Origin of the sequence: Curtobacterium sp. MCBA15_009, assembly GCF_001864895.1 — a bacterium.
Lineage (GTDB): Bacteria > Actinomycetota > Actinomycetes > Actinomycetales > Microbacteriaceae > Curtobacterium.
The window spans coordinates 94241-139173 of record NZ_MJGO01000001.1 but is presented as its reverse complement, the minus strand read 5'-3'; the positions used below and the strand labels follow the sequence as shown (position 1 = coordinate 139173).

The 44933-nt window shown below is 72.1% G+C and carries 38 protein-coding genes, 1 tRNA gene and 1 pseudogene; 15 read left to right on the top strand and 25 right to left on the bottom strand.

Translation table 11 applies throughout. The annotated features are described in order from the left end of the window. The 4 genes from BIU97_RS00635 to glpX all read right to left on the bottom strand — a co-directional run. Positions 1-242: WXG100 family type VII secretion target (locus tag BIU97_RS00635; protein WP_175472385.1), on the bottom strand; the 242-nt coding region annotated here is incomplete at its 3' end. A 60-nt stretch (positions 243-302) separates the two neighbouring features. After that, positions 303-1052, bottom strand: a complete 750-nt coding sequence (locus tag BIU97_RS00630; RefSeq protein ID WP_071253222.1) for a PoNe immunity protein domain-containing protein — start codon at positions 1050-1052, stop codon at positions 303-305. A gap of 39 nt (positions 1053-1091) precedes the next feature. Continuing rightward, on the bottom strand, positions 1092-1988 hold the full coding sequence (locus BIU97_RS00625; protein ID WP_071253224.1) for a hypothetical protein: 897 nt from the start codon (positions 1986-1988) through the stop codon (positions 1092-1094). A gap of 71 nt (positions 1989-2059) precedes the next feature. Then, positions 2060-3049 carry a class II fructose-bisphosphatase gene (gene glpX, locus BIU97_RS00620; protein WP_071253226.1) on the bottom strand — a complete coding sequence of 330 codons (990 nt, stop codon included), beginning with the start codon at positions 3047-3049 and terminating at the stop codon, positions 2060-2062. Between the two features lie 159 nt (positions 3050-3208). On the opposite strand from glpX, the gene fbaA reads away from it, so the two are divergent. Both fbaA and BIU97_RS00610 read left to right on the top strand, forming a co-directional pair. After that, positions 3209-4237: a class II fructose-bisphosphate aldolase gene (gene fbaA / locus BIU97_RS00615; protein WP_071253227.1), complete on the top strand. Its 1029-nt coding sequence runs from the start codon at positions 3209-3211 to the stop codon at positions 4235-4237. A 105-nt stretch (positions 4238-4342) separates the two neighbouring features. Continuing rightward, entirely contained in the window at positions 4343-5602 is a 1260-nt protein-coding gene (locus BIU97_RS00610) for a M18 family aminopeptidase (protein WP_071253228.1), read from the top strand. A 456-nt stretch (positions 5603-6058) separates the two neighbouring features. On the opposite strand, the gene BIU97_RS00605 is transcribed toward BIU97_RS00610, so the two are convergent. After that, positions 6059-6844, bottom strand: coding sequence for a DUF6264 family protein (locus tag BIU97_RS00605; protein ID WP_071253229.1), 786 nt, complete (start codon positions 6842-6844; stop codon positions 6059-6061). Beyond that, the gene (locus tag BIU97_RS00600; protein WP_083404497.1) at positions 6841-7905 is read right to left on the bottom strand and encodes a 4-hydroxy-3-methylbut-2-enyl diphosphate reductase; all 1065 of its coding nucleotides are present in this window, start codon (positions 7903-7905) and stop codon (positions 6841-6843) included. Before BIU97_RS00600 ends, BIU97_RS00605 begins: the two co-directional genes overlap by 4 nt. A 125-nt stretch (positions 7906-8030) precedes the next feature. Here BIU97_RS00600 and xseA point away from each other — a divergent pair, with 125 nt between their 5' ends. The 5 genes from xseA (at position 8031) to BIU97_RS00575 (ending at position 12408) form a co-directional block, all read left to right on the top strand. Continuing rightward, positions 8031-9266 (top strand): exodeoxyribonuclease VII large subunit, encoded by a 1236-nt coding sequence (xseA, locus tag BIU97_RS00595; protein WP_071253230.1) that lies wholly within the window; start codon positions 8031-8033, stop codon positions 9264-9266. Positions 9267-9360: 94 nt separating this feature from the next. Next, entirely contained in the window at positions 9361-9603 is a 243-nt protein-coding gene (locus BIU97_RS00590; protein ID WP_071253232.1) for an exodeoxyribonuclease VII small subunit, read from the top strand. Then, positions 9600-10235: a DUF4245 domain-containing protein gene (locus BIU97_RS00585; RefSeq protein WP_071253235.1), complete on the top strand. Its 636-nt coding sequence runs from the start codon at positions 9600-9602 to the stop codon at positions 10233-10235. The genes BIU97_RS00590 and BIU97_RS00585 overlap by 4 nt, the downstream gene beginning before the upstream one ends. A 60-nt stretch (positions 10236-10295) precedes the next feature. Further along, positions 10296-10910, top strand: coding sequence for a carbonic anhydrase (locus BIU97_RS00580; protein WP_071253238.1), 615 nt, complete (start codon positions 10296-10298; stop codon positions 10908-10910). A 94-nt stretch (positions 10911-11004) separates the two neighbouring features. Beyond that, positions 11005-12408 (top strand): class II fumarate hydratase, encoded by a 1404-nt coding sequence (locus BIU97_RS00575; RefSeq protein WP_083420753.1) that lies wholly within the window; start codon positions 11005-11007, stop codon positions 12406-12408. A 219-nt stretch (positions 12409-12627) separates the two neighbouring features. Here the strand turns inward: BIU97_RS00575 and BIU97_RS00570 are convergent, their stop codons facing one another. The 3 genes from BIU97_RS00570 to BIU97_RS00560 all read right to left on the bottom strand — a co-directional run bounded on the left by BIU97_RS00570 (position 12628) and on the right by BIU97_RS00560 (position 16513). Continuing rightward, positions 12628-13983 (bottom strand): PhoH family protein, encoded by a 1356-nt coding sequence (locus BIU97_RS00570; RefSeq protein WP_441294384.1) that lies wholly within the window; start codon positions 13981-13983, stop codon positions 12628-12630. Positions 13984-14497: 514 nt separating this feature from the next. Next, a complete protein-coding gene (locus BIU97_RS00565) occupies positions 14498-15607 on the bottom strand; it encodes an aminotransferase class V-fold PLP-dependent enzyme (RefSeq protein WP_071253240.1) in 1110 nt (369 codons plus the stop codon). Positions 15608-15727: 120 nt separating this feature from the next. Continuing rightward, complete coding sequence (locus tag BIU97_RS00560) at positions 15728-16513, bottom strand: isoprenyl transferase (protein ID WP_175472211.1); 786 nt, start codon at positions 16511-16513, stop codon at positions 15728-15730. Between the two features lie 112 nt (positions 16514-16625). Here BIU97_RS00560 and trhA point away from each other — a divergent pair, with 112 nt between their 5' ends. After that, positions 16626-17342: a PAQR family membrane homeostasis protein TrhA gene (gene trhA / locus BIU97_RS00555; protein WP_071253242.1), complete on the top strand. Its 717-nt coding sequence runs from the start codon at positions 16626-16628 to the stop codon at positions 17340-17342. Between the two features lie 54 nt (positions 17343-17396). Here the strand turns inward: trhA and BIU97_RS00550 are convergent, their stop codons facing one another. Both BIU97_RS00550 and mca read right to left on the bottom strand, forming a co-directional pair. Next, positions 17397-17702: a hypothetical protein gene (locus BIU97_RS00550; RefSeq protein ID WP_071253244.1), complete on the bottom strand. Its 306-nt coding sequence runs from the start codon at positions 17700-17702 to the stop codon at positions 17397-17399. After that, positions 17699-18589, bottom strand: coding sequence for a mycothiol conjugate amidase Mca (gene mca / locus BIU97_RS00545; RefSeq protein WP_139195827.1), 891 nt, complete (start codon positions 18587-18589; stop codon positions 17699-17701). The genes BIU97_RS00550 and mca overlap by 4 nt, the downstream gene beginning before the upstream one ends. A gap of 17 nt (positions 18590-18606) precedes the next feature. Here mca and BIU97_RS18495 point away from each other — a divergent pair, with 17 nt between their 5' ends. Together BIU97_RS18495 and greA are read left to right on the top strand one after the other, a co-directional pair. Beyond that, on the top strand, positions 18607-19137 hold the full coding sequence (locus BIU97_RS18495) for a DUF4307 domain-containing protein (RefSeq protein WP_083420752.1): 531 nt from the start codon (positions 18607-18609) through the stop codon (positions 19135-19137). A 71-nt stretch (positions 19138-19208) separates the two neighbouring features. Further along, entirely contained in the window at positions 19209-19697 is a 489-nt protein-coding gene (greA, locus tag BIU97_RS00535) for a transcription elongation factor GreA (protein WP_071253247.1), read from the top strand. 293 nt (positions 19698-19990) lie between these two features. Here greA and ilvA read toward each other — a convergent pair whose 3' ends face one another. Further along, on the bottom strand, positions 19991-21250 hold the full coding sequence (gene ilvA, locus BIU97_RS00530) for a threonine ammonia-lyase (RefSeq protein ID WP_071253249.1): 1260 nt from the start codon (positions 21248-21250) through the stop codon (positions 19991-19993). 50 nt (positions 21251-21300) lie between these two features. Beyond that, complete coding sequence (locus BIU97_RS00525; RefSeq protein ID WP_254782806.1) at positions 21301-22548, bottom strand: AI-2E family transporter; 1248 nt, start codon at positions 22546-22548, stop codon at positions 21301-21303. A 93-nt stretch (positions 22549-22641) separates the two neighbouring features. Between BIU97_RS00525 and BIU97_RS00520 the strand changes: the two genes are divergently transcribed. Then, positions 22642-23907: a winged helix-turn-helix domain-containing protein gene (locus BIU97_RS00520; protein WP_071253251.1), complete on the top strand. Its 1266-nt coding sequence runs from the start codon at positions 22642-22644 to the stop codon at positions 23905-23907. A gap of 56 nt (positions 23908-23963) precedes the next feature. Here BIU97_RS00520 and BIU97_RS00515 read toward each other — a convergent pair whose 3' ends face one another. Then, the gene (locus BIU97_RS00515; protein WP_071253254.1) at positions 23964-24545 is read right to left on the bottom strand and encodes a LemA family protein; all 582 of its coding nucleotides are present in this window, start codon (positions 24543-24545) and stop codon (positions 23964-23966) included. 227 nt (positions 24546-24772) lie between these two features. Here BIU97_RS00515 and BIU97_RS00510 point away from each other — a divergent pair, with 227 nt between their 5' ends. After that, positions 24773-27112 (top strand): Ig-like domain-containing protein, encoded by a 2340-nt coding sequence (locus BIU97_RS00510; protein WP_139195826.1) that lies wholly within the window; start codon positions 24773-24775, stop codon positions 27110-27112. A 97-nt stretch (positions 27113-27209) separates the two neighbouring features. Beyond that, positions 27210-28871 (top strand): class I adenylate-forming enzyme family protein, encoded by a 1662-nt coding sequence (locus tag BIU97_RS00505; RefSeq protein WP_071253443.1) that lies wholly within the window; start codon positions 27210-27212, stop codon positions 28869-28871. A gap of 480 nt (positions 28872-29351) precedes the next feature. On the opposite strand, the gene BIU97_RS00500 is transcribed toward BIU97_RS00505, so the two are convergent. From BIU97_RS00500 to BIU97_RS00455, 10 genes are all read right to left on the bottom strand, one after another. Continuing rightward, positions 29352-30677 carry a threonine/serine exporter family protein gene (locus BIU97_RS00500; RefSeq protein WP_175472213.1) on the bottom strand — a complete coding sequence of 442 codons (1326 nt, stop codon included), beginning with the start codon at positions 30675-30677 and terminating at the stop codon, positions 29352-29354. A 119-nt stretch (positions 30678-30796) separates the two neighbouring features. Beyond that, positions 30797-31210, bottom strand: a complete 414-nt coding sequence (locus BIU97_RS00495) for a hypothetical protein (protein WP_071253258.1) — start codon at positions 31208-31210, stop codon at positions 30797-30799. A gap of 518 nt (positions 31211-31728) precedes the next feature. Further along, entirely contained in the window at positions 31729-32217 is a 489-nt protein-coding gene (locus BIU97_RS00490) for a hypothetical protein (RefSeq protein ID WP_071253260.1), read from the bottom strand. Positions 32218-32297: 80 nt separating this feature from the next. Then, positions 32298-32371: transfer RNA gene (locus BIU97_RS00485), tRNA-Leu, on the bottom strand. A gap of 78 nt (positions 32372-32449) precedes the next feature. Further along, positions 32450-33919, bottom strand: a complete 1470-nt coding sequence (locus tag BIU97_RS00480) for an NAD(P)/FAD-dependent oxidoreductase (RefSeq protein WP_071253262.1) — start codon at positions 33917-33919, stop codon at positions 32450-32452. A gap of 38 nt (positions 33920-33957) precedes the next feature. Next, a complete protein-coding gene (locus tag BIU97_RS00475; RefSeq protein ID WP_071296784.1) occupies positions 33958-34506 on the bottom strand; it encodes a DUF501 domain-containing protein in 549 nt (182 codons plus the stop codon). A 54-nt stretch (positions 34507-34560) separates the two neighbouring features. Next, on the bottom strand, positions 34561-35106 hold the full coding sequence (locus BIU97_RS00470) for an FtsB family cell division protein (protein WP_071253265.1): 546 nt from the start codon (positions 35104-35106) through the stop codon (positions 34561-34563). Positions 35107-35452: 346 nt separating this feature from the next. After that, the gene (gene eno / locus BIU97_RS00465; protein WP_071253267.1) at positions 35453-36736 is read right to left on the bottom strand and encodes a phosphopyruvate hydratase; all 1284 of its coding nucleotides are present in this window, start codon (positions 36734-36736) and stop codon (positions 35453-35455) included. Between the two features lie 96 nt (positions 36737-36832). Continuing rightward, positions 36833-38077 (bottom strand): histidine--tRNA ligase, encoded by a 1245-nt coding sequence (gene hisS, locus BIU97_RS00460; protein ID WP_071253269.1) that lies wholly within the window; start codon positions 38075-38077, stop codon positions 36833-36835. Positions 38078-38617: 540 nt separating this feature from the next. Then, positions 38618-39334 (bottom strand): MazG family protein, encoded by a 717-nt coding sequence (locus BIU97_RS00455; RefSeq protein ID WP_071296783.1) that lies wholly within the window; start codon positions 39332-39334, stop codon positions 38618-38620. 91 nt (positions 39335-39425) lie between these two features. Between BIU97_RS00455 and nhaA the strand changes: the two genes are divergently transcribed. Next, positions 39426-40604, top strand: a complete 1179-nt coding sequence (nhaA, locus tag BIU97_RS00450; RefSeq protein WP_071253273.1) for a Na+/H+ antiporter NhaA — start codon at positions 39426-39428, stop codon at positions 40602-40604. A gap of 136 nt (positions 40605-40740) precedes the next feature. Here the strand turns inward: nhaA and mfd are convergent, their stop codons facing one another. Next, positions 40741-44349, bottom strand: coding sequence for a transcription-repair coupling factor (mfd, locus tag BIU97_RS00445; protein ID WP_071296782.1), 3609 nt, complete (start codon positions 44347-44349; stop codon positions 40741-40743). Between the two features lie 204 nt (positions 44350-44553). Here mfd and BIU97_RS17835 point away from each other — a divergent pair. Then, positions 44554-44933 (top strand): annotated as a pseudogene (locus BIU97_RS17835) (hypothetical protein); the annotation flags it as partial.

The following is a 44933-nucleotide window of genomic DNA, read 5'->3' as shown; positions in this document are numbered from 1 at the left end:
GCGACGAGCTTGGTCAGGTCCGACGGGGTGTCCTCGATCGCGTCGACGAACACGTCCGCCGCCTCACCCTGCCAGTCGGTGAGCCACCCGGACCCCTGCACAGAGTTCAACCGGGTCGAGGCGTCATCGGCGGCGTCGGAGATGCGCTGGTACTCCCGCGCCATCATCCGCACCGACGACGGATCCCCCTTGACCGGATCGTCCCCCTGATCGACGACGTCCCACCCCGACGGTCGCGCCATCATTCCTCCCCAGGTCGGCCCGAGCACCTCGTTCTCCACAGGTGCGCGGGTGTGACCATATCAGGGGACAACGCAGAGGTCGACTGGGTAGTACGGCGACGACCGCAACGCCGTGTCATCCAGCCCCCGCGCCACGACGAGCCCGGCAGCCTCCCACGCCCAGTACCCGAAGTACTTCGCGAACCGGTCACCCTGCACCGCCTGCAGTGCGGGCGCCCACCAGATGAACGAGATGTTCTTCTCCCACGACTGCACGTACCGCAGCAACGCCGCCTCCGCACGAGCGGGCTCCCCCACCGCAGCCGTCAACAGGTTCTGGAAGGGCCGCTTGTGCCACACCGAATCCCGCACAGGCTCGATCCCCAACAACACCCCCAGCACCGGATCCGCTCCACCAGCAGCAGCGACCACCTCGACCAGCCGATCCATCAGAACCGACTCGACCCCCACGCACCGGGCCACCGACGCCAACCACAACGCGTTGTAGTAGGTCGACTTGTTGTCGAACTCCAAGGGATCCAACGGGAACCCCGCATCTGGTACCGCCGCGTACCGGTTCCAGGTCTCCCACACCGTCACCACCGACTCGACATCCACCGCCAGCGCAGCAACCGGCACACCCGCCGAGTACCGCGCCCCCGACAGTGAAAGCGCGCTGTTGAAGTTGGTGGTCGTCCGCATGATCCCGGCCCGCACGTCATCGGAGCGGAACGCATGACTGAACGGACGGAACTGCTCGACGTTGCGCGACAGGATCCGCAGCGCGTCGTCCCAGTACGCGGCACTCACCCGACGGTCACGCGGCTGCATGCGGCTCAACGTAGGGGAAGGCCCAACGAGCGGCTGCGCTCAGAGCGCGCCGCGGACCGCCTCGAGGTCCGGGAACCCGCGGAGCCGGTAGCGCGTCGGGCGCACCTCGAGTTGCTCGATCAGCTCGGATGCCAGCTCCCGCAGCCGACCGAACGGCACGGGCTGCGTCTGTCCGTCGAGGGTGACGAGCACCACGGTGTCGACCGCGGCGACGACGGTGTCGACGTCCTCGGTCCACGACGAGTACGAGAAGGCCGGGTCGTCCACGGCGAGCCGCGCGACCGAGACCATCCCGACGTGGACGTCCTCACCCCGACGGTCGAACGAGGCCTGCAGCGCCTCCTGCTGCAGGTTGGCGGCTGTCGCCGTCCACAGCGCCCGGACGGTGCGGAGCTCCCCGTCGAGCGCGGCGTCCTCGTACGGGCGCCAACCGTCTGCGCGAAGGACCATCGGCGGGCCGCTGAGGACCTCGCCCTCGTCGTCGCCGAGGATCTGCTGGGCGACCCCGACCGCAGTCGCGAGGCCGTCCTGGTCCTCGTCGCCCGTGACGATGAAGGTCGTCGGTGCCACCGGGAAGACGACCGGGGCACCCCGGAACTCGATGCCCCCGAGCGTCTGCGGCGCGAGGACGAGCAGCACGGCGAGGTCGGGGTCCTGGATGACGATCGTGCCGGGCTGGATCACCGCCACGTCACCGCCGGCCTGCGCTTGTGCAGCCGCAGCGGCAGCCTGCAGCACGTCGTCGTCGGCCCAGCCCATCTCACGCAGGGCCGGTGCGGTCAGGATCGCGCCGGTCTCGTCCGCCAGGATCACGCCGAGGTCGGGCGCCACCGGCACGACGTGTGGCAGCCGGTCGGCTGTGCCGTCCGCCTGCGCGTGCAGCGTGCGGATGCCCGCGGTGTCGAGTCCGACGATCCGTGCCGTGGTGACAGTCATGCTCCGACCCTACGCAACGGGGCGCCGCCGGACGACCGGCGACGCCCCGAGGAGACGGACAGGGGTCCTGCTCAGAACCACTTCTCCGCACGGTGGTCCGCCTGGATCCGGCGGATCGTGTTCGAGCGGGAACGGAGCACGAGCGAGTCCGTGTGGATGACGCCGCGCGACCGGCGGACGCCGTCGACGAGCACGCCGTCGGTGACGCCGGTGGCGACGAAGAACGTGTTGTCGCCGGTGACCAGGTCGTCCTGGTCGAGGACCTTGTCCAGGTCGTGGCCGGCGGCGATCGCGCGCTCGCGCTCCTCGTCGTCCTTCGGCTGGAGCTTGCCGAGGATCACGCCGCCGAGCGCTTTGATCGCGCACGCGGTGATGATGCCCTCGGGGGTACCGCCGACACCGACGCACATGTCGATGTTCGAGCCGGGCAGGGCCGCCGCGATGCCACCGGCGACGTCACCGTCGAGCAGGAGTCGCGTGCCGGCACCGGTCGCACGGATGGCGCGGATCAGTTCGTCGTGGCGCGGACGGTCGAGCACGGCGACGACCATGTCCTCGAGGTCCTTGCCCTTGGCCTTCGCCAGCGCGCGGATGTTGTCGCCGATCGGCTTCTCGAGGTCCAGGACGCCGCGACCCTCGGGGCCGGCGGCGATCTTGTCCATGTAGAAGACGGCGGAGGGGTCGTACATCGAGCCGCGGTCCGAGACGGCCATGACGGAGATGGCGTTCTGCCGGCCGGCGGCGGTGAGCGAGGTGCCGTCGATCGGGTCGACCGCGATGTCGCAGGCCGGGCCGTGACCGTTGCCGACGTGCTCGCCGTTGTAGAGCATCGGGGCGTTGTCCTTCTCGCCCTCACCGATGACGACGACGCCGTCGAAGTTCACCGTGCCGAGGAACTTGCGCATCGCGTCGACCGCGGCACCGTCGGCGAGGTTCTTCTCACCACGGCCGACCCACGGCTGCGCACGGATCGCGGCGGCCTCCGTCGCACGCACGAGCTCGAGCGCCAGGTTGCGGTCGGGCTGGAGGAACAGGGAGCCGGTTTCCGTCGTAGGAGTCACGACCCGAGCGTACCGGCCGGCGGTCGATCCGCGGTCCGGACGCGGGGGCCGTGAACGCACGTGCACACCGGGAGTGAGCGAACCGCCCAGCCCGCACCGCGCCTCCAGAGCTTCTGACTACGATCGGCGGGGACACCACCGAAGTCGAAGGAGATCCACGTGCCCATCGCAACGCCGGAACAGTACGCCGAGATGATCGAACGCGCGAAGGCGGGCAAGTTCGCGTACCCCGCGGTCAACGTGTCCTCGTCCCAGACCATCAACGCGGTCCTGCAGGGGCTGCAGGAGGCCGGTTCGGACGGCATCCTCCAGGTCACGACGGGTGGTGCCGACTACTTCGCCGGGCAGACGATCAAGAACCGTGCCGCCGGTGCCCTCGCGATGGCGAAGTTCGCGCACGAGGTCGCGAAGAACTACGACATCACGGTCGCCCTGCACACCGACCACTGCCCGAAGGACGCCCTCGACGGCTTCGTCCTGCCGCTCATCGCCGCGAGCGAGGAAGAGGTCCGTCAGGGCCGCAACCCGATCTTCCAGTCGCACATGTGGGACGGTTCGGCTGTGCCGCTCGACGAGAACATCGAGATCGCGAAGACGATGATCGAGAAGACGCGGAACATCAACGCGATCCTCGAGGTCGAGATCGGCGTCGTCGGCGGCGAAGAGGACGGCGTCGAGCACGAGGGCACGAACGACGCCCTGTACACGACCCCGAACGACGTCGAGAAGGTCGTCGACGCACTCGGCCTCGGTGACAAGGGCCGCTGGATCGCGGCGCTCACCTTCGGCAACGTGCACGGCGTCTACAAGCCGGGCAACGTCAAGCTCCGCCCCGAGCTCCTCGGCGAGATCCAGGCGTCGGTCGCGGCGAAGCACGGCACCGGCGAGAACCCCCTCGACCTCGTCTTCCACGGCGGCTCCGGTTCGACCGACGACGAGATCCACGAGGCCGTCCGCAACGGCGTCATCAAGATGAACATCGACACGGACACGCAGTACGCGTTCACGCGCTCGATCGCCGACTCGATGTTCCGGAACTACGAGGGCGTCCTGAAGATCGACGGCGAGGTCGGCAACAAGAAGCAGTACGACCCCCGCGCCTGGGGCAAGATCGCCGAGACCGCCATGGCGGCTCGCGTGGGCGAGGCCGCGAAGGTACTCGGCTCCGCCGGTCACACCCAGGGCTGAGCAGGTCAGTCCGGTCGGGTTCGCCAGCCGGGAGGAACGGGGCGCGTCCGACGGACGCGCCCCGTTCTGCGTCGGGTCGCCTCCGCCGCGTGCCACGATGGAAGGGTGACCGTCGACGCCATCGCCTCCGAGTTCGCCCAGTTCGTCACCGACTCCCCCACCGCGTTCCACGCGGCAGCGGCGGCTCGTGACCGACTCGTCGCCGCCGGGTTCACCGAGCTGTCCGAGCTCGACGCCTGGCCGTCCGAGGCCGGCGCGTACGTCGTCGTCCGCGACGGGGCGGTCATCGCGTGGCGACTGCCGGGCGGTGCCGGTCCGACGACGCCCTTCCGCATCCTCGGCGCTCACACCGACTCCCCCGGCTTCCGCGTGAAGCCGAACCCCGGCGTGCGCACCGGCGGCTGGGAACAGCTCAACGTCGAGGTCTACGGCGGCGCACTCCTGTCCACCTGGTTCGACCGCGACCTGCGGATCGCCGGCCGGGTCGTCGACGCCGACGGCTCCGTCCGACTCGTCGCCACCGACGCCGTCGCCCGCATCCCGAACCTCGCCATCCACCTGGACCGCGGGGTGAACGACGGCAAGGAGATCGACCGCCAGCGGCACACCCTGCCCGTTGTCGGGGTTGACGGCGACGCCGGTGGGACCTCTGTCATGGAGTGGCTGCTCGCCCGGCTCGGCGAGGGCGCCGTGTCGTGGGACCTGTTCCTCGCCGACACCCAGGCACCGTCGCGCATCGGCATCGACCGGGAGTTCCTGGCGTCCGGCCGGATGGACAACCTGACGAGCGTGCACGCCGGGCTCCGGGGCATCGTCGACGCCCCGGCCGACGGCGACCACATCCCGGTGTTCGCGGCGTTCGACCACGAGGAGATCGGCTCCTCGACCCCGTCCGGTGCCGGCGGCCCCTTCCTCGAGGACGTCCTCGGCCGTGTGCAGGAGGGCCTCGGCGCCACCCGCTCCGAGGCGGCCCGGGCGTTCCGCGCCTCGTGGCTGCTGTCGAGCGACGCCGGTCACCTGGTGCACCCGAACCAGCCGGAGAAGCACGACCCGACCAACCGTCCGCGCCCCGGGGCCGGACCGCTGCTGAAGATCAGCGCGAACCAGCGCTACATGACCGAGGCGAAGGGCGAGGCCGTCTGGGCCGCCGCCTGCGAGACCGCCGGCGTGCCGTGGCAGCCGTTCGTCAACGTGAACACGATCCCCGGCGGCTCGACCATCGGCCCGATCGCGGCGACCCGGCTCGGGATCCCGACGATCGACATCGGCGTCGGCCTGCTGTCGATGCACTCGATCCGCGAGCTCGTGCACGTCGAGGACCTGGCATCGCTGCACGACGCGGTCGCGGCGTTCCTGGCCGGCTGAGCCGGCTGAGCCGCGGGGCTCGCGACCACCGGCCGAGTCTGGGCCGGATGCGGGCCGGGGTTCGAGCCCGGTGCTGGCCGGCCGGGGTCGGGCCGGCGTCGACGGAGGACGACAACGTCGACGTCGCACGACGTCGATCATGTCGCACAGCAACGCCGACGGGGATCCGCTGGCCAGCGGCACGAGACCGGTGCCGAGCCGACCGGGTCACCGCCGCCGTAGGACGACAACGTCGCCGTCGCACGACGTCGATCATGTCGCACAGCAGCGCCGACGGGGATCCGCTGGCCAGCGGCAGGAGACCGGTCACCGCCCGCACCAGGCCGCCACCGCCGCCGTACGACGAAAGCGACGAGAGCGACGACAACGTCGCCGTCGCGCGACGTCGATCATGTCGCCGAGCGCCCGCCGGGACCCCGGGACCCCTGGCCGCTCGTGGGGCAGCGCGGACCGGACTCAGGCGCCGCCGGCCTGGCGCAGCATGAACTCGACGAAGTGCGGGTCCTGGAACACGACGACGACGAACGCGATCGTGCTGACGAGCGTGGCCACCACGGCGCCGAGCAGCGGCACCCAGAACGTCCGGCGGCGGGCGCGGAGCCGGCGGACGGACCACCACGCCACGAGCACGAAGACCACCAGGTTCGTCAACGCCCCGACGACCGCCGCGACGCCGAGGCCGCTCGGGTCGGTGAGCGCGGTGTACTGCGTCTCGAGGGTCCGTCGCACGGTGGCCGCGACGTCGCGCACGGCGAGGGACTGCAGCACCGAGACCAGCCCGAACGCGAGCAGCGCGACGGTGGCGATGAAGTCGCCTGGGGTCTTGCCGAACCGGCTCGCCGGCGCGGTGCGCGGTGCGCCCCCGGTCGACGGCTCCGCACCCTGGTCGTGCCGCCCCGCGGGTCCGACGTCGGACGGGGTGCGGCTGCCGGCACCCCGGATCGTGTGACCGCCGCGGACGGCCTCGGCCGCGGCCTGCTCGCGGAGTGCACGGGAGCGCTCTTCGCGCTCCTGGCGTTCCTGTTCGACGAGCACCGGGTTCACCCAGCCCTCCGGTGCGTACTCGCCGTAGTGCGGCGCGGGCCGACCGTGCACCCGGCCGTCGCGGCGGGTGGAGGTGTCACCGTCCGCGCGACCGGCGGCCGACGTCGGGGACGCACCCCGGGCCTCCTGGCCGGAGGGGTCGTCGACCGGACCGGACTCGCGTCGCGGCACCGAGGACCAGCCGTCCGTCCCGCTCACGACCGACGCCCGCCGAGCGCACGCGTCGCCTTGCCGGACGCGTCGGTGCGGAGCTCCTTGGGGAGCGAGAACATCAGGTCCTCGTGGGCGGTGACGACCTCTTCCACAGAGCCGTACCCGGCGTCGGCGAGCTGTTCGAGGACCTCGGCCACGAGTTCCTCGGGCACGGAGGCGCCGCTCGTGACGCCCACGGTCTGCACGCCGTCGAGCCACTCCTGCTGGATCTCCGCGGCGTAGTCGACCCGGTGGGCGGATCGTGCACCGTGCTCGAGCGCGACCTCGACCAGGCGGACGCTGTTCGACGAGTTCGCCGAACCGACGACGATCACCAGGTCGGCGGCGGGCGCGACCTTCTTGATCGCGACCTGGCGGTTCTGGGTGGCGTAGCAGATGTCGTCCGACGGCGGGTTCTCGATCGCGGGGAACTTCTCGCGCAGCAGCCGGACGGTCTCCATCGTCTCGTCGACGCTCAGGGTCGTCTGCGAGAGCCAGACGAGGTTGTCGGGGTCCGGGACCTCGAGCGCGGCGACGTCCTCGGGGCCGTTGACCAGGATCGTGCGCTCGGGGGCGTGGCCCATCGTGCCCTCGACCTCTTCGTGGCCGGCGTGCCCGATGAGGATGATGGTGCGCTCGGCGCGGGCGAAGCGCGTGGCCTCGCGGTGGACCTTCGTGACGAGCGGGCAGGTGGCGTCGATGGCGTGCAGGTCGCGGTCGGCGGCGCCGGCGACGACGGCCGGCGAGACGCCGTGCGCGCTGAAGACGACGTGCGAGCCGCGCGGGACCTCGGCGACGTCGTCGACGAAGACCGCACCGCGCTGCTCGAGGGTGGAGACGACGTGGACGTTGTGGACGATCTGCTTGCGGACGTAGACCGGCTCGCCGTACTGCTCGAGGGCCTGCTCGACCGCGACCACCGCGCGGTCGACACCGGCGCAGTAGCCGCGAGGTGCCGCGAGCAGCACCTTCTTGGTGCCGGCGACCGGCTCGTCGCGCAGCCGCCCGCGGGCCGCGAGGACGCGCGGCGGGGCGAGCGGGACCGAGTGGCCGTTGGTGATCGTCACGTCCCCGATGATAGGTGAGCGCGACGCGCGCGACCTGGGCGCGCGGCACGCCTGTGGACGACGCGTCCGACGGCCGCTGTCACCGGGCTCGGGCACGATGGACCCACCGCACGACAAGGAGCGACATGGCGATCGAACAGGGCCCGCCGACGGCCGACAACCCGTGGCCCGTCGCGCTGCTCGGCGCGAAGATCCGCGACTGGATCGACCGCCTCGGCACCGCCTGGGTCGAGGGCGAGATCACCCAGTGGAACGTCGCCGGCGGCAACGTCTACGGCAAGCTCAAGGACGTCGAGGTCGACGCGACGGTGTCCTTCTCGATCTGGTCGAGCGTGCGCTCCCGGGTGCCGTCGGACATCAAGCAGGGCGACCGGGTCGTCGCGGCCGTCAAGCCGAACTACTGGGTCAAGGGCGGCTCGCTGACCATGCAGGTCGTCGAGATGAAGCACGTCGGCCTCGGCGACCTGCTCGAACGGCTGGAGCGGCTCCGGCGCACCCTGGCCGACGAGGGACTGTTCGACCCGGCACGCAAGAAGCGCCTGCCGTTCCTGCCGCACCGCATCGGACTCATCACCGGCAAGGACTCCGACGCCGAGAAGGACGTCAAGCGCAACGCGCAGCTCCGGTGGCCGCAGGTCGAGTTCCGCACCGTGCACACCGCGGTGCAGGGCGAGCGCACGGTGGCCGAGGTCACCGCCGCCATCCTCGAGCTCGACGCCGACCCGTCCGTCGACGTGATCGTCATCGCCCGGGGCGGCGGCGACTTCCAGAACCTGCTCGGCTTCAGCGACGAAGGGCTCGTCCGGGCCGCTGCGGCCGCCGCGACCCCGATCGTCTCCGCGATCGGGCACGAGGCCGACCGCCCCATCCTCGACGAGGTCGCCGACCTGCGGGCGTCGACGCCCACCGACGCCGCGAAGCGCGTGGTGCCCGACGTCGCCGAGGAGCTCGCGAACGTGCGGCAGGCCCGCGCCCGGCTCGGCCTCCGGCTGTCCCACACGCTGTCGGTCGAGGCCGACCGGATCGCCGCGCTGCGGTCCCGTCCGGCGCTGGCCTCGACCGCGTGGCTCGTCGACACCCGTGCGGAGGAGGTCGCGCGCGACCTGTCCCGGGCGCGCGAGCTGCTCGACCGTCGCCTCGAGCGCGGGCACGCCGAGGTCGGACACCTGACCGCCCGGCTCCGGGCGCTGTCACCCCGGGACACCCTGCGTCGCGGCTACGCGATCGTGCAGCGCGCCGACGGGGGCGTGGTGCGGGCCGCCGACGACCTGACCGGCCCGACGCCGGTGCGGGTGACGCTCGGCGTGGGAACCGCGACCGGCACGCTCGAGCAGGACGGCACCGGGCCCGACGGCGCCTGAGCCCGGAACGCGGGGCCGAGACCGCGGCGCACCCGTTCTCCACAGGTCCTGCCGGGGCGACCGCGCGTCGGTGGGCGCTCGGTAGGATCGAGTCGTGCCATCCCAGCAGGAACCCGAGCAGACCGACGTCCAGTCGCTGAGCTACGAAGCGGCCCGCGACGAACTCGTCCGCGTCGTGAGCGAACTCGAACAGGGGTCCGCCACGCTCGAGCGTTCGCTGGCGCTCTGGGAGCGCGGCGAGCTCCTGGCCGGCCGGTGCGAGGAGTGGTTGGTCGGCGCGCGCGCCCGCCTCGACGCCGCCCGCGCGACGACCACCGAGGACGGCTCCGCCCGATGACCGACGCAGACGGCCGCCCGATCGTCGCCGAGCTCGGTCGTGCCGAGACGGCGGAGGAGACCTGGGCGCGCAAGGACGCCGCACGCACCGCCCGTCGGCAGCACCAGACGGCGTTCAACCTCGTCATCGCGCTCATCGCCTCGCTCGGCATCGTGCTCTTCCTCGTCGCCGTGGTCGTCCGTCCGGACACCACCGTCGACCGCTCCGTCGACTACCAGCAGATCGCGGCGAAGGCACACGTCGACGGCGTGACGCTGGCGGCGCCGACCCTGCCGGACGGGTACACCGCGAACCGGGCGGACTTCTCCGACAAGACCTCGGACGGCGTCGACGTCTGGACGCTGGGCCTGCTGACCCCGGACAAGCAGTTCATCCGCGTGCAGCAGGGCATCTCGGCGAACGGCACCTGGGTGTCGAACCAGCTCGACCAGCGCGCCTCGACCGGCTCCCGCACGATCGACGACACGAAGTGGACCGTGTACGACCGCCGCTCCGAGGGGCGTGACGCCGGCAACCTGTCCTACGCGCTCGTCACGACGATGGGCACGAACACGATCGTGCTCTCCGGCACCGCCGACGACCGGTCGTTCCGCACGGTCGCCACCGCCGTCGCCGAGCAGCTCGACCGGTAGCGGCCGGCCGCACCCCGAACCAGACCGACCCGAAACGACCCGACCCCACCCGAGGAACCCATGCCCGACCGCGCCGCCGCCACCCCGTCCGAGGCCCTCCGACTGCTCGTCGAGGGCAACGCCCGCTTCGCCGCCGACAAGCGCCGCATGGGCCGCGTCGACCCGGACCGCCGCACCGAGCTCGAGGGCTCGCAGGCGCCGTTCGCCACCGTCCTCGGATGCTCCGACTCGCGCGTGCCGTTCGAGCACGTCTTCGACGCCGGCATCGGCGACCTGTTCGCCATCCGCAACGCCGGCCAGATCGTCGACGACGTCGTGCTCGGGTCCATCGAGTTCGCCGTCGTCGCCCTCGGCACCCCGCTCGTCGTCGTCCTGCGGCACACCCGCTGCGGCGCCGTGGCGGCCGCCCGCTCCGGCGAGCCGGTGCCGGCCCCGCACCTGCAGGCCCTCGTCGACGCCATCGCCCCGAGTGTCGAGAAGGTCCGCCGGACCGACGCCGAACTGCCACAAGAGGCAGTCGGCGCCGCACACCTCGAGGCCACGCTCGCCCAGGTGATCGAGCGCTCCGGCGCCGTCTCCGACGCGGTGGCCGAGGGTAGATTGGCCGTCGTCGGGGCGACCTACGACCTCGCCACCGGAGAGGTCACCATCGACACCGTCGTCGGACAGGCCTGACCGACCCCGATGACGCCCGCCCCGGCGACCCCGAGGCACCCGCACGGGCCGGCGCGACCGCGACCGGCGAGCACCCAGGAAGGACCACGACGACGTGACCGACACCGCCGAGACCGAGTTCCGCATCGAGCACGACACCATGGGCGAGGTCCGGGTGCCGAGGTCGGCGCTCTACCGGGCCCAGACGCAGCGCGCCGTCGAGAACTTCCCGATCTCGGGCACCGGGCTCGAGTCGGCGCAGATCGTGGCGCTCGCCCGCATCAAGCGCGCCGCGGCGATCGTGAACGGCGAACTCGGCATCGTCGAGCCGGCCGTCGCCGATGCCATCGCCGGTGCGTCCGACCTGATCATCGGCGGGCAGCACCACGACCAGTTCCCCGTCGACGTCTACCAGACCGGCAGCGGTACCTCGTCGAACATGAACATGAACGAGGTCCTGGCGACGCTGGCGTCGGACATCGCCGGCTCGGCGGTGCACCCGAACGACCACGTCAACGCGTCGCAGTCCTCGAACGACGTCTTCCCGACCTCGGTCCACGTCGCCGTGACCGAGGCGCTGCTCCGCACCCTCGTGCCCGCGCTCGAGCACCTCGCCGAGTCGCTCGAGGCGAAGGCCACCCTGTGGGCCGACGCGGTGAAGTCCGGCCGCACGCACCTGATGGACGCGACCCCGGTCACCCTCGGCCAGGAGTTCGGCGGCTACGCGCGCCAGATCCGCCTCGGCATCGAGCGCGTGCAGGCGACGCTCCCCCGCGTCGCCGAGGTCCCGCTCGGCGGCACCGCGGTCGGCACCGGCATCAACACCCCGACGGGGTTCCCGCAGCGGGTGATCGCCCAGCTCGCGAGCGACACCGACCTGCCGATCACCGAGGCGGTCGACCACTTCGAGGCGCAAGGAGCACGCGACGCCCTGGTCGAGGCGTCGGGTGCGCTCAAGGTGCTCGCGGTCAGCCTGACGAAGATCAACAACGACCTGCGGTGGATGGGCTCCGGGCCGAACACGGGCCTCGGCGAGCTGCACATCCCCGACCTGCAGCCGGGTTCGTCGATCATGCCCGGCAAGGTGAACCCGGTGATCCCCGAGGCCACCCTGATGGTCGGCGCGCGGGTCATCGGCAACGACGCCACGATCGCCTGGGCCGGCGCGTCTGGTGCCTTCGAGCTCAACGTCGCGATCCCGGTCATGGGCACGGCGCTGCTCGAGTCGATCCGCCTGCTCGCGAACAGCTCGCGGGTGCTCGCCGACAAGACCATCGACGGGCTCCAGGCGAACCTCGAGCGGGCGCGGGCCTTCGCCGAGTCCTCGCCGTCGATCGTGACCCCGCTCAACCGCGTGATCGGTTACGAGGCCGCCGCCAAGGTCGCGAAGTACGCGGTCGCCGAGGGCATCACCGTGCGCGAGGCCGTCGTCGCCCTCGGGCACGTCGAGCGCGGCGAGGTCACCGAGGCGCAGCTCGACGAAGCCCTCGACGTCCTGAGCATGACCCACCCGAGCTGACGCAGCGAGACGTCACGACGGACGGGAGGCGCGGTGCCAGCTGGCACCGCGCCTCCCGTCCGTCGCGACCGCGGCAGACCGCGGCCGAACCACGGCGCACCCGCTGCGGAACCACGGAACGGACACAGCACCGCGGACGTCCGCGGTGCTGTGTCCGGAACCTGGTTCCGAAGCCGGCCGGAGCCGAGGCCGGCCGGAGCCGGAGCCCGGGCCGGGCCCCTACACGAGGTCGGGCGAGTCGAGCAGGTCGGTCACGAGCGCGGCGATGGCCGAGCGCTCGGACCGGGTCAGCGTGACGTGGGCGAACAGGGGATGCCCCTTCAGCCGCTCGATGACCGAGGCGATGCCGTCGTGCCGGCCGACCCGCAGGTTGTCCCGCTGTGCGACGTCGTGGGTGAGCACCACCCGCGAGTTCTGTCCGATGCGGGACAGCATCGTGAGCAGCACGTTGCGCTCGAGGGACTGGGCCTCGTCCACGATGACGAACGCGTCGTGCAGGGACCGTCCGCGGATGTGCGTGAGCGGGAGCACCTCGAGCATGCCCCGCTCGACGACCTCGTCGAGGACGTTGTCCGACACCAGGGCGCCGAGGGTGTCGTAGACCGCCTGCGCCCACGGGTTCATCTTCTCCGAGGCGTCGCCCGGCAGGAACCCGAGCTCCTGGCCGCCCACGGCGTAGAGCGGGCGGAAGACCATGATCTTCTTGTGCTGCTGGCGTTCGAGCACCGCCTCGAGCCCGGCGCACAGGGCGAGCGCCGACTTGCCCGTGCCGGCGCTGCCGCCGAGCGAGACGATGCCGATCTCGGGGTCGAGCAGCGCGTCGATCGCGAGCCGCTGCTCCGCCGACCGGCCGCGGAGGCCGAAGACCTCGCGGTCCCCGCGCACGAGCGCGACGGCGCCCGCGGTGTGCACGCGGCCGAGTGCCGAGCCCCGCTCCGAGTGGATGACGACGCCGGTGTTCACGGGGACGTCCGCCAGGTCGGCGGAGCGGATCTCCTCCTTGTCGTAGAGGTCCGCCATCTGGTCGCCGGACACCTGCAGGTCGGTGATGCCGGTGTAGCCGGAGTCGACCGCGAGTTCGGCGCGGTACTCCTCGGCCGCCATGCCGATCGACGAGGCCTTGACCCGGAGCGGCAGGTCCTTCGACACGACGACGACGTCGAGGCCGTCGTTCTTGAGGTTCGACGCGACGGCGAGGATCCGGGAGTCGTTGTCCCCGAGCTGCAGACCCGACGGCAGCACGGACTGGTTGGAGTGGTTCAGCTCGACGCGGAAGGAGCCGCCGTCACCGATCGCGATCGGGAAGTCGAGTCGTTCGTGCTCGATGCGCAGCTCGTCGAGGAGCCGGAGGGCCTGCCGCGCGAAGTACCCGATCTCGGGGTCGGCGCGCTTCGCCTCGAGTTCACTGACGACCACGACGGGCAGCACGACGGCGTGCTCGGCGAAGCGGAACAACGCCCGCGGATCGCTGAGGAGCACCGAGGTGTCGAGCACGTACGTGCGCTGGGCGACCGGTGCGGACGAGTCCGCGGTGCGCTGCTGGGAGGTACCGCGTGAGACGTTCTGAGAGGTCACGACCACTCCATCCCCGGGCCGCGTTCGGCCCGGTCCATGTCCTCGAACGCGGCCGTGGAGCGGGTCTGCGAAGCACCGACTGTGGCCGCTTCGATCGGGCGCGGTGCCCGATGGGGACAAGCTACGTCCGGCCCCCGACAGTGCGCCAGCGACACGCGGTCCGCGCAGTGACGCCCACGTGAACAACGCGGCGCGTGGCGCGCGACGCGGTCGGGCTGATCGGCCGACTGGTCACGAACTGTCGGCTGCGGCCGCTCCGGCCGACGAGTGATGACCACCCGGCGGACGTGAGCGGCGTGTGGTGACCGCTCGCCTGCTGCGGACGGGAGGCCCGTGGCGGCCTGGCACCGCGCCTCCAGTCCGTCCGTTGGTCGCGACTCGTCGCGCGGGGTGCCCGGACCGGTCACGAACTGTCGGGTGGGACGGTGCCGGCCGACAGGTGGTGACCACCCGGCGGACGTGAGCGGGGTGTCGTGACCGCTCGCCTGCCCCGGACGGGCGGGACGCGACGCTGCTACCGCAGCGTCGCGTACGAGACGCAGGCGTCCCGGAACATGTCGAGCGTCTCGTCGGTGGTCGAGGCGAAGACCGACACGCGCGCGACCCCGAGCCGCGTCGTCGCGGTGACGCCGTGGTTGTGCAGCGCCGCCGACAGCGCGGTCAACCCACCCTGCGGCGGGCGGAGCACGACGATGCCGGCACGCTCGGCGGGGTCGCGGCTCGACTCGACCTCGAGGCCGAACTCGTCCGCGATGTCGAACACCCGCTCGACGCGCTCGGCGACCCGCTGCTGCACGGTCGCGGTGCCGACCTCGGTCAGGCGGTCGAGCGACACCGCGAGCCGCGCCTGGGCGACGGGGTCCGTGCGGGTCATCTGGTAGCCGGCGGCCCCCGGGCGGACCGACGGCACCTCGAGCGGCCACCCGGTCGTGCCGTGCGGGCCGGAGAGCGCGGGACGCAGCCGGTTCAGGGCGCGGTCGCTGAACGCCGCGAAGCCGGTGCCCCAACCGGCGTGCAGCCACTTCTGGCCACCGGTCGCGACGACGTCGGCGAGTTCGTACGGGGCGTCGACCACGCCGAAGCCCTGGATGGCGTCGAGGACGAGCAGACGGTCGCCGATGACGTCGCGGATGCCGGCGAGGTCCGCCAGGTAGCCGGTGCGCCAGTCGACCAGGGACACCGCGACTGCGGTGACGTCGTCGGTCAGGCGCTCGCGGATGAGCGACGGGGTCATCCAGCCGGCACCGGACTCGATGACGACGGGCTGCACCCGGCCGCCCGTCGCCGACGCGGCGCTGGCCAGCGCGAGGGGCAGCGACGGGTACTCGTCGGCGGACACGAGCACACCGCCGGTCATGCCGAAGGCGGCGTGCAGCAGGCCGGGCGTGGTCGCGGTCTGCGAGACGACCTGGTCCTCGCGGCGGCCGACGAGCCGGGCGGCGACCGTGCGGACGCGGGCGTCCTGCTCGTCGAGGGTCTCCATCGCACCGAAGCGCATGTGGGCCTGGATGGTGCCGAGGACGCGCTGTTCCTCGAGCACGGCGGTCTGCACGGGGCCGAACGCGGCGTGGTCGAGGTAGCCGGGGTCCTCGGAGAAACCGGCGGCGTACTCGTCGATGTTCACAGGGGCGCACCTTTCGCAGGACAACCCGGTGAGCTTACTGGGAGCCGGTTCCGACCGACGAACCGGGGTGCGCCGAGTGGCCTGCCCGTCGGCGACGCGGCGGTGGGGATCCGGCCGCGCTCAGCCGCCGAAGCGCCGCGACCGCAGCCCGAAGTCGCGCACGGCGCGCAGGAAGTCGACCTCGCGCAGGTCAGGGTAGAGCGCCTCGACGAAGTAGAACTCGCTGTGCGCGCTCTGCCAGAGCATGAAGTCGGACAGCCGCTGCTCGCCGGAGGTGCGGATGACGAGGTCGGGGTCCGGCTGCCCCTGGGTGTACAGGTGGTCGCCGATGAGCTCCGGCGTCAGGACCTCGGCCAGGGTGTCGATCGTGCCGCCGCCGGCGCCGTGGGCCTGCACGATGCTGCGCATGGCGTCGGCGATCTCACGGCGTCCGCCGTACCCGACCGCCAGGTTGACGTGCAGCCCGGTGCGTCCGGTGGTGCGGGCCTCGGCCCGTTCGAGCGCGGCGACGAGCGGGGCGGGCAGCCCCTCGTTCGAGCCGACGTGCTGCACACGCCAGTCCCGGTTGTCGGCGAGCACCCCGGCGAGGTCGGCGATGATGCCGACGAGCTCCTCGAGCTCGCGGCCGCCGCGGCCGGTCAGGTTGTCGGCGGAGAGCAGGTAGAGCGTCACGACCTCGATGCCGAGGTCGTCGCACCACGTCAGGAACTCCGGGATCTTCGCGGCCCCGGCGCGGTGGCCGTGCGCGGCGGACTCGAGCCCGAGCTGCTTCGCCCAGCGACGGTTGCCGTCGACGATCATGGCGACGTGCTTCGGCTTCGCGGAGCCGTCGATCCGACGCCGGATGCGGCTCTGGTAGGCGCGGTAGAGGATCCCTCGTCCTGCCCATCCCAGCCTGCCGGTCACGGCACCGAGCGTAGTGCACCCCCGCACGGCACGTCCCGAGTGCCAGCCGACGTCCCGTCGGTCCCCCGCCGACTCGGGGCGGGCGTCCGGCCGCTGGCCCTAGGGTCGGACCATGCAGGACGAGCACGACACGACGACACTCCCCCACGTCCCGTTCACCGACGAGGCCGCGTCGGCCGGTCCGGTCGCCGACGAACCGCGGCCCGCCTGGCGCGGCTGGATCCACCTCGGCGCGTTCCCGTTCGCCGTCGCGATGGGGATCGTGCTCATCGTGCTGGCCGACAGCACCGCCGCGAAGGTCGGCAGTGCCGTCTTCATGGCGACGTCGCTGGCGATGTTCGGGGTGTCGGCGACCTACCACCGGTTCCCGTGGGGGCCGACGGTCAAGCGGGTGCTCAAGCGCATCGACCACACGAACATCCTGCTGCTCATCTCGGGTACGTACACGCCGATCGCGATCTGCGCCCTGCCCCACGGTCTCATGGTGGGCGTGCTCTGGGTGATGTGGTCCGGCGCAGCGCTCGGCATCGCGTTCCGGGTGCTCTGGGTCGACGCACCGCGGTGGCTGTACGTGCCGATCTACCTCGTGCTCGGGTGCGCGGCGCTCGGGCTGCTGCCGCAGTTCTTCGCGGCCAGCGTGCCGATGACCGTGCTGGTGCTCTCGGGCGGGCTCGCCTACGTCATCGGGGCCGTCGTGTACGGCTTCAAGCGGCCGGACCCGGCCCCGACGGTGTTCGGCTTCCACGAGGTCTTCCACGCGCTGACCGTGGTGGCCTTCGCCGCGCAGTGGGCGGGCGTCCTCATCGTCGCCCTCGACCCGGTGCGCTGAGCACCTCGCCCGGCGCGCTCCGCGCGCTCGCCCCGGGTCGTCGTGCAGTGGCGGCTAGCCGCGCTCGGTGTCGTCCCCGACGTCGGCGCGCCCGTCCTCGGTGGCCCGGCGCTCCGGCTCGTCCGTCGCGGCACCGCCCTCGGCGGACCCGTTGACCGCCGCCTCGAGCCGCTCGCGCACCTCGGCGCGGTAGCGGGTCCGGCGGATGCGCCGCGTCATGTCGACGACGAGCAGGATCGTCACGATCGCGACGAGGGCGATCGCGACGAAGCCGACGACACCGGGGGTGACGTCGACGTCCGGGACGACCGACGGGCTGGGGCTGGGGGTGGCGGCGAGTGCCGCCGCGATGGTGCTCACGCGGTCGTTTCCTTGTCGGCAGGGATCCCGGCGAACAGGTCGGTCTCCGGGAGGTCGGTCGGCACTCGCGACTCGACGAGCTGGTAGTCCTCGGTCGGCCACACCGTCGCGAGCAGGTCGTTCGGCCAGTAGAAGAAGGCGCTGTCCGGCGGCACCTGGCTGGCGTGCGCACGCAGCGCGGCGTCGCGGGCGTCGAAGTGCTCGTGCACGTCGACGTGCGTGGTGGCGAGGTCCGGCCGGTCCGCGAACCGCTCGACCCACTCGCGCAGCTGCTCGACGGCGGGGCTGTCCGGGTCGCGGTCGCGCAGCGCCTCGAAGATCGTGCGGAACCGACGCGGGTTCATGGTGCGCTCGTAGTAGAGCTTCGCGATCGACCACGGCGCACCGGCGTCCGGGTACGCCGAGGGGTCGGCGGCGGCGCTCCACGCGGCCATCGAGACCTCGTGCGTGCGGATGTGGTCGGGGTGCGGGTAGCCGCCGTTCTCGTCGTAGGTGACGAGCACGTGCGGGCGGAACCGCCGGACCACACGGACGAGTGCCTCGGTCGAGTACTCGAGCGGGACCGTCGAGAACGTGCCGGGGCGCACGGTCTCGCCCTTCTCGGCGTCCGGCAGTCCGGAGTCGTGGTAACCGAGCCACAGGTGGTCGATGCCGAGCGCGGCCTGGGCGGCGGCCATCTCGGTGCGACGGAACCCGGCCATGTCGCGGTGGGCACGGCTCGTGGCGGGTTCGCCGAGCTGGTCGTTGAGGATGTCGCCGGCCTCACCACCGGTGCAGGAGACGACGAGGACCTGGTGGCCGTCGGCGACGTACTTCGCGGCGGTCGCCGCACCCTTGCTCGACTCGTCGTCGGGGTGGGCGTGGACGGCCAGCAGGCGGTACGGCACAGGACTTCCTCACGTGGCTGAGCGGGCTGGGCAGGGGACGAGCAGCGAGGGCGCGGAGCGGGGACCCCGCGCGCGGGCAGCGCACAGCGACACGTGAACTACCCTGGGATCAGGATAATCACCCCGGGAGCCCCGAACTGTCCGATCAGCTGCACACCGCCACCCTCGACGAGCGCTACGGCCGCACCCCGGCCCGGGCCCGTCGCAGCAAGGTCGTCGCGATCGCCGCCGCGATCGGCGTCGTGGTGGTGTTCGGCGCCTGGGTGGTCTGGGCCGGCCTCGACCAGTCCGACCGCGGGCTCACCGACGACGTCATCGGGTACGAGGTCCTGTCCGACCACAGCGCGGTCGTGCACTCGCAGGTCTCGGTCGACCCGGGCGTCGAGGCGAAGTGCGCCGTGCAGGTCCTGGACAAGAGCTACTCGATCGTGGGGTGGAAGGAGATCACCCTCCCCGCCTCGGACCAGCGCACCCGCAGCGTCAGCACCGAGGTCACGACCACGATCCGTGGCGTCACCGGCTTGATCCACGACTGCTGGGTTCCCTAGACTGTCGTGATTCGCCCCTCGAGACCGACCACTCGGCCGGTCTCGTTTTTTCTTGGTCGAAGGGACTGAAGATGAGCAACGACACGCAGGTCACCTGGCTGACCCAAGAGGCGCACGACCGCCTCCAGGCGGAGCTCGACGAGCTGAGCGGCGAGGGCCGCGCCGAGATCGCGCGCCGCATCGAGGCCGCCCGCGAAGAAGGCGACCTCAAGGAGAACGGCGGCTACCACGCCGCGAAGGACGAGCAGGGCAAGATCGAGGCACGCATCCGCGTCCTCACCGACCTGCTCAAGCACGCCACCGTCAGCGAGGCCACGTTCGACGGCACCGTCGAACCCGGCACCGTGGTGACCGCGGTCATCGCCGGCGACGAGTCGACGTTCCTGGTCGGCAGCCGCGAGATCGTCGCCGAGGGCTCCGACCTCACCGTCTACAGCCCGGTCAGCCCCGTCGGCGCCGCCATCGTCGGACTGAAGGCCGGCGACGAGGCGACCTACACGGCGCCGAACGGCAAGGAGATCGCCGTCAAGGTGGTCGCCATCGAGCGTTACGAGCCGTAGACCCGGCCCACTGCAGACAGGAGGCCCGTGGCGACACCGCCACGGGCCTCCTGTCCGTCTGCCGGTCGCGTCCACGCGACACGGTGGACGTCGTACGACAGCGATGTCGTCGCGGACCCGCCGCTGGGCAGCCCGCACCGCACCCGCGCGACAAAGTGGACGTCGTACGACAGCCATGTCGTCGCGGACCCGCCGGGGGCAGCCCGCACCGTTTCCGCGCGACAAAGTGGACGTCGTACGACAGCCATGTCGTCGCGGACACCGGTTCGCGGGGCCGAGGCGACCGTCGCGAGCTAGTGCTCGAGCAGCTCCGGACGGAACCCGACCTCGTGCAGGCGCTGCATGACCTCCTGCGCGTGCTCCGGGCCGCGTGACTCGATCGACAGGTCGAGCGCGACCTCGTTGATGACGAGCCCCTGGCCGTGGCGGGTGTGCAGCACCTCGACCACGTTGGCGCCGGCGTCGGAGATGACCTGCGCGACCCGTGCGAGCTGCCCCGGACGGTCCGGCAGCATGATCCGGATGCCGATGTAGCGCGACGCGGCGACGAGCCCGCGGGTGATCACGCGCTCCATCATGAGCGGGTCGATGTTGCCCCCGCTCAGCAGCACCACCGTGCGACCGGTGTCGCGGACGGCACCGGACATGATGGCCGCGACCCCGACGGCCCCGGCGGCCTCGACCACGAGCTTCGCCCGTTCGAGCAGGACGAGCAGCGCGCGGGCGGTCTCGTCGTCGGAGACCGTGACGATGTCGTCGACCAGGTCGCGGATGATCGGGAAGTTCCAGTCGCCGGGTCGCGCGACCGCGATGCCGTCGGCGATCGTCGGCGTCGTCGTGATGGTGACCGGCTCGCCCGCGCGGATCGACGACGGGTAGGCGGCGGCGTTCTCGGCCTGCACCCCGATGACCTTGATCTCACGGCCGAGGCGCTCGGCCATGCCCTTGACGGCCAGCGCGATGCCGGAGATCACGCCGCCGCCGCCGATCGGCACGACGACCGTGTCGACGTCGGGCACCTGGTCGATGATCTCGAGTCCGAGCGTGCCCTGGCCGGCGATGACCGCGGGGTGGTCGAACGGCGGGATGAAGACGGCCCCGGTGTGCGCGGCGAAGTCCTTCGCGGCGCTCAGTGCCTCTTCCACGGAGTGCCCGCGCAGCACGACGTCGGCGCCGTAGTGCCGCGTGGCCTGGAGCTTCGGCAGGGCGACGCCGACCGGCGTGAAGATCGTGGCGGGGATGCCGAGCTCGCGGGCCGCGAGCGCGACGCCCTGGGCGTGGTTGCCGGCGCTGGCCGCGACGACGCCCTTCGCCCGCTGCTCGGCGGACAGGGTGGACAACCGGTTGTAGGCGCCGCGGACCTTGTACGCGCCGGTGCGCTGCAGGTTCTCGCACTTCAGGTGCACCGGGGAACCGAGGACCTCGGCGAGGAACTGCGAGGTCTCCATCGGGGTGACCCTGGCGACACCGGCGATGGTCCGCTGCGCTGCCTCGATGTCCGCCAGGGTGGGGGTCGCGGCGAGGGTCTGCGGCGCGGGGCTCGTGTCGGTCACGGGACCATCATCGTCGTTCCCGGCCGCCGCGGCGAACTCGTGACGGCAGCTCAGCCCGCGGTGCCCTTCTCCGCGGTCGGCTGCTGGTCCGAGCCGGGCGGCGGGACGTCGCCGTTGCGACGTCGGAGCTTGAGGACCCGGCGGCGGCGCTTCGAGGCGACGTTCGCGTCGTGGGCGTCGCGCTTGGCCTCGAGCACGTGGTCGGAGTCCATCGTGCGCCACCGCCCGCTCGAGATCGTCGTGACCATCGAGTTGACGGTCGCGATGAGCGGCACGGCGAAGAACGCCCCTGCGATGCCCGCGATCCCGGACGCCGCCGTGACGCCGAGGACGACGGCGAGCGGGTGCACCTTGACCGCGCTGCCCATGACGAGCGGCTGCAGGATGTGCCCCTCGACCTGCTGCACGATGAGGATGACGAGCAGCATCCAGACGGCGGCCGCCCACCCGTTGAAGACGAGGGCGACGAAGACGGCCAGGAACCCGGTGACGATCGCACCGACGACCGGGATGAACGAGCCGAGGAACACGAACACGGCGATCGGGACGACGAGCGGGAGCTGCAGGATCGCGGCGCCGAGGCCGATGCCGACCGCGTCGACGAACGCGACGAAGATCTGCACGCGGATGAAGCTCGTCAGTGTCGTCCAGCCGGCGACGCCCGCGCCGTCGATCGCGCTCCTGGCGTTCTTCGGGAACAGCCGGACGGTCCACCGCCAGACGTTCTTGCCGTCGATGAGCAGGAAGATCACGGTGAAGATGACGATGAACAGGCCGGTCAGCAGGTGCGTCAGCGACGACCCGGCGCTCGCGACCCCGGACAGGATCGAACCGGAGTTGCTCTGCAGCCAGTCGGTCGCCTGGTTCAGGTACGAGTTCAGGTCCTTCTGGCTGATGCCGAGGCCCGAGTCGAGGACGAACCGCCGGATGTTGTCGTACTGCGAGAGCGTGCGGTCGCGGAGCGAGGGGTAGGCCGCGGCGATCTGGTCGACGACGAGCCAGACGAGGGCGCCCACGGCGGCGATGCCCCCGACCAGGCTGACGACGACCGCGATCCACTTCGGCACGTGGTGGCGCTGCATCCAGTTCGACAGCGGCACCAGGAGCGCGGCGACGACGATCCCGATGAGGAAGGGGATGAGGATCTCGCTGAACAGCGTCACCAGGTAGACGAACACCGCGACGACCCCGACCACGACGAGCACGCGCCAGGACCACGCCCCGGCGATCCGCATGCCGGCGGGTACCGCGTCGTCGACCACGACCGGTTCGGTTTGCGTCTTCTTGCCCCATGCCATGCGGCCGAGCCTACTGGCGTGCAGCCGGTCGGGTACCGGGAGCGGCATGGACGCCCCGGCGGGGCTGTCGGCGCGACCCGGTACCGTCGGGGCATGGTCAGGACGACGCTCTCCGCTGCCGAGGCACGACGGGTCGCACTCGCCGCGCAGGGCTTCGGACGGCCCCCGTCGACGGACGTCCCGACCCGGTCGGTGAACGTCGCGATCGCGCGGCTCGGGCTGCTGCAGATCGATTCGGTCAACGTCTTCGAGCGCAGTCACTACCTGCCGCTCTTCGCCCGGCTCGGTGCCTACGACCGGTCGACGCTCGACCGGCTGACCCTCGGCCGCACCGGGCCGTACACGGAGTACTGGGCGCACGAGGCCGCCTTCATCCCGCGCGACGACCTGCGGCTGTTCCGCTGGCGGATGGACGCGTTCCGCGAACGCGACGCCGGACCGACCCGGGCCGAGGGCGTCGCCCGCACCGAGTCCGTCCGGCACGAACTCCGCGCGCTCCTGCGCGCCGAGGGTCCGATGCGTGCCAGCGCCGTCGAGCACGAGTCGAACGTGCGACGCGGGCCCTGGTGGGGGTGGAGCGACGTCAAGACCGGGCTCGAGCAGATGTTCCGCTGGGGCGAGGTCGTCAGCGCCGGCCGCTCCGGCTTTGAACGGGTCTACGCGCTGCCCGAGCAGGTGCTGCCCGCCGGGTTCCTCGAGACCGCCCCGCCGCGCGCCGAGGCGGTGCGCGACCTCGTCCGGCAGGCCACCCGGGCGCTCGGCGTCGGCACCCGTGCGGACGTCGCCGACTACTACCGGTTGCGGGCGGACGACACCGCGACCGCCATCGCCGAGCTCACCGCCGCCGGGGAGCTCCTGCCGGTCACGGTCGAGGGGTGGCGCGAGCGGGCCTGGCTGCACCCCGGCGCAGCGGTCCCCCGGCGGGTGCGCGCCGACGCCGTCCTGAGCCCCTTCGACCCCGTCGTCTGGTTCCGCCGACGTGCCGAGCGGATGTACGGGTTCCACTACCGGATCGAGATCTACACGCCGGCGCCGAAGCGGGTGTTCGGCTACTACGTGCTGCCGGTGCTGCAGGACGACCGGCTGGTGGGTCGCATCGACCTGAAGAGCGACCGGCAGCGCGGGCTCCTGCGGGTGCGCACGGCCTGGCAGGAGCCGGGCGAGCACCTCGACCCCGACCGCCTGGCGGACACCCTCCGCCGCACCGCCGCCTGGCAGGGCCTCGACGGCCTCGAGGTCACCGACCGCGGGACCGCTGCCGCGCCGCTCGCCGCAGCCCTCGGCCTCGCGCTCGTGCCGCACGAGGTCACCGACGACACCGACGCACCGGCCCCGGAGACGACGGCCGACGGCGATTGAACGCGCGGCGACGTCGGCCGCTCGTCAGCGCCGACCCGGACGTCAGTGTCCGTCCGTCAGAACTGGACGCGCGGGGGTTCCGCGATGGCCGCCGGCTCGGCGGTCTCGAAGAACGTGGCCTCGGCGAAGCCGCGCTTCTTCGCGATGGTCGAGTTCGGGAAGACGCGGATCTTCGTGTTGAGCTCCCGGACACCGCCGTTGTACGAGCGCCGTGCCGACTGGATCTTGTCCTCGGTGTCGACCAGCTCGGACTGCAGCTGCAGGAAGCCCTGGCTCGACTGCAGCTGCGGGTACCCCTCGGCCACGGTGAAGACGCTCTTCAGCGCCTTCTGCATGTGCCCCTCGGCCGCCGACGCGGCGGAGGCGTCCCCGGCGTCGAGGGTCTCGGTGCGGGCCCGGCTGACGTCGTCGAAGACGGACTTCTCGTGGCTCGCGTACCCCTGCACCGTGTCGACGATCGTCGGGATCAGTTCGGCTCGCTCCTGCACGTGCACGGCGATGTCGCTCCAGGCCTGGTCGACGCGGCCCTTGAGCGAGACGAGCGCGTTGTACGTCACCCAGAGGTAGATCCCGATGATCACCAGGACGACCACCACCACTCCGACGACGATGAGCGTCGTGACGAGTCCGGTGTCCATGAGGGCGTACTCCTTTGCGCGTCGGGATCCGCGGTGCTGCGAGGCCGGAACGGCCAACGAGGAGTCTATCGACGCCCGGCCGGCCCTCTCGCCCGCCCCCGGGGTTCACGGTCGATTCCCGCGTCACGCACACCCGGCGTTCGGACAGCGGCCCGCCGCGGACGGTTGCCGGACATCATCCGTCAGGTGTATTGACCCGACGCGCCACATCCCGTGGGATGGAGGCAGTGAGCACACGCGGGGAGAACGTGGACGAACGGGCCGTCGGGGGCGACGGCCCTCGTCGTCGTCCCCGGGTGACCGTCGTCGCGGCGGCCACGGCGACCCTCGTCGCCGTGCTGCTCGGTCTCGCGGTCGCCCCGGCAGCGGCGTCCGCGTCGGCCTCGCACGCCGTGGGGTCCTCGGTGTCGACGGCGACCCCGCAGCCCCCGCCCGTCCGGGTGGCCCCGCCGCCGTCCGCCCGACCCGTCGTGCCGACGCCGACGCCGTCCGGCGGGACGGTCGCCGCACCCACCGTCGCCGACCCCGGCGACGTCACGAGCAGCACGGCGCGCTTCCACGGCACCGGCGTCCCCGGCCACCGGGTCCGGGTCGGCGGTCCCGCGTCGACCGGCTCCGCCGGGTGCACCGCCGTGGTGTCGGCCAGCGGCGGCTGGTCGTGCTTCGCGACCCTCCGGTCCGGGCCGCAGCAGGTCTTCACGGTGCACGACGTCACCGACCCCGCGCTCCCGCCGTCGAGTGCCCCGGCCGCCGACGTCATCGTCCCGCCGACGGTCACCGGCGACCGGGTCACGAGCGGCACGGTCGCCGGCACCGGGTTCCCGGGGTCCGACGTGACCGTCTCCGTCACCGGGTCGTCGGTGCAGGCCACCGGCGTCGTCGGGTCCGACGGTCGCTGGGTCGTCGCGCTGCCCGCCGGGTCCGACTCCCGGCTCACCGTGACGGCCACGCAGACCGCCAGCACCGCCCGCGGCTACCGCTCCGACCTGCGCAGCGCCTCGTCCGCCCCGGTGGTGCTCACCGTCGACCGCTCCGCGCCGGCGGCGCCGCGGATCACCTCGCCCGGCACCGGCGAGCGGGTCGGTACCCGTGCGACCACGGTGCGCGGGACCGGTGAGCCCGGCGCCGGCGTCACCGTCTACGTCGACCGTGCCCCCGTCTGCCGGACCGACGTCGGACCGGACGGTTCGTGGTCCTGCTCGACGGCGGGTTCCACCCTGCACCAGGGCGTGCACGACCTCACGGCGACGCAGCACGACGCCGCCGGCAACTACTCGCGGTCGTCCACGGCGGTCCGGATCCTGGTCGCCGGGGCGGCCGGCCTGCCGACCGGCCCGTCCGGCACGACCGACGACCCGACGAGCGGCGCCTCCACCCCCACCGACGGGGAGCAGCACGGGACTCCCGGCGCGAGCAGCCGACCGACGGACACCGCCGGCACCCCGGGTCCGGGACGGCCGACGAGTCCCGGTGGCACCGGAACGCCGGGGAGCACCGGCAGCGCCGGCGGGGTCGGCGCGGTCAGTGGCGGCGGGACGGGCGGTCCCGGCGGCGCGGTCACCGGCGGCCGGCCGGACTGGACGGGCACGGCGGGCGACTGGACCGCGACCACCACCTACGACCGCACCGTCCCCCCGATCCAGGCGGTGTTCTCGTGGCGGACGGTCCTCGTCGCGACGGCCGTCGCCGCAGGCTTCCTGCTGCTCGTCGCGGCGCCGCTCGCCCTCGCCGCCGGGGTCGCCCGCGGGCGCATCCGATCGCCCTTCGCCGGGCTGCTCGGCCGCAACCGCGCCCGTTCCGACCGCTCCCGCGCCGACGACGTCCTGCCGACCCGGGCCTCCATCGCGATCGCGGTCGCGGTCGCCTCGCTCGTCGCGCTGCTCGGCGTCGGGGTGTCCCTCGAGGCACGCTACGTCCGGCTCGCGGTCGCCGTCCTGCTCGGCACCGCCGTCCTCACCGCGGCCGTCGTGCTCGTGACCCGCTGGGCGGCCGGACCGGAGCACCGCACCGTCGGGTTCCGGGTCTCGCCGTGGCTCGTCCTCGCCGCGCTCGTCGCGTGCGGGGTCACCCGGGCCGCCGACCTGTCCCCCGCGCTCGTCGTCGGCATGGTGCTCGTGCCGACCGGGCGCCCCGACCTCGGCACCGGGCCGCTCCGCCTCGGCTCCGGCATCGCGGCGAGCGCCCGGAGCGCCGTGTGGCGCACGGTCGCGCTCCTCGGACTCGCGGCCGCCGGGTGGGTCGTGCACAGCCTGACCGTGAGCGACGGCTTCTGGACGGCACTCGTCTCCGAGGTCGCCACGACGCTCTGCCTCGGCGGCGTCGGGGCCGTCGTCGCCACGGTGCTGCCCGTCGCCGGGTCCGCCGGCAGCGCACTGCTCGCGACCTCGCGGACCGGGTACGCCGCCCTCGCCGTCGTCGCCGTCGCCCTGACGGCGGCGGTCTACTCGGGCACCGGCGGCACGCCGGTCCCGCCGGTCCTGCTCGCGACGGCAGCCGCAGCCTGCGTGGCGGCGGCGATCGTCGCGGTGGTCTGGGCGCGCACCACGCGGCCGGACGCGCACGCCTGAGCCGCACCGGGCCTCCCGTCCGTCCAGCGCGGGTGCCGCACCGCGCACGCGACCACGTGGCTAGTGTGACGATCTGCGCACGTGCGAGGGAGTGACGATGAGCGAGCACCGATCCGACTACGACCCCACCCGCTTCCGCGAGGTCTTCGAAGGCAGCTACACCTACGCGAACGGCTTCGCGCGGAACACCCACCGCTTCGCCGGGCGGCCCGCGCTCCGCGACCCGGACACGGGTCGCTCGTTGACCTACGCCGAGCTCGGCGACGCCGTCGACCGCGTCGGCGGGTGGCTGCTCCGACACGGCGCCGGGCGCGGCTCGGTCGTCATGGTCGAGCTGTTCAACTCCCCCGAGTTCGCGGTGCTCTACCTGGCGTGCCACCGCATCGGCGCGGTGTTCTCGCCGACCAACTTCCGGCTCGCCGCCGACGAGGTCGCGTTCATCGTCGACGACTCCGGGCCCGTCGTGCTCGTTCACGACGCCGTGCGGAACGGCGAGATCGTCGCTGCGCTCGAGTCGGCGACGCACCGGCCCGCCCACGTCGTGACCGTCGGCGGGGCGCACGACGACTTCGCCGAACTGCTCGCAGCCGACCCCGTCACCGCGGACGAGCTCGCCGCGACCGAGCCGCGCAGCACCTACGACGAGACGACGCGGCTGTACACGAGCGGGACGACCGGGCGGCCGAAGGCGGTCCCGCTGCCGAGCCTGGTCGAGGTGCTCAGCGCCCACGACGTGGTCATGCACTTCCCACTGACGCCGTTCGACAAGACGCTCAACATGTCGCCGCTGTTCCACCGCGGCGGCCTGTACTCCGGCGGGCCGAACCCGGTGTTCTACGTCGGCGCCGAGCTGACGACCCTGCGGCACTTCGACGCCGACCGCGTGCTCGACCTGGTGGCGTCCGAACGGCTGACCTTCCTCATCGGAGCGCCGCCGAACCTCGTGCAGCTCGCCGACGCGCAAGAGGCGCGACCCCGCGACCTGTCCTCGCTGCACGGCATCGTCACGATGGGCGCCCCGCTCGACCGTGCCGCCGCGCTCCGCTACCAGGAGCTGCTGTCCCCGCGGATCTTCAACGGGTACGGCACGACCGAGACCTTCTGGAACACCTTCCTGCGCCCTGAGGACTTCCCCGACGGCGCCGGATCCACCGGGCGCGCCTCGACCGACGACGACGTCGCGGTGGTGCGGGTCCTCGAGGGCCGGCTCGCCGACCCGACCGACACGGTCCGGAAGGACGGCACCGAGATCGGCGAGTTCGCGGTGCGCACCGTGAAGTCCGGCTACTCGTACCGGAACCCGGCCCTCGAGGCGGAGAAGTTCGCGAACGGCTGGTTCTACCCGGGCGACCTCGCGACGTGGGACGAGCACGAGCGGGTCACCATCGTCGGCCGCAAGGACGACATGATCATCTCGGGCGGCGAGAACGTCCACCCCGTGCAGGTCGAGGCGGCACTGCAGGAGCACGCGGGCGTCGCGGACTCGATCGTGGTCGGCGTGCCCGACGAGCGCTGGGGCCAGGTCGTCACGGCCTACGTCGTCCGGGCCCGCGACGGCCTGCCGTCGTCCGACGAGGCCGCCGTGGCCGCGCTCGAGGAGTGGACCGGCTCGCACCCCGGCCTCGCCCGGTACAAGCGGCCGCGGCTGTACCGCTTCGTCGACGAGCTGCCCTACAACGCCACGGGCAAGAAGGTGCACTACGTCGCCCAGGCCTCGGCGGAGTCCGACCTGGCGGCGGGGCTGCTGCTCGCGCCGTAGGGGTGGCGCGGGGCGGGGTGCTGGGTGCTGTTTCGCGCGTGGGGGGTCGTTTCGCGCGTGGGAGGCCGATCCGCGCGTGGGGAGCAGGTTCTTCCTGCCTCGTACGCGCGGAACCTCTTCCCACGTCGGGCGCGATGGGACGGAACGTGCGGGCTGACGGACGGGAGGCCCGGGTCGCGACACCATGGGCCTCCTGCCCGCCTCCGGTCCCGTCACGAGCTGCGCTGCCCACTGCACGCGGAAGGCTGCGTGCCGTGCGCCCGGACGGTCCTGCCCATTGCGCGCGAGATGGGAAGCAGTTCCGCGCGTGGGAGGTCAGGCGGCGAGGCCACCGATGCGCGAAAGGACTCCTCACGCGCGAAAGGACTCCTCACGCGCGAAAGGACCTCCTGCGCGCGAAACTGCACCTCACGCGCGGAACAGCACCCCACGCGCGGAACAGCACCTCACGCGCGGAACAGCCCCGACGCGCGGGCCTGCTCAGGCGTGCGACGGCGCGGAACGCGCGAAGAGGCCGGGCAGCAGGCCGCCGATCTTCGTCCCGATGCACAGGCTGACGAAGGTCGCGAGCGGGGTCGCGAGGGCATCGGGGTCGAAGGTGGCGACCGCGACGAGCCCGACCGTCCCGGGCACGAGCAGCAGGAACGCCGGGAAGAACGACACCGTCGCCGGGATCACCGGGACGAGCCGCTCCAACAGCCGGGTCGCGACGAACAGCAGTGCGGCCGTGGCACCGGTGGCGACGACGCTCCCCCACAGCGGTGTCGTGCCGCTCACCAGGGCGTAGGCGGTGACCATGACCGCGATCGACACGACGGTCAGCCGCCACCCGGAGCGGAAGACCAGGCCGAGGCCGACGGCCAGGCCGACGACGGCGACCCACGAGACCCAGTAGGACGGCACCGCCTCCCACCCGCCGCGGTCGGTCCCGACGGCGGCGACCTCGCCGACGAGTGCCGCCGACGACGGATCGACGCGCAGGCCGGTCAGTGCGCTGCCCGCGGCGATGCCGGCGGCCATGAAGCCGAGCATGATGAGGCCCTGCACGAGCCGCGACGCACCGGTGACGATGTCCGCCGCGGTGAGCTCGAGCAGCGCGTTCGTGATGAGCGCGCCCGGCACGAACACCGCCACGGGGGCGCACACCGCGAAGAGCGGGACGTGGTCGAACCCGGTGCCGGCGGCGACGAGTCCGACGATCGTGGTCGACACGAAGGCGGCGAGGAACGGGATGATCGCCACGGCCTCGCGGAAACGACGGAGCACGAGACCGATCACGCCGACGAGGGCGCCGACCGCGAGCGCGACGAGGATCGCCCACCAGGGGCAGCGGAACACGACGGCGAGTCCGGCCGAGGTCAGGGCGTTGCCGACGATCCAGGGCAGTGCGGGCGGCGGGACGGTGCCGGCACGGATGGCACGGACGCGTGCCGGGATCTCGGCGAGGGCGATCGAGCCGCTCTCCAGTCCGAGGACGAGCCGGTTCGCGCGGGCTGCCTGCCGGCTCGAGAGCTCGACGCCCTCGGCGTTGACGATCGTGGCGGCGCCGGTCGCCGTCTCGCTGACCATGACGAGCGCCGGGAGCACTCCGACGGCGAGCGTCGGTCCGACCCCGGCTGCGTCGCGGGCCTTCTCGAGGGCCGAGCGGACGTCGGTGACGGAGCTGCCGGCGTCGAGGAGCAGCGCGCCGAGCGTGCCGAGCAGCATCCCGACGGGGACGGTCTCGCCGTCGACGACCTCGACGTGGGCCTCGGGCCCGCGGAGGGCGTTCCGCAGGTTCGCGAGCGCGCTTCCGAGTCCGACCACCCGAGCATCGTACTGGCGCACGCGAACCGATCGCTGGCGGAGCCGACCGGACGAGCCCGCCACAGCACGGACGCCTCCGGCAGATCGTCCGATCTGCCGGAGGCGTCCCGCAGCGTCGGCTACTGGCAGTAGATCCCGCCGTCAGGGCTGAACGCCTTGAGCGTCTTGGACGTCGTGGGTCCGCTGATGACGACTCCCGTGTCGCGGTACGTCGTCGACCGGAGCTTGTACGAGTACGTCTTGCCGGTCGGGTACGCCGTCCAGTGCTCGCCCTTCTTCAGCTTCGGGCTGGTGCACGACACCTGGACCGAGACGGAGTTCGACGCGCTGACGTTGAGCTTGCCCGCGACCTCGGCCCGCGAGAAACCGAGATCGACCGCGATGCTGCGCGTGGCGGTCGTCGTCTTCGCGACGGAACACGTCGCGTTGTCACGCGCGACGACGCAGTAGGTCAGCTTCTGCGATCCGTGACCCGATTTGCTCGTCTTGTTGATCATCTCGTGCTTGGTGTACGTGCCGATGTCCGAATTCACGTGAGCAGGAACAGCCGAAGCAGCCTGCGTCCCCGCCAACACGAAACCCGCCGCCATCGCAGCCCCCACGACCGCTTTCAGTGCCTTGTTCATGATTCCCCTGTCTCGATGATCTCGATGCACGTCCAGCGAAGGTCCGAGCGGTGATCACGAAGCGGACGACGATCACCGTCGCTCGCCGTGCCGCCGTTCCGCGCAGGTACGTCGCGCGTCGATGCACGACGTCGTCCTGTGCATTTCGGAGCATGCGTGACGAATGCACGGGCACTCGGCACACTGCAGAATGTCGCCAGCATCCCGGAACAATGTCCCGGAGCGCGACCGACCCCGATTCTCGTTCCCCTCGAAGAATGTGCTCCGATGAAGTTAGCACTGCCGGAGCGGCGGAATGTCGAAGCTGAATCACGCTTCAGCCTCGACGCTCCCCGATCTCGTCGAGGCCGTTCCGCAGGTCCACGTTCGCCTTCGAGTCGGAAGACCGCAGCACCGGACCGGCACGAGCGGCGGCACGAGCGCGGCTAGCGGTACCGACGACCCCCTCCGCCGTCGCCGCCGTCACCGTCGGACCGCGCGCGCACGTCGGTGTCCTTGCCGGACGCCACCAGTGCCGCGACCCAGGCTGCGGCGAAGACGAGCAGGCTGGTGACGAAGAGCGGCCCACTGCCGGCCCAACCAGGGAGCCCCCACCACTGCGTGGCGTAGGACGCGGAGGACGACACGTCGCCGCTGCCGTCGAGGAACACCGGCGGCAGCCACGCGACGACCCACAGGAGCGGGACCGCCCACGCCGACGCCCGGGACACCGCGAGCACCTGCCGGTTCACCCGGTTCCGGGCCGAGATCAGCGCGGTGATCGCCACCGCGATGGCAGCCAGGCTCCCGAACAGCATCATGCCGAGGGCGTTCCACCCCGGGTCGCCGGCACCCGGGGCCCGCACCCACCAGATCGGGATCGCGACGACGGGGACCCACTGTGCCCAGTAGACGAACTTCTGCCAACCCTCCACGGCGATGCCCCTCCCTGCGTGGCGTGACGTCGGTCACGGCGTCGTGCCGGCGTCGTGCGCACTCCGGTGCCGACCGGTCGTACCCCCGGTGGGACTCGAACCCACAACTCGACGATTTTAAGTCGCATGCCTCTACCGATTGGGCCACGGGGGCGGGCCGGACCAGCCTACCGAGACGACGAGAGGCGGCCGCCCCAAGGGGACGACCGCCTCTCGGAGCGGGGGTGTGCTGCTACTTGGCGTCCGCCTTCACGGGCTCGGCCTCGTTGGAGACGTCCTTCGCGGGCTCGCCGTACGCGGGACCGGCGGCACCGGCGGGCTGGCCCTCCGGAGCGGCAGGAGCAGCGGCGGCCGGGGCAGCGGCGTCCGCAGCGGGCTTCGGTCGCGACGCGAACGCCTCGAACGCGGCACGCGGGGTCTCGCGGTCGTCGAGCGACACGGTGTCGCGGCCGAGGAAGAAGCCACCCACCCAGTCGCCGATGACGCGCCACTTGCGCTCCCACGACGGCATGGCCAGGCCGTGGTAGCCGCGGTGAGCACCCCAGGCCAGGAAACCCTTCATCGCGAACTTGCCGGACTGGAACACACCGGTGCCGAGTCCGAGGCCCGCGACGGCGCCGAGGTTCTCGTGCTTGTAGTCGGTCGTCGCCTCGCCGCGGATGGTCGCGACGAGGTTCTTCGCGAGCTGCTTGGCCTGGCGGACCGCGTGCTGGGCGTTCGGCACGCAGAAGCCGCCGACGCCGCCACCGGTCAGGTCCGGCACGGCCGCGACGTCACCGCAGGCCCACGCGTCGGCGATCACGCCGTTGTCGTCGACGACCCGGAGGTCGGGCTGCACGCGGATGCGGCCGCGCTGCTCGAGCGGGAAGTCGGTGCCCTTGACCATCGGGTTCGCCATGACGCCGGCGGTCCAGATGATGAGGTCGGACTCGATGGTCTCGATCGAGTCGTCCTTGGCCTTGAGCTGGCAGACGCCACCCTCGGCCGAGGCGAGCTGCGTGTCGAGGTGCACGACGGCACCGCGCGACGCGAGGTTCTCGAGCACCCAGTGCGACGTCTCGAGGGAGACCTCGGGCATGATGCGCCCCATGGCCTCGACCAGGTGGAAGTGCGTCTCGTCGAAGGACAGTTCGGGGTAGCTCTTCAGCAGGTCCGAGGCGAACGAGCGGAGCTCGGCGAAGACCTCGATGCCGGCGAAGCCGCCACCCACGACGACGACCGTCAGCAGGCGCTCCCGCTCGGGGCCGGCCGGCAGGTTCGCGGCCTTGTGGAAGTTGGTGAGGATCTTGTCGCGGATCGCCGCGGCTTCCTCGATGGTCTTGAGGCCGATGGCCTCGTCCGCGACGCCCGGGATCGGGAACGTACGCGACACGGCGCCGGCCGTCATGACGATCTGGTCGTAGGACTCTTCCCACGCAGCGCCCTCGGTCGGCGTGATGGTCGCCGTCTTCGTCGCGTGGTCGACCCCGGTGACCTTCGCGGTGACGACGCGCGTGTTCTTGAGGTGGCGGCGGTGCGAGACCACGGCGTGACGCGGCTCGATGGAACCGGCGGCGACCTCGGGCAGGAACGGCTGGTACGTCATGTACGGCAGCGGGTCCACCATCACGACCTCGGCTTCGCCCTGGCGAAGGTGCTTCTCGAGCTTCCATGCGGTGTAGAAGCCGGCGTAACCGCCGCCGACGACGAGGATCTTGGGCACGGGGAATGTTCTCCTTGGGTGGGGGTGCGGGAGTCGAGTCAGACTTCGCCGCCACCCGCCCCGACTCCAGCGTCTGCACCGTCATCATACGCCCGGCACTCACACCGGGCGGGCGACCAGTCCGCGCGCTCGAGCGCGAGGTCGCCGATGGGGTTGACGCCGGGACCGGCGGCGAGGGCGTGACCGACGAGGGCGTGCAGGCACTTCACGCGGGTGGGCATGCCACCGGCGCTGATGCCGACGATCTCGTTGACGTGCTCGATCGACTCACGATCGGCCAGGTAGGACTCGTGTGCTGCGCGGTACTGCGCAGCGACGTCGGGGTCCTCGAGCAGGGCTGCCAGCTCGGGCATCACCTGGTTGGCCTCGAGGGTGCTCACCGCGGCGGTCGCTGCCGGGTGGCAGAGGTAGTAGAACGTCGGGAACGGCGTGCCGTTCGACAGCCGGGGCTTCGTCGAGACGACGGTCGGGTTGCCGCAGACGCACCGCGCCGCGATCCCGATGACGTCACGCGCCGGTCGGCCGAGCTGCGCCGACACGACCCGGACGTCGCGGTCGGAGGGCGGGTCGAAGGGAGGGGTCGTCACGGGAACGTGAGCCTACCGGAGTCGCGCAGCCGCGCGCACCGTCCCGTCGGACGGCTACTTGCTCTCGCCGGTGCCGGACACGTCCGGCGCGACGAGGTCCGCCGCGGTCTCGTCGCTCAGCCCGGACTGCAGCACGGAGGACAGCATGGCCTGCACCCAGTCCACCTTCGGCGTCTGGACCTTCGCGCTCACCGGGGTCCCCGAGTCGGTCGTCGGGGTCGTCGCCGCGCTGCGGGACGAGCTGCGGCCCTCGGCACCCATGACGAGGTAGCTCTCCTCGCCGGGGTAGACGTAGAGCAACCGGTCGCGGGCCTGGGCCTCGATGTACGCGGGGTCGTCCCAGCGCGCGACGTCCTTCTTCTTCTGCGCCACGTCGGCCTTCTGGGCCGCCACGTCGTGCTGCTGCTGGGCGATCTGCTCCTGCTGCTGGATCAGCGTGCGCAGGGAGGGCGCGAGCACGACGACGAACAGCACGATGATCGCGAGCATCAGCAGGCTGAAGCCCGAGAAGTGGATCGAGCGGTACCACGGCTGCTCGGTGGTGCCGCCGTCGGGCATCGCCACGGGGACGCGGCGCACACGGGGTTTCTGGCTGGGCACCGTCCGACGATAACCCGCCGGCGGGGCTGCGCGTGGTCGGCACGCGGCCGTTCGGTGCCCTCTCAGCGTTGCCGACCCGGGAGGCACGGCCCGACCCCGGCACGCGACCCGCGCCCGCCCCGTGGCCGGGTCCACCAGGTCGGCGCGGTGCGCCGAGGTCGCCGCGGGCGGCCGAGGTCGCAGTACCGGTCGCTTCCGCCCGGGCGGAGCGGCCGTTCGTGCGACCTCGACGTCCGGCGCACGGCGGGTCGTGCGACCAGGCTGGCGAAGCCGTCGCGGGCAGGGCCCCCGAGACGACGAGACGCCGCCCTCCCGGAGGAGGACGGCGTCTCGTGGAAGGCGCTGCCTAGAGCGCGGCGGCCCGCGGGAAGGCCGAGCGACCGGCGTACACCGCGGCGTCGCCGAGCTCTTCCTCGATGCGGAGGAGCTGGTTGTACTTCGCGACGCGGTCCGAACGGGCCGGTGCGCCGGTCTTGATCTGACCACCGTCGACCGCGACCGCGATGTCCGCGATCGTGGTGTCCTCGGTCTCGCCGGAGCGGTGCGACAGGATCGAGGTCAGGCCGTGACGGTGCGCGAGCGAGACGGCGTCGAGCGTCTCGGTGAGCGTGCCGATCTGGTTGACCTTCACGAGGATCGAGTTCGCGGCGCGCTCGTCGATGCCGCGCTGCAGACGCTTCGGGTTCGTGACGAACAGGTCGTCGCCGACGATCTGGACCTTGTCGCCGAGCTCGGCGGTCAGGTGCGACCAGCCCTCCCAGTCGTCCTCGGCCAGCGGGTCCTCGATGGTCACGAGCGGGTAGTTCGCGACGAGCTCGGCGAAGTACGAGGTGAACTCCTGGCTCGAGAGCTGCTTGCCCTCGAACGAGTACTTGCCGTCGTGGAAGAACTCGGTGGAGGCGACGTCGAGGCCGACGGCGATGTCCTTGCCCGGGGTGTAGCCGGCCTTCTCGATCGCGGTCAGCAGGAAGTCGAGCGCCGCGCGGTTCGAGGCGAGCTCCGGCGCGAAGCCGCCCTCGTCGCCGAGGCCGGTCGCGAGGCCCTGCTTCTTCAGCTCGCCCTTGAGGGCGTGGTAGGTCTCGACGCCCCAACGGAGTGCCTCGGAGAAGGACTCGGCGCCGTAGGGCACGAGGAAGAACTCCTGGATGTCGACGTTGGTGTCCGCGTGGGCACCGCCGTTGACGACGTTCATGAGCGGCACGGGGAGCGTGTGCGCGTTCGGGCCGCCGAGGTAACGGAACAGCGGCAGGTCGGCCGAGTCCGCGGCGGCGCGGGCGACGGCCAGCGAGGCGCCGAGGATCGCGTTCGCGCCGAGGCGGGACTTGTTCTCGGTGCCGTCGAGCTCGATGAGCGCGGCGTCGACGAGGCGCTGGTCGGTGGCGTCGAAGCCCTCGAGCGCCGGGCCGATCTCGTCGAGGACGGCGTCGACGGCCTTGAGGACGCCCTTGCCGCCGTAGCGCGAGGCATCGCCGTCGCGCAGCTCGTACGCTTCGAACGCGCCGGTGGAGGCACCGGAGGGGACGAGCGCGCGGGACACGACGCCGTCGTCGAGGAGGACCTCGACCTCGACCGTCGGGTTGCCTCGGGAATCGAGGACTTCGCGTGCGCCTACGGCATCGATCAGGGCCACGGGGTACTCCCTACACATTGGTTGTGGTGATTGCGGAGTCGATCCTAGCGAGCCGCGGTGGACGCCAGGTCGGCTGTGACGGACGGTGTGGAGAACTCAGTCGAGCGGGCGGAACTCGACGCCCTGCAGCGAGTCGGTGTCGGCACCGACCGTCGCGAACGCCGAGAAGCCCTGCGCGGAGAGCCCGGCGAGCAGGTTCTTCATGTTCTTGGTACGCCGTTCGAGTCGGACGCGCCGGTGGGAGGCGAGGGCCTCGGTCTTCAGCGCGGCGAGCCGGACCGGGTCGACGTCCTTGTCGTGGACGAGCACGACCGCGTCGGACTCCGCCGACTCGGGCAGGGTGACGAGGTCGACGAGCCGCTCGAAGCCGAGCGAGAAGCCGACCGCCGGGACGTCCTGGCCGAGGAAGCGGCCGATCATGCCGTCGTACCGGCCGCCACCGCCCAGGCTGTAGCCGAAGTCGGGGTGTGCCACCTCGAAGATGGTCCCCGTGTAGTACCCCATGCCGCGCACGAGCGTCGGGTCGAACCGCAGGTCCACGCCGGGCAGCGCAGTACGCAGGCGCAGCAGGTCGGCGTAGGCGTCCGCGTCGAGCCAGGTCGCGCCCTCGACCGAGGACCAGTCGGCGGTCTCGAGCGCGCGGATGGTGTCCTCGAGCCCCGGCAGTTCCTGGCCCACGGTGCCGCGGAGCTCCGCAGCGACGCCGTCGGGACCGATCTTGTCGAGCTTGTCGATCGTGATGAGCGCGCGGTCGGCGGCCTGCGGCTCGCTGATGCCCCACGAGGCGAGCAGTGAGAGCAGGATGCGTCGGTCGTTGATCCGGATCGTCGTCCCGGTGACGCCGAGCGCGTCGAGGGCGGCCGTCGTCGCGCGGATGAGCTCGATCTCGGCGAGCTGCCCGGGTTCGCCGAGGACGTCGATGTCGCACTGCACGAACTGGCGGTAGCGACCCTTCTGCGGCCGCTCGGCGCGCCACACGGGGGCGATCTGTACCGAGCGGAACACGCTCGGCAGCTCGGCTCGGTGCGACGCGTAGAACCGTGCGAGCGGCACGGTGAGGTCGAAGCGCAGGCCCAGGTCGGCGAGGTCGAGGGGCGCTTCGGCGGCGCGGAGGTCCTCGACACCGAGGCCGCGCTTCATCACCGCGAACGCGAGCTTCTCGTTGTCGCCGCCGAGCCCAGAGTGCAGACGGTCGGCGTCCTCCACCACCGGCGTCTCGATCTCGTCGAAGCCGTGCCGCGCGTAGACGTCGCGCACCACGCCGAGCACGTGCTCACGCCGCGCCTTGTCGGCCGGGAGGAAGTCACGCATGCCACGAGGAGCCGTCACGGAGGTCGCCATGCGGCAATTCTGGCAGACGGGACCACAGCACTTGCGCCGCCTCCGAACCACTGGTATTCTGCATCCAGAACGTCGGTTCGGAGAGTGCCTGATCCACTCCCCGAACCGATCGCGAGGGCATCGTGCTGCAGTGTGCCCCGCGGTTCGAGCGGGTTTCCAAGGCAGCACCTCTCCCTGGGGGTGCGGCCACCCGCTCACGGGCGCCCTCCTTTTTTCGGGTTGGGAGGGCGCCCGTTCCTCGTCCCCACACCCGGGCGTGCCCCTTGCCCCGGCATCTCGGCACCAGGGACCCGTCGCCCCGGCAGCCCGGCGGCCCACTCGCCGACAACCTCGGTTCCCCGGCAGCCAGCAGCCCAGCGGCCCACCCGCCGAGACCTCGGCTCCCCGGCAGCCAGCAGCCAGCAGCCAGCAGCCCGGCGGCCCACCCGCCCGACACCTCGGCTCACCGGCAGCCAGCAGCCCCGGCGGCCCGACATCCCAGTCCACCCGGAACCCCGTCACCACCGCGCCCCTGCTCCGCGGCACCCGGCGCCCGGCGCCTCACTCCGACCGGCGGCCCGCCTCCTCGAGCGCCGTCACAGCCGCGCGCAGGCTGGCGACCGGGTCGATGCCGTCCCGCACCGCGGACGCGACCTGTCCGAGCACGGCACTCCCCCACGCGGTGTCGACCGCACCCGCGTCCGACGCGACCGGCGGGGTCGACGCGCCCCGGACCTTCCGGCCGACCGGCGCGACCGACGCGACCGACGGGGCCGACGGGGCCGACGCGACCGACGCGACCACGGCGTCGGCGTCACCGCGCTCGTCGAGCCGTTCGAGCAGCTTCACCGCCCGCTCGAGGGGCGGCATCGCCCGCGGCACGCCGTCGAAGGCGCTCCGCCGCGCGGACTTCTCGGTGGCCTTCGCCGCGCGCCAGACGCGGACGACCTCGTCCACGGTGTCCGCCGTCTCGTCGCCGAACACGTGCGGGTGTCGCCGGGTCATCTTGTCGCGGACGCCGGCGGCGACGTCCTCGAGGGTGAAGTCGCCGGCGCGGGCGGCGATGCCGGCGTGCAACACCACCTGGTACAGGAGGTCGCCGAGTTCCTCGCGGACGTCCTCGGGGTCGCCGTCGTCGATCGCGTCGACGAGTTCGTACGACTCCTCGACGGCGTAGCGGGCGAGTGACGCGTGGGTCTGCGCGCGGTTCCAGACGCAGCCTCCGTCCTCGGCGAGCAGGCGGTCGACGACGGTGACGAGGTCCGGTACGGCGGTCATGCCGCCATCGTCGCACTCGCGTAGGCTGGTCGCTGGTGTGTCGGGAAGTCTGGTCGACGGACACTCACCCGACCCCTCGAGACGGAGATCCATGTCGTCCCTCGTCCGCTCCCCTCGCTTCAGCGCCGTCGCGCTCCTCACCGCCGCCGTGCTCGGCCTGGTGGTCGCGAACTCGCCCGTCGGTCCCGGCCTCGAACAGCTGCTCGACGCGCACCTGCCGCTCGGCGCCGTCGGACTCGACCTGTCGGTCGCGCACTGGATCAGCGACGGGCTGCTCGCGGTGTTCTTCCTGCTCGTCGCCATCGAGCTGAAGCAGGAACTCGTCGACGGCGAGCTGTCGAACCCGAAGACCGCGATCGTGCCCGCCATCGCGGCGGTCGGTGGGGTGCTCGTGCCGGCGGGGGTGTTCCTGGCCGTCACCGCGGGGACGCCCTTCACGCACGGCTGGCCGATCCCCACGGCGACGGACATCGCGTTCGCGCTCGGGGTCCTGGCGATGTTCGGCCGGGGGCTGCCGTCCGGCATCCGGGTGTTCCTGCTCGCTCTGGCCGTGCTCGACGACCTCATCGCGATCGTCATCATCGCGGTCGTCTTCGCACACGACACCGACTTCCTGGCCCTCGCCGGCGCGGTCATCACCCTCGCGGTGTTCTGGCTGCTCGGTCGGGTGCTCCGCCCGGGCCGCACCGGTCAGACGGCGGTCATCGTGGCGATGGTGCTGGTCGGCCTCGTCACGTGGTGGCTCGTGTACCACTCCGGTGTGCACGCCACGATCGCCGGCGTCGCGCTCGGCCTCGTGCTCCCCCGCCGCCCCGGCCACACCCTGCACGAGAACGTCGAGCCGTGGTCGAACGCGGTCGTGCTGCCGGTGTTCGCGTTCGCCTCGGCCGCGGTCGTCATCCCAGCGGTCGGCATCGGCGAGCTCTCGCCGACGTTCTGGGCGGTCGTCCTCGCCCTGCCGGTCGGCAAGGTGGTCGGCATCACGCTGTTCGGCGCGGTGGCCACGCGGGTCTTCCGCTCGCCCGGCCGCTCATCGCTGTCGTTCTTCTCGATCATCACCGTCGGCGTGCTCGGCGGCATCGGCTTCACGGTGTCGCTGCTCATGAACGAGCTCGCCTTCGCCCGCGACCCGGAGGTGCTCGACGAGGGCGTCCTCGCCGTCCTCGTCGGCTCGGGCATCGCGATCGTCGCCTCGGCGGTCGTGGTCACGCTGCGGGCGCGGGCGTACCGCGGCCGTCGCGAGCTGTCCGAGGCCGAGGCGACCGAGTAGCCGGTCCGCGTCACGGCACGCATCGTTCGACGCGTGGTCCGTCGCGGACGGCGTGTGCGCTGTGGACGCGGCCACGGACGGACGGGAGGCACGGTGCCAGCTGGCACCGTGCCTCCCGTCCGTCGACCGCTCGCGTCTACGCGGCCGGCGCCTCCGCCGGAGTCGTCGCGCCGTAGACGGCGGTGAGGATGCTCTCCACCCACCGGATGAGGGCGTCGTCCGGCAGTGCCTGGTCGTGCGGGCGCGGCATCGGGATGCTCGTCGCGTTCTGCTGCGGGAACCAGCGCGCACCCGGGAACATGCGCTTGAGGCGCACCTGTGACGAGTCGGCGAGCTCCTTGCCGGCGACCCGCAGGTTCGAGCCCATCACGACGACGTCGGACAGGCCGACCTGCTGCGCCATCCGGCGGAGGCGGGAGACCTCGACCAGGGTCTGCACGGCCTGCGGCGGCTGCCCGTAACGGTCGGTGAGCTCGTCGAGCACCATGTCGATCGCGTCCGGCTGCGCCGTCGGGGCCGAGGCCGCCGAGAGCTTCTGGTACGCCTCGAGCCGGAGTCGCTCGGACTCGACGTAGTCCTCGGGGATGTGCGCGTCGACGGGGATCTCGAGCCGGAGCTCGGTCTGCCCCTCAGCGACGTCGCCGCGGAACTGCGACACCGCCTCGCCGATCATCCGCAGGTACAGGTCGAACCCGACGCCCGCGATGTGGCCGGACTGCTCCCCGCCGAGCAGGTTGCCGGCGCCGCGGATCTCGAGGTCCTTCATGGCGACCTGCATGCCCGCGCCGAGCTCGTTGTTCGCGGCGATGGTCTCGAGGCGGTCCTGCGCGGTCTCGGACAGCGGCTTCTCGGAGTCGTAGAGGAAGTACGCGTACCCGCGCTCCCGCCCACGGCCGACACGACCGCGCAGCTGGTGGAGCTGGGACAGGCCGTACTTGTCCGCCTTGTCGATGATGAGGGTGTTCGCGTTCGCGATGTCGAGGCCGGTCTCGATGATCGTCGTCGAGACGAGGACGTCGAAGCGGCGCTCCCAGAAGTCGACCATGACCTGCTCGAGGGTGCTCTCCGACATCTGCCCGTGCGCCACGGCGATGCGGGCGTCCGGCACGATCTCGGCCAGGTGCGCGGCGACCGACTGGATGTCCTTCACGCGGTTGTGCACGTAGAACACCTGGCCCTCGCGCAGCAGCTCGCGGCGGATCGCCGCCGCCACCTGCAGGTCGGACTGCGGGCCGACGAAGGTCAGGATCGGGTGGCGGTCCTCCGGCGGGGTGGCGAGCGTCGACATCTCGCGGATGCCCGTCACCGCCATCTCGAGCGAGCGCGGGATCGGGGTCGCCGACATCGCCAGGACGTCGACGTTCGTCTTGAACTTCTTGAGCTGGTCCTTGTGCTCGACACCGAACCGCTGTTCCTCGTCGATGATGACGAGTCCGACGTCCTTGAAGGTGATGCCCTGCGACAGGATCCGGTGGGTCGCGATGACGATGTCGACCGTGCCGTCGGCGAGCCCGGCGATGGTCTCCTTCGACTCCTTCTCGGTCTGGAACCGGCTGAGCGCGCGAAGGTGCACGGGGAACCCGGCGAAGCGCTCCTGGAACGTCTCCATGTGCTGGCGGACGAGCAGCGTCGTCGGGACGAGCATGACGACCTGCTTGCCGTCCTGCACCGCCTTGAACGCGGCACGGATCGCAACCTCGGTCTTGCCGTAGCCGACGTCGCCGGACAGCAGGCGGTCCATCGGGATCGGCCGCTCCATGTCGCGCTTGATCTCGTCGATCGTGGTGAGCTGGTCGGCGGTCTCGGCGAACGGGAACGCCTCCTCCAGCTCGCGCTGCCACGGGGTGTCCGGGCCGAACGCGTGTCCCTTCGACGCCATCCGCGCCGAGTACAGCTTCACCAGGTCGACGGCGATGTCGCGGACCGCCTTGCGCGCCTTCGACTTCGCGGCGGACCAGTCCGAGCCGCCCATCTTCGACAGGGTCGGGGACTCGCCGCCGACGTACCGCGACAGCTGGTCGAGCTGGTCGGTCGGAACGAAGAGCTTGTCGCCCGGGTAGTTGCGCTTCGACGGCGCGTACTCGAGCACGAGGTACTCGCGCTGCGTCTTCACGGCGTTGCGGCCGCCGCTCGAGACCTCGCGGCTGACGAGTTCGACGAACTTGCCGATGCCGTGCGTCGCGTGCACGACGACGTCGCCCGGCTTGAGCTGCAGCGGGTCGACGACGTTCTTGCGCCGACTCGCGAGCTTCTTGACGGTGCGGGCGCCCTGCTGGACGCTGCGGCCGTAGAACTCGGCCTCGCTGAGCACCACGATGCGCGGGTCCGGGACGGCGAACCCGTGCTCGACCGCGGCGGTCGTCACGACGGCGACCCCCGGCTCCGGCGGCGCCGTCACGGCCTCGGCACGCGCCGCGACCCCCGCGTCGGCGAGGACCTGCACGGCACGCTCGACCAGGCCCTGGCCCTGCGCGGTCACGACGACCGCCCACCCGTCGTCGGTCAGCGCCTTGACGTGCGCGATCGCACCGTCGGCGCTGCCGGCGAAGCTCGGCACGGACTCGGCCCGGACGCGGATGTACTCGCCGGCCTCGTCCGCGGCTTCGGCGTCGGTGAGGACCCGGTCGCGGTCGCCCTCGTCGAGCCCGGAGTCGAACGGCGACACGGTCCACCAGGTGCGCTGCCCGCGGGTGTTCTTGAGCTGCTGCACCGTCAGGAAGTTGCCCGCGTCGAGGTCGATCGGGGCCTGCGCACCGGCGACCGCGGCGGTCCACGCGGCCTGCAGGAACTCGGTGTTCGTCTCGGCCAGGCTGTTCGCGCGACCGTTCACCCGCTCGGGCGAGAACACCGCGATGGTGGCGTCCTCCGGCAGGTAGGAGGTCATCGGCACGAGGTCCTGCACGAGCGCGGGGGCGAGCGACTCCATGCCCTCGACCGGGATGCCCTCGGCGATCTTCGCGAGCATCTGCGACAGGTTCGGGAACTCGTGCAGCATCTCGCGGGCGCGCTGCTTGACGTCGTCGCTCAGCAGGAGCTCGCGGGACGCGGTCAGCTCGACCGAGCCGAGGTCGTCCTCGGTCGTGCGCTGGTCGGCCACGGAGAACGCCTTGATGGCCTCGATCTCGTCGCCGAAGAAGTCGACGCGCACCGGGTGGTCGGCCGTCGGCGGGAAGACGTCGAGGATGCCACCGCGGACCGCGAACTCACCGCGGCGGGTGACGAGGTCGACCCGCGCGTACGCCATGTCGACGAGCTGTGCCGCGATGGCGGCGAGGTCGTTGCCGCGCGAGTCCGTCCGGAGGACGACCGGGGCGAGCGAGGTCAGGTTGCCGGCGATCGGCTGGAGGGCCGCGCGGACGCTCGCCACGACGACGGTGGTGCGCCGGTCGGCCGCGCTCGCGTCGGACCACGCGGCGAGCTTCCGGAGCGTCGCGATGCGCGTCCCCACGGTCTGCGCGCTCGGGCTGAGGCGCTCGTGCGGCAGGGTCTCCCACGCCGGGAACTCGAGGACGTCGGCGTCGGGCACGTAGGCGGCGATGGCGTCGCGGACCGCCTCGGCCTCGCGCCCCGTGGCGGTGATCACGAGGACGCACTGCGGGCCGGTGCGCTCGGCGATGAGGGCGCCGAGCAGGGGGACGCGCAACCCGTCGACGACCGAGAAGTCGGCGTCACGAGGCGCGGCGCGGAGCACGCGATCGAACGCGGAAGCGCGCGAGAGCGCAGGGATGATGCCCGAGATCGTCACTCAGGACATGGTACCGGGGAGGTCCGACAGCGGTCGCGGTGTGCGCAGCGGGCGAACACCGGTCAGCGGGTCGGCCGTCGGCCGGCCGGTCGCGAGCCGTCCACGCGCTGAGCACGGTTCCTGCGGCTCGTGCGGACCAGCAGCACGGTGCCGAGCGCGAGGGCGACGACCGCGGCGACCATGGGCAGGGCCACCGACGCTCCGGTGGCCGCGAGGGAGCCACCCGGAGCGGGTGCGTCCGAGGGCGTCGCGAACGGGGTCGAGGTCGGGGTCGGGGTCGTCGACGGGGCCTCCGGGGCAGCGGATCCGGTGGGGGTGGTCGGTGCGGTCGGGGTGATCGGTGCGGTCGCCGTCGCCGTCGGTTCCGGCAGCGTGGTCGGCGCGGGTACCGAGGGCGTGGTCGGCGCCGTCGTCGGCTGTGGGACCGGTGCCGCCGTCGGTGCCGGCGCCGTCGTCGGCTCCGGTGCCGTGGTCGGAGCGGGTCCCTGGTCGGGGCCCGGGTCGGTGGTCGGTACCGGTTCCGTCGTCGGTTCCGGTTCCGTCGTCGGCTCCGGCGCCGTCGTCGGCTCCGGCGCCGTCGTCGG

Coding starts and splice junctions, on each gene's coding strand:
- BIU97_RS00625 (WP_071253224.1), bottom strand. CDS start 1,988: ATGACTGTCACCACGGCACGGATCGTCGGACTCGACACCGCGGGCATC.
- BIU97_RS00525 (WP_254782806.1), bottom strand. CDS start 22,548: ATGGCATGGGGCAAGAAGACGCAAACCGAACCGGTCGTGGTCGACGAC.
- BIU97_RS00630 (WP_071253222.1), bottom strand. CDS start 1,052: ATGCAGCCGCGTGACCGTCGGGTGAGTGCCGCGTACTGGGACGACGCG.
- trhA (WP_071253242.1), top strand. CDS start 16,626: ATGCAGGACGAGCACGACACGACGACACTCCCCCACGTCCCGTTCACC.
- xseA (WP_071253230.1), top strand. CDS start 8,031: ATGGCGATCGAACAGGGCCCGCCGACGGCCGACAACCCGTGGCCCGTC.
- BIU97_RS00455 (WP_071296783.1), bottom strand. CDS start 39,334: ATGACCGCCGTACCGGACCTCGTCACCGTCGTCGACCGCCTGCTCGCC.
- nhaA (WP_071253273.1), top strand. CDS start 39,426: ATGTCGTCCCTCGTCCGCTCCCCTCGCTTCAGCGCCGTCGCGCTCCTC.
- BIU97_RS00580 (WP_071253238.1), top strand. CDS start 10,296: ATGCCCGACCGCGCCGCCGCCACCCCGTCCGAGGCCCTCCGACTGCTC.
- hisS (WP_071253269.1), bottom strand. CDS start 38,077: ATGGCGACCTCCGTGACGGCTCCTCGTGGCATGCGTGACTTCCTCCCG.
- BIU97_RS00520 (WP_071253251.1), top strand. CDS start 22,642: ATGGTCAGGACGACGCTCTCCGCTGCCGAGGCACGACGGGTCGCACTC.
- greA (WP_071253247.1), top strand. CDS start 19,209: ATGAGCAACGACACGCAGGTCACCTGGCTGACCCAAGAGGCGCACGAC.
- BIU97_RS00585 (WP_071253235.1), top strand. CDS start 9,600: ATGACCGACGCAGACGGCCGCCCGATCGTCGCCGAGCTCGGTCGTGCC.
- BIU97_RS00505 (WP_071253443.1), top strand. CDS start 27,210: ATGAGCGAGCACCGATCCGACTACGACCCCACCCGCTTCCGCGAGGTC.
- BIU97_RS00515 (WP_071253254.1), bottom strand. CDS start 24,545: ATGGACACCGGACTCGTCACGACGCTCATCGTCGTCGGAGTGGTGGTG.